The following is a 57,671-nucleotide window of genomic DNA, read 5'->3' on the forward strand; positions in this document are numbered from 1 at the left end:
CGCTTGCGACCACTACCACCGCTACCCCGAAGACGTCGGCCTGCTGGCGGACCTCGGCCTGAACGCGTACCGCTTTTCGGTCGCCTGGCCGCGCGTGATGCCGGACGGGCGGACGACGTCCGCGGCCGGCCTCGCCTTCTACGACCGGCTGGTCGACGAGCTCCTGAGCCGGGCCGTCGTCCCGGTGCTGACGCTCTACCACTGGGACCTCCCGCAGGCGCTGGAAGACGACGGCGGCTGGCCGGAACGCGACACGGCCCGGCGGTTCGCCGACTACGCCGCGGTCGTGCACGACGCCCTCGGCGACCGCGTCAACCAGTGGACGACGGTCAACGAACCGTTCTGCGCGGCCTTCCTCGGCTACGGCAGCGGCGTGCACGCGCCCGGCGTCCAGGACCACGACACCGCGCTGGTCGCGGCCCACCACCTGCTGCTCGGACACGGCCTCGCGACGCGCGCGCTGACCGAGCAGGCGCGCCCGGGGCACGAGTTCTCGCTGGCGCTGAACTTCGCCCCGGCGATCCCGGACGGCGACACCCCCGCCCACCGCGAGGCGGCCCGGAAGTTCGACGGCATCCACAACCGGTTCTTCCTGGACCCCGTGCTGGGCAAGGGATATCCGGAAGACGTCATGGCCGACGTCGAGCACCACGGCGGCCGGTTCGCCGCGGCCGTGCGCGACGGCGACACCGACGTGATCGCGGCGGCGATCGACTGGCTGGGCGTGAACTACTACGCCCCCGCGCGCGTCACCCCGCTCGAAGACCCGCTGGGCCCCGGCAACTGCCCGCTGCCCGGCTTGCGCGGGTTGGACGTGCTGCCCGCGCCGCCGCCGCTGACGGCGTTCGGCTGGGAGCAGTCGCCGGGCACGCTGACCGAGCTGCTGACGTGGATCCACGAGCGGTCCGGTGGGCTGCCGCTGGTCGTCGCCGAGAACGGCGCGTCCTTTGTGGACGATGTGGTCGACGGCCGGGTGCACGACAACGACCGCGTCCACTACTTCGCCGAGCACCTGGAAGCGGTGCACGACGCCCTGCGCGGCGGCGCCGACGTCCGCGGGTACTTCGCCTGGTCGCTGCTCGACAACTTCGAGTGGGCGATGGGCTACACGCAGCGCTTCGGCCTGGTGCACGTCGACTTCGACACGCAACGGCGGACCGTCAAGGACTCCGGCCGGTTCCTCGGCCGGGTCGCGAAGGCCAACGCGCTAGGTGCGCCGCCGGACGGCGTCGGCGACACCGGAGCGTGAGGGCGTTTCCAGCTTCCCGAGCAGCCGGGCCACGTGGGCCTGGACCGTCCGCCGCGGCAGCGACAGCTCGGCCGCGATGTCCGGGTTGGAGCGGCCTTCGGCGACGAGACCGGCGATGCGGACCTCGATCGCCGTGAGCGACTCCCAGCCGTGCCCGGGCCGGATCGGTGAGAACACCGCACCGCGCCGGACACCGAGGCGGCGCAACCGGGTTTCCGCGCGCCGCAGGTCCCAGCGCGCGGACAACGCCGTGTAGAGCTCGGCGGCCTCCTCGAACGCCGCTTGCGCCGCGTCCAGCCGGCCCGCGCCGGCCAGCAGCACGGCCGCGTCTTCCAGCGCGGCCGCCAGTTCCGGGCGGCGGCCGACCGCGCGAAAGTGCTCCGCCGTGGCCAGTACCGCGGCCGGGTCGTCCTCGATCAGCCCGCGGCACCACGACGCCGCCGCGTGCGCTCGAGCCGGCCGTCGTTCCTTCGCCGCCTCTTCTTCGCAGACGTCGAGAGCGCGGCGGGCGCGGCCGAGGTCGTCCTGCGCCATCGCCAGCCGCACGAACGCCGGCAACCATTGGTGCCGCAGCATCATCGCCGCGTACGTCGGGTTCAGGATCGGCTCGAGGACGGTCAGCGCGCGGGCGCGGTCGCCGCGCTGTTCGGCCGCGAGGGCGTCGGCGACCATCAGGAAGTCGAAGCTCTCCCGCTCGGCGCTGGTCGCCGGGGCGTACTCCTCCGCCGCGTCGAGGTGGGCGGCGGCCTGGGCGCGGTCGTCGCGGCGGCCCGCGATCAGCGCCGCGACGCCGTGCAGCAGCAGCGCGGCCGGACCCGGCTCGCGCAGGCCGTAGAACGTGATCGCCGGGCCGTCCTCGATGACCGTGTCCAGCTCGACCAGCGCCTCGTCCCAGCGGCCTTCCCAGTACCGGTGCACCGCCGCGGAAACCTGTAACCCGACGGGCAGCGCGTGCCGTGCCGCGACTTCCCCCGCCGCGCGCAGGGCGTCGCCCGCCTCGGCCAGGCGGTCGAGGTTCTGCAGCGTGAAGACGCGGTTGTCGAGCAGGTCGAGGTGCAGGTCGGCCAGCTCGTGCTCATCGCCGACGGCCTCGATCGCCGCGTCGACGTGGCCGAGCGCGCGGTCGTGCTCGCGGCGCACGGAATCGACCAGCCACAACGTCTGCAGCGCGTGCGCGGTCACGTACCGGTCGCCGCCGGCGAGCGACTTCGTTTCGCGCGCCGCCTTTTCCGCGGTGTCCAAATCGGACAGATCGCCGCGCCGGAAGTTGGCCAGCAGCTGCCGGTGCTTGACGCGCCAGAGCTCGGGCACGGCCGGGTCGTCGACCGCGCCGGCCAGCGTCGCGACCGCGCCTTCGGTGTCGCCGCGACGGTGCCGCAGCGCCGCGGCCACGTGCCGCATCTCCTCGACGGCGTCCGGATCGGTGGCGACCTCGATGGCTTGCTGCGCCTGGGTTTCCGGGCTGCGCTCCAGCCGGAACAGCACCTTGACCAGTGCGACGAGCAGGACCTCCCGGCGCGGGTCGGCGCCGTCGATCGCGGCCAGCGCGCGTTCCAGCAGCTCGACGGCGATCAGCGGCGCCCGGTTGGAGACGGCCGCGTGGTGCCCGGTGAGCCAGTCCAGCACCCATTCGTCCACTGTGGCCGGTGCGGCCACCAGCTGTTCGGCGACGCGCTTGACCGGCGCGCCGATCCGGGCGAGCGCCTCGGCGGCCTGGCGGTGCAGCGCCGCTCGCGTCGCGCCGGGCAACCGGTCGTAAAGCGCTTGGCGCAGCAGGGGATGGCGGAACGCGAGCTGCGTCCCGGTGTCGATGAGGACGTTCGCCGCGACGGCTTCTTCGAGCGGCTCCAGCAGGTCCGACGGCCGGGTGCCGAGCACCGCGGCGACGTCCCCGACCGCGAACTCCATGCCCAGCAACGCGCCCCAGCGCAGCACTTCCTGCGTCCGCGCGGTGAGGAAGTCGAGCCGCCGGTCGACCGCGGCGACCAGCGAACCGGGCGCCTCGAACTCGGCCGGGTCGCCGACGTCGGCCTCGCCGCCGCTCACCTCGACCGCGCCGGCGCGCAGCAGGACGTCGACCATTTCCTTGACGTACAACGGGTTCCCGGCACCGCGAGCGGCCAGCTCGCGCAGCCCCGGCCCCGGCGGCGCCCCGATCCGGTCCTCGATCAGCCGGCCGACGTCTTCGCCGGTCAGCGGCGCGAGGTCGAGGACGACGCCGTCGCGCGCCTGGACACCGCGGCGCAGCTGGGCGAGCTCGGCGCGGTCGGGCGCCGGGCGGGTCGCGGCCACCAGCAGCAGCGGCAGCTGGCGGGTGGCCGCGCAGAGCCGGTGCCAGACCAGCACGGACGCCTCGTCGGCCCACTGGAGGTCGTCGATCACCAGCACCTGGGGCGAGTGCGCGCAGAGTTCGTCGACCAGGGCCAGCAGCCGGTCGACGGCGCCGAGCACCGGGTCGGCCGGGCCCCAGCTGCGCCGCACCGGGCCTTCGCCGGCGAGCTCCTGCGCCACCCGCGCGCGCCGTGGGTCGGCCGAATGCACGTCGATCGCCAGGCACTCCAGGATGACCTGCAGCGGGAACCGGGTGCTGAGCTCGTCGGCGGCGGCGGAAAGCCGCTGGTAGCCGGGGCCGTCGGGTAGCGAACCGGCGAGCAGCTCGGACTTGCCGATGCCCGCCTCGCCCTCGATCCAGACGGCCCGCCCCCGCCCGGCCCGGACGTCGGCGACGAGTTCGGCGAGGGTCCGGGTTTCGGCTTCCCGCCCGAACAGCCGGTGCCCGGTGACCACGACCGGCGCCGCGGGCGCGTCGAGTCCGGGGTCCTGGGCGAGGATCCGCTGGTGGAGCCGTTGCAGGGCGGGTCCGGGCTCGACGCCGAGCTCCTCGACGAGGGTGGCGCGGGCGTCGCGGAAGACGTCGAGCGCGTCGGAGTGCCGCCCGCTGCGGTAGAGGGCGAGCATGAGCGACTCGCGGAGGGATTCGCGCAGCGGGTGCTCGCCGGCCAGCACGGCCAGCTCCGGCGCGAGGTCGAGGTGCCCGCCGAGGGCCAGCACCGCTTCGGCCCGCCGTTCGAGGGTGTTCAGCCGCAGCTCGGCGAGGTATTCGCGGTGCCGCTCGGCGAACCCGCCCGGCACCCCGGAAAGCGCTTCACCCTGCCAGAGGGCGAGGGCGGCGTCGAGCTCGGTGACGGCGGCCAGCGGATCGCCCTGGCGGAGGTGGTCCCTTGCGAGCTCGCGGTGCCGTTCGAACACGGCCGCGTCCAGCGCGTCTTCGGCGAGCAGCAAGGAGTACCCGGCCGGATCCGACACCAGGACACTGGCCGCCGACCAGCGCGACCGGTCCGGTTCGAGCGCGCGGCGGAGCCCGGAGACGTAGGTGTGGACGCTGCCCTCGACACTGGCGGGCGCGGAGTCGCCCCAGACACCGGCGATCAGCTCGGCACGGGGGACCGGCCGCCCGGCGTTGACCGCGAGCACCGCGAAGATGGCACGCTGACGCGCGGGGCCGAGGCCGATTTCGGCCGCCCCGCGCCAGGCCCGCAGCGGGCCGAGCACACCCACCCGCAGGCCGGTGTCCGCATCCCCTGCCATGTCAGTGCCGTCCCCTCTGGGGCGTGCGCCCCAGACCCCGTTTCCCCCAGGGACATCTCGGTAACGACTACACCGGTGACCTTACTGACGTGGCAACCCCCACCCGGGTTGCGCTCGACCCGAAGCGGTGCCGTGGTTACTCGCCGGCGGCGGCGGCTCGCTGGCGGACCGCGTGGGCGCGCCTGATGCCGAACGGCTGCATGCGGGCCTCCGCGCGGCGGACGTCCCACACCGCGCCCATCCCCGTGTACGCCGTCAGCGCGGTCCGGAACGCCGTCCGCGCCTCGTCCAGCCGGTCCGACTCGGCCAGCAGGATCGCCGCGTCCTCGGTCGCCTTCGCCTGCTTGAGCAGCCGACCGGCCGCCCGGTAGTGGCCGGCGGCGGTGAGCACCGGCTCGGGGTCGCCGGCCACCAGGCCGCGGCAGTGCGCGGCCGCCGCCGCGTGGGCCGGCGGGACGTCTCCCTCGACGTCGAGCAGGCGCAACGCCTGGTGGGCGCGCTGCCCCTCGCCGAGGCGCAGGGCGAGCCGGACCAGGTCCGGGAGCCACTGGTGGCGGGCCGCGGGCGGGTAGTTCTCCTCCAGCAGCGGCAGCAACGCGGCCAGCGCCGCCTCCGGCCGGTCGTCCTGCTCGGCCAGCAACGCCCGCGCCGCGAGCAGGAAGTCGCCGCCGTCGGGCTCCAGGCCCGGGGGCCACTGGCGCCGGTCGGCCGCTTCGAGGTGCGTCCTGGCCCGGCCCGGGTCGCCGCGGTGGCCGGCGATCAGCGCGCCGACCCCGTGCACCAGCAGCGCCGAACCGGGGCTGCGCAGCACGTACGACGCCGTTTCCGCGCCGTCGCGGATCACCGCGTCCAGCTCGTCGAGGGCCTCGGGCCAGCGGCCCAGCCAGTAGTAGTGCACCGCGCCGGCCAGGTGCATCTCGCCCGGCACCGCGCGGGTCGCGGCGATCCGGCGGGCGGCGTCGAGCGGCTCCGCGGCCTCCTCGAGGCTGTCGAGCTTCGGCACGGACAGCGCCGCGTCGTCCAGCGGGTGCAGCCCGGCGGGCGCCAGCGCCGTCTCCTCGCCGAGCCGCTCCAGCGTGGCCAGCAGCGACTCGTGCCGCCCGCGCCACATCTCCGGGACGTCGGTGTCGTCGAGGGTCCGCTTCAGCTCGGCGGTCGCCTCGGCGAAGTCGCCGCGCCGGTAGTAGACGTAGGCGAGGATCCAGCGCATCTCCGCCGCGCGCCTGCTGTCGGCCGTCCGCGCCACGACCGACCGCGCCTCGGCCTCGGGCTCCCGGCCGAGCCAGAACAGCAGCCGGGCCAGGGTCGCGGTCAGCGTCTCCCGCGCGTCCGGCGGCAGCGTGCCCTGCGTGACGGCGTGGCGCAGCAGGTCCACGGCGATCCGCGGGGTCTCGGTGGCGACCGTCCCGATGTGGTCCAGCAGCCACGTCGTCACCCACGGGTCGACCTGCGCGGGCGCGGCGGCGAGCTGTTCGGCGACGCGGACCGCGGGCGCCCCCGCGGCGGCGAACGCCTCGGCCAGCTGCCGGTGCAGCGCCACGCGCATCGCCGCCGGCGTCTTTTCGTAGAGCACCCGGCGGACCAGCGGGTGCCGGAACGCCAGCCGGTCGCCCGACTCGACGAGCACCCCGGACGCGATCGCCTCGTCGACCGCGCCGACCAGCGCCGTCGGCGGCCGTTCGGTGGCGACGGCGATGTCCGACAGCGAGAACTCGCGGCCCAGCATCGCGGCCCAGCGCAGGGTGTCGCGCGTGCCGCTGGAGAGGAAGCTCAGGTACAGCGTGATCCGCGACCCGAGCGGCGCCGGGATGGTCTGGCACGAGTTGCCGTCCAGGTGCGCGTGGACGCCGTCGAGCACGATCATCGACTGCGCCAGCAGCGTCTCGACGATTTCCCTGGTGTAGCGCGGGTTTCCGGCGCCGTAGGAGACGAGCAGCCCCAAGCCCGGCCCGGGCGGCGCCCCGACCAGCTCGGTGGCCAGCTCTCGGGCCGCGCTTTCGGTCAGCGGCGGCAGCGCCAGGACCGTCGTGTCATCGTTGTCAAGCTCGGCTCGCAGCTCGTCGAGCGCGGCCGGGCGTGGCACCGGGCGGCAGGCGCCGACGAGCAGCAGCGGCAGCTGCCGCGTCTCCCGGCTGAGGTACCGCCAGACGCCGAGGGTGGCGTCGTCGGCCCAGTGCAGGTCGTCGACCACGAGCACCAGCGGCGCCTCCGCGCACAGCTCGCGGACCAGCGCGAGCAGGCCGTCGACCGGATCCTCGCCGGGGTGCTCGGCGAGCCGGGCGGCGAGGACGGCCCGGTGCCCGGCGGCGCCCGCGTGCACGCCCAGCGCGTCGAGCAACGGCCGCAGGGCGAACCGCTGGTCGAGCGAGTCGGCGGCGGCGAAGGCGGGCTGGAGGTCTTCGGCCATGGCGAGCACTTCGGCCAGCAGCGCCGTCCGGCCGCTGCCCGGCTCGCCTTCGAGCCACACCGACCGGCCGATCCCCGCTTCGAGCCCGTCGACGGCTTCGCGCAGCCGGGCCAGCTCGGCTTCCCGGCCGAGGAAGAGGTCGGCGCGCTCGGGCATCGCCGCGACCGGGAGCCGCGTCGGGCGCGGCGGTGGCGCGGGCTTCGGTTCCGGCGCGGGCGCGGGCTTTTCCCGCAGCTGGTCGTAGAGCCGCCGCAGCGCCGGGCCGGGCTCGGTGCCGGACGACTCGACGAGCCGGTCGCGGACGTCGGTGTAGACGGCGATCGCTTCGGTCCGCCGGTCGGCGCGGACCAGCGCCCGCATGAGGAGCCCGCGCAGCGTTTCGCGGAACGGGTGCTCACGGGTCAGCGCGGTCAGCTCGGCCACGAGCTCGGCGTGCCCGCCCGACTCCAGGACGACCTCGGCCCGCCGCTCGACCGTCGCGAGCCGCACCTCGGTCAGCCGCGCGCGCTGGGCGGCGGCGAACGGCCCGGGCAGGCCGGACAGCGGGACGCCGTGCCAGAGCGCGAGCGCTTCCTCGAGGTCCTCGCGGGCGCCGCGGAGGTCACCGGCCGACTGCTTGCGCTGCGCCTGTTCGCGAAGGGCCTCGAACCGGTGGACGTCGATCGCGCCGGCGTCGAGGCGCAGGGAGTAGCCGGACCCGATCGACGCGAGCAGCTGCGGGCCTTCGCCCTTGGCGCGGCCGGGCTCGAGCGCCCGCCGCAGGCCGGAGACGTAGGTGTAGATGGAACCCTGCGCGCTCTGCGGCGGCGCTTCGCCCCAGACGGCGTCGATCAGCTCCTCGCGCGAGACCGTGCGGCTCGAGTTCATCGCCAGGGCGGCGAGGACCGTCCGCCGGTGCGCGGAGCCGAGGTCGAGCTCCAGTTCGGCGCGCCATGCTTTGACCGGGCCGAGCAGCTGGACACCCAACTCGGTTGGGGGGTCCAGGGGGGCTTGCCCCCCGGCCGGGGTCTGGGGCTTGGCCCCAGAGGGAGGCAGTGCGGAGCCGTCCGCAGCCGACATCGGTCTCCCTTCGTGCGCTGACGAAACGTCACGCGCCGGATGCCTGACGTGAGCATACGCGGCCGTCGTGAACCGGCAGGCAATGATGGCGGACATTCGGGCAACGGCCGGGAGCGGGGGTTCCGCCGGTGCGCGGGGTTTGCCACCCTCGGGACGCCCGAGAGGAGTTCCCGCATGGCCACAGCGGCGCCGACGGACGAGATGCAGCGGGCGGCCGCCCGCTTCGCGCACACCATCGAAGCGGCCCGCTCCCGGCTTCGCGACGTCAACAGCGAGATGGCGGAGGTGCAGGCGTCGTGGCGGGGCGAGGACGCGGTGCGCTTCGGCCAGGCCATGAGCGACTGGGAGCAGGAGTACGACGTGATCCTCTCGCGGCTGGCCCGGCTGCTCGAGACGACGGGCGGCGGCCCGGTGCCGCGGCAGCGCGTGCCGTGACGCGCCAGGAGCTCGAGTTCAGCTACGCCGGTCTGGTGCTCGACCGGATGGGGGCGATCACCGGCGAGCTCGGCGAGCTGCTCGCCGAGCTGGAGACCGACGTCGAGCCGGAGCTGGCGGGCTGGACCGCGGCGGCTCAGGAGGAGTACCGGCGGGCCAAGCGCGAGTGGGCGCGCGCGGCCGAGCGGATGCCGGGCTGCCTGGAGCGGGCGCGCACGGCGGTCGGGGGACTGGAGACGTCTTCACGCGCGTGAAGACGGAATAGGGAAGGCGTGAAGGCGCGCCCGCCACACTGCGTCCATGAAGCCCGTGGAAGTGACCGTCCTCGCCTCGGACCCGATCACGCACGCCGGCGCCGAGAGCCTGCTGGAGTCCCATCCGGACATCCGGGTGACCGACCTGGTCCCGGACGTCCTGCTGGTGATGGAGGAGCACGTCACCGAGGCCGTGCTGGGCGAGATCCGCGCGGCCAAGGCGTCCCACGTGGTCCTGGTCGTCGAGCACTTCCGCGAGAGCGACCTGATGTCGGTGCTGGAGTGCGGGGTCGTGGCGATCCTGCCGCGGCGCGAAACGGGCGGCGCCGAGCTGGTGACGGCGGTGCTCGCGGCGGGCGACGGCACGGCCAACCTGCCGCCGCGGCTGCAGGGGGCGCTGCTCTCGCAGGTCCAGCGGATGCGCAAGGACGTGCTGGAGCCGAACGGGCTGACGCTGTCCGGGCTCGCCGCGCGCGAGTGCGACGTCCTGCGGCTGGTCGCCGAGGGTTTCGGGACCGAGGAGATCGCGGCGAAGCTGTGCTACTCCGAGCGGACGGTGAAGAACGTCCTCTACGGCCTGATGACCCGCTGCGGCCTGAACAACCGCGCCCACGCCGTCGCTTACGCGCTGCGAGCGGGAGCCATCTGAGCCGTTCCGTGGGCTAGGGTCGCGATCATGGTGCTGACGGCAGTGGAGATCGCGGCCTCCGTCCGGGCCGGGACCCTCGACCCGGTGCAGGTGACCCGGGAAGCGCTGGACCGGATCGGCGCGGCCGACGGCGTCGTCGGTGCCTTCCGGCGGGTGCGCGCCGAAGAGGCGCTGAAGGAAGCCGCGGAGGTCGCCGCGCGGCCCGATCTCGCGTCGCTGCCGCTGGCCGGGGTGCCCGTCGCCGTCAAGGACGTCACGGAGATCGAAGGCGAATTCGCTTCGCACGGTTCGCTGGCCGGCCCGTCTTCACCGGCCACCGCGGACGGCTTGGTCGCGACGCGGCTGCGGGCCGCGGGCGCGGTGCTCGTCGGGCTGACGCGCGTGCCGGAGCTGTGCATCTGGCCGATGAGCGACACCCCGGACGGCATCGCCCGCAACCCGTGGGACCCGACGTACGCCTCGGGCGGCTCGTCCGGCGGCAGCGCGGCGGCGGTGGCGGCCGGCCTGGTCCCGCTGGCCCACGGCACCGACGGCATGGGCTCGGTCCGGCTGCCGGCCGCGATGTGCGGGCTGGTCGGCCTGAAACCGGGCGCCGACCGGCTGGCCGAGGGCGGCTGGTTCGGCATGTCGGTGCACGGCCCGCTGGCCACGACGGTCGCGGACACGGCGGCGCTGTTCTCGGTCCTGGCCGCGGACCCTTCGCTGGCCTCGGTGCCGACGCCCGAGCCGGTCCGGATCGGCATGTCCACGACGGTGCCCTTGCTGCACACGCCGGTCCCGAAGGAGCTGGTGGCGGCGGTCTCGACTGCGGCAGGTCACCTGTCCAGGGCGGGCCACACGCTGTCCACGGCGGCCCCGCGCTACCCGGCCACGATGGTCCTCGGCATGACGGCCCGCTGGCTGGCCGGCCCGGCCGTCCAGGCGGAGGGCTTCTCGTTCTCCGGGCTGCAGCGGCGGACGCGCGCGCACGTTCGCGCGGGACGGCTGATCCAGCGTGCGGGGCTGGTCCGCGAGCGGACGCGGGAGCTGTGGCTGGCGCGGGCCTCGGAGTTCTTCGACGGCCACGACGTGCTGATGACGCCGACGTTGTCGCACTGGCCGGTGAAGGCGGGCCGCTGGCACGAGAAGCGGTGGCTGACGAACGTGCTGCCGTCGACGCGCTTGGCCGGCTTCACGGGCCAGTGGAACTTCGCGGGCTACCCGGCGATCACGGTCCCGGTGGGGCGCTCGGTCGTTTCGGGCTTGCCGACGTCGGTCCAGCTGGTGACCCGCCCGGGCGGCGAGTCCCTGCTGCTGGGCCTGGCGGCCCAGCTGGAGTCGGCCAACCCCTGGCCCCGCACCGCCCGCAAGTAAAGCGCCCCAACGCCACATTGAGGTTTTCTCAGTAGCGTCCGTGGTGTTCGTGGTGGGTGAGGACGAGGGCTGCTTGGACGATGGCGCCGATGCGGTGGGGGCAGAGGCTGATGTGCTGGAGTGCTCGCCAGCGGGTTTTGAGGATGGCCATGGCACGTTCGCCGAGAGCGCGGAGTCGGCTGTGGAGCAGGTTGTGGACCCGCTGGCGGGTGCCGAGGGGTGGTTGACCTGCGGCTTTCTTGAACGGGGTATGGATTCCGATGCCGGCTGAGTGGTAGGCCTTATCGGCCAGTGTCGGCAGGCCTACGGCTGCGGCGGCGGTCAACGCGCCGGCGATGCCGAGGTCGCGGGCGGCGGAGAGGTCGTTGCGGGAGCCGGGCAGCACCGGCGAGGTCCAGAGCGGGAACCCGCCGGGGCTGGCCAGGAACTGGATGTTTCCGCCGAAGGTGCGGTGCTTGCCCGAGTACCACAGATGCACCGTGGCCCCACGGTTGCGGCCTTTGGTTTTGGTGGTGGTCGCCGCGACCCGGTCACAGGTGAACAGGGAGCCGTCCAGGACCACGTGTGTATCGCCGGTATCGCGGCGTTGCGCCAGGACCTGGTGCAGGTCCGGGGCCTGGGCAGCCAGGGCGGTGATGGCTTCGTGCAGGTAGCGGTAGGCAGTGGCGATGCTGATGCGGTGGTCGGTGGCCAGCCGGTGCACCGGGATGGCGTCGCGGAACCATCGCAGTACCAGCACCGCGTGCCGGTAGGGGGTCAGCGCCCGCCGGCCCCGGCGCGTGCCGCGCCGTAGCCGTTCCGCCCGCAGGACACCGGCGACGAACCAGACCAGGTCACCTGACACATCGAGCGTGGCGCCATAATTGATCACGTGGGGCCTCTGGAACCTCGGACTTGATCTTCGCAAATCCAGTCCTACCAGGGGCCCCACGCCTCATCTCAGGGCAGCACGCACCTGTCCAGCCCCAGTCTTACTGAGAAAGCCACATTGGGGCGCTTGGGGGTGTCTAGGAGCCGGGCTTGCTCGCGGTCGGGGAAAGCGGCTTCGCGCTGTTCCCGTTGCCGTTGGCCGGCTTCGTGGCCGGGCCGTTCGAGTTCGCCGGGGCGTTGCCCGGCTTCGCCGCGGGTGCCGGCTTTGCCTGCTGCGGCGCGGGCTTCGCGGCCTGAGCCGGCTTCGGCGCCACCGCGGGCTTCGCGGGGATCTGCGGCTGCACCACCGGGACGACCGGGGCCGACGGCGTGGTCGCCGATTCCGTGTCGCCGCCCACCAGCTTGGACGCCTGGGGGATCACCGCTTCCTCCGGCAGCGTCGCGAGCTGCGTCTCGCTGCGGTTGAGGATGTCCTCCGCCATCGCCAGGCTCTTGCGGGCCTGCTCGCGGATTTCCGCCAGCCGCTCGACCTTGCGGTTCGCCACTGTCGTGCGCTGGGCGGCCTGGGTGGTCGCCTCGTCGAGGCGGCGCTTGGCCTCCGCCGTGGCCTCGTCGAGCCGTCGCTTGGCCTCCGCCGTCGCCTCGGCGATCCGGCGCTCGGCCTGGTTCTTGCTCGCCGTGCGCTGGTCGGCGATGTGCTTGTCCAGCGCCGTCTTCTGCGCGGACTGGGAGGCGTCGAACTCGCGCTCGATCTTCCGCCGCTTCCGCTCCGCCTCGTTGTCGAGCAGCTCGCGCCGCTGGGCCGCCTCGACGGTCAGCCGCTGCACCTCGGCGCGCGTCTCCGCCAGCGCGTTCTCGTGCTCGGAGTGCAGCAGGTCGGCCTGCTTGTCCAGCTCCGCGACCAGCTTCGTGTACCGCTCACGCAGCTTCGTCGACGCCTCGGTCGAGCCCGCCCACGTCTTCTCCGCGGCGGCCTCGGCGCGCTTGACGATCTCGTCCGCGCGCGCCTGCGCGAGCGTCACCGTGCGTTGCATCCGCTCGTCGAGGTCCTCGAGCCGCTCCGGCGGTTTCTTGAGCTCCTCGACGCGCGCTTCGAGCGAAGCGACCTGCTGCCGGGCGGATTCCGCCTCCCTGGCCGCGCTCGCGGCCTGCGCCACGGCGGCGTCGCGTTCGCTGAGCACCCGGCGCAGCTGCGCCTCGACGTGGTCGAGGTATTGGCGGACTTCGTTGCGGTCGAAGCCGTGCCAGGCCTGGGTGTACTCACGACGGAGGGGGAGGAGGCCGTTGAGGGCGGTTGCGGCGGGGTCGCGCTCAGGAACCATGCGCCCGACCGTACCTGGGCACGGACCGCTTACGCCCTTCGGCTTAACAAATCACCAACACGTGTCGTGGTCCGGGCGGCGCGTCGCCGGAACGGCCGCACCCCGGAAACGCTGCGTCACCAGTGAAACCCGCGCGACAGCCGGGCGAGCGCCATCGCCGCGCGGGAAAGGTGTTTCTCGCCACGGCCGATCTTCAACCCGCCCGAACCACCCGCCGCGGCCGAGTCCGGGAAGATCCGGAAACCCTGGTACGCGACGGCGTCGGTGAGGCCCGGCGTGAGCGTGTACGCCAGCCCGATCGCCTGCCCGGCGGGCGTGCCGATGTGCTTGGGCCGCTCGACGAGCGCCTTCAGCACCATGTCCGCGGCCTGTTCCGGCGACTTCGTCGGGAACGCGTCGTAGATCTTCGTCGGGCGGATCATCGGCGTGCGCACCAGCGGCATGTGGATGGTGGTGAAGGTGATCCCGTCGCCGTGCGTCTCGGTGGCGGCGATCCGCGAGAAGTAGTCCAGCGCCGCCTTCGAAGCCGCGTACGCCGAGAAGCGCGGCGCGATGCCCTGCACGCCGATCGACGACACGTTGACGATGTGCCCGAACTTGCGCTCCGACATGTGCGGCAGCACCGCGAGGATCAGCCGGACGGCGCCGAAATAGTTGATCGCCATCGCGCGCTCGTAGTCGTGCATCCGGTCGTAGGACAGCTTGATCGACCGGCGGATCGACCGGCCGGCGTTGTTGACCAGCATGTCGATCCGGCCGTGCTCGGCCAGCATCGCGTCGACGGCCTTGCGCACCGAGTCCTCGTCGGTCAGGTCGGCCGGGTACACCGACGCCGTGCCGCCGGCGGCGACGATCTCGTCGCGGACCTCCTCGAGTTCGTGCTGGCGCCGGGCGACTAGCAGCGGCACGCCACCGGCGGCGGCGACCTTCAGCGCGGTCGCGCGCCCGATGCCCGACGACGCGCCGGTGATGATCACGCGGCGGCCGTCCAGCTCGCCGCGCGGGCCGTGCTGGCGCGCGCGGAACGGGTCGAGGTGCTCGCGCCAGTAGCGCCACAGCGTCGGCGCGTACTCCGCCAGCCGGGGGACCTCGACGTTGCCGGCGAGGGCCTTGCGCGTCTCGGCCGAGGAGAACACCGACGGGAACGCCATGGTGTCCAGCAGCACCGGCGGGATGCCGAAGCGCTCCATGACGGCGTCGCGGGCGATGGTGACGCCGGGGATGTGCTCGGTCAGCTTGACCAGCCCGACGATCCGCTTGGAGAGGCCTTCGCCCAGCTGGACGGAGATCGTCGGGGCGCCCGCGGCCCGCGCGAAGGCGTTGTAAACGGACACGACCGGCTGCGGCTCGGGGTTGACCAGGTGGAAGGCGCGGCCGTCGAGCCCGGGCTTGACCACGAGTTCCAGCAGCGCCTTGGCGACGTAGTCGACCGGCACGATGTTGGTGTCGCCGAGGTCGGGCCCGACGATCGGCAGCACGTCGGGCAGCCCGGCGAGCCGGTTGATCGCGGGGAAGAGGTAGTAGGGGCCGTCGATCTTGTCCATTTCGCCGGTTTCGGAGTGCCCGACGACGACCGCGGGCCGGTACACCCGCCACGGCACCTCGGTCTGCTCGCGGACGATCTTCTCGGCCTCGAACTTCGTTCGGTGGTACGGCGTGATCAGCCGCTGCCCGGCGTCGAACATCTCCTCGGTGAAGACGCCTTCGTGGTCACCCGCGACGGCGACCGACGAGACGTGGTGCAGGCAGCCGGCGCGCAGGTCCGCGGCGAGGTCGACGACGCTGCGCGTGCCGTCCACATTGGCCTTGACGCTGGCCTCGTCGTCGGCGGTGAGGTCGTAGAGCGCGGCGAGGTGGACGACGTGGTCGACGTGCCCGCGCAGCTCCTCGCGGTCCGCTTCGGACACGCCGAGCAGCGGCTCCCCGAGGTCACCGGTCACCAGCGTGACGCGGTCGGAGTGCGGCCACTGGTCGACGAGTGCGGCCAGCTTGGCCTTGCTCGACGCGCGGACCAGCAGCGCGATGCGGTCGTCGTCGGGGCGGGAGAGCAGCAGCCGGGTGAACTGGCGCCCGATCAGTCCGGTCGCCCCGGTCACCAAGAACGTCGCCATCGTCTTCACACCTCTCGCTCCACGCCCTGACCCTGGGCATTCTGCTGCATCGGGGTGTTCGTGACCACCGTGGCGCGACGTGAAGTTACTCACGGGTAACTTATGCGGGCTCCGCGATGACGATGCGGTTCTCCTCGTAGCCGTCCGAACCGCCGACCCAGCGGCCGCCACAGGTCGCCAGCACCACGCGGTGCGGGCCGGACTGGCCGAAGAGGTCGTCGGCCTGGGCGGGCAGGTCGTTCTTGTGGACGGTGAGCAGCTGGGAGATGCGGTAGCGCCAGGTCTTCCCGGCCTTGTCCACGATGGTCACCTCGGCGCCGATCCGGGCGTTCCACAGCTCGGCGAACGGCCCGGTGGCGCCCCGCCAGTTGACGTGCCCGGCGAAGACGCTGGCACCGCCGGCCGCGTCGAGCTCGGCGCCCCACCAGGTCGCCTGGCCGAGGTTGTCGGGGACGGGCAGTTCACCGCCGGGGCCGAGGTCCTTGCGCACGAGGGTGGCGGTACCGCCGGCGGGGAGCCGCACGGTGCCGGGTTGCTGCGGAGCCGGCGGCGCGGTGGACGGCTGCGCGGCCGGGGCGGCGGGGGTGCTCGTCGCCGGCGGTGGCGGTGGCGGCGGTGTGGGGGTGGGTGCGGCCGGCCGGGCGGCTGGGGCGGCGGCACCGGCGGCGGGCAGCGCGGTCCCGGCCACGACGGCCACGGGTGGCGAGGTGACCACGGAGGACCCCAGCTGCAGGCCGACGACGGTCGCGGCCCCGAGCGCGAACCCGACGAGCAACCGCCCCCGACGCGCCTTCGGCCCACCCGGGCGGCGGCAGTCGCCGGGTTGCGAAGCGTCGGCGGTCGCCCAGCTGGTTGCCGGGTGCTGCGGGTCGTGGTCGGCGGCCAGGCCGGTGCCCTGCCGCTGCGAAGCGTTGGCGGTCGCCCAGCTGGTTGCCGGGTGCTGCGGGTCGCGGTCGGCGGCCAAGCCGGCGCCCTGCTGCTGCGAAGCATCGCCGGCCGCGGCCCAGTCGGTGTCCCGGTGCGGCTGCTCCTCACCAGCCGCCCAGCCCACTCCCTGGTGCCACTCCTCGATGAACCAGCTCTCGCCCCGCCAGCGCTCGCCGGCGTCGTTCGCCACGCCGTTACCTCCGCGAAGCGCGCCGCGCCGCGAAGCCCGCCAGGCCGGCGCCCAGCAGCACCAGCAAGCCGATCCCCGCCAGGCCCAGCCCCGAATAGCTCGTCTCGACCGTCCCCCGCATCATCGCGACCGGGGCGTCGCCGGCCGGGATCGCGCGCGGGACCTCGTTCGGCTTGTTCGACACCGTCAGCGCCAGCGTCTCGCCCGGTTTCACCGTGCCGCACGCCGACGGCGGGTTGCCCGGGTCGTAAGCGTTCGTGTACCCCGGCGGCGGGCTCGCCTCCACCACGCAGATCTCCTGCGGTGCCCGGAGGTTCTCGACCGTCACCCCGCCGGTCGCGCCGTCGGTCGTGACGACCGCGGGCTTGCCGTCGGCGCCCGTCAGGGGCTTGCCGTCCGCACCGAGGGCCGCGGACGTCTTGTCCGCGCCCGTGATCCGCAGGACCGCGCCGCCGACGCCCTTGCCCGTGTTCGCGTCCGTCTTCGTCACCTGCACCTTGCCGGGCTTCGCGACTTCGACGACGCCCTGCGCGGTCAGCTCCTGCTCGCCGCCGGTGGAGACGACGCGCTGCGCCGCCGTGTCGACCGGCAGCCGGACGTAGGGCCGGGCGGCCGGCGCGGACAGCGACGCCACCAGCTTCGGCCGCTCGCCCGTCGGGGTCAGCTTCACCTTCACCGTGCCGTCGGGGCCGGTCTTCAGCGTGACGTCCTTCGCGGCGGCCTGCGGGCTCGAGTTGCCCGCCGGGTCCCCAGCCGGTTCGCCGAGGGTGCCGGCCGTCGCCGTCAGCTTCACCGGGACGTCCGGGACGCCCTTGCCCTTGGCGTTCTTCACGGTCGCGGTCCACTCGGCCGGTTCACCGAGGTGCTGGTCGCCCTTCGGCGCGGTCACCGACGCCGTCCACGGCCCGCGGTTGGTCTCGGCGTCCGTCCGCAACCGCTTGACGGCGTCGGCGGAGTCCTTGCTCATCGCCTTCAGGTACCCGTCCGCGTCGTAGGCGATCTCGTCCGCGGGCAGGTTCGGGTCGAGGTCGCCGGAGGTGCGTGATGGCGCGGTCCACGAGTGCAGCAGGTGCGCGAGCGCGGTCGCCTCGTCGGGGTTCTTCGTGCCGCCGTAGCGCAGCAGCAGGTACGAGATGTTCGCCGCCACGTCCGCGGGCAGCTTCGTGCCCCACTTCGTCAGCAGTTCGTCGCCGGGTTTGTACGGCTCGTCGGTGTTCGGCGCGCGGAGCCGGAAGCTCACGCAGAACACCTGCTCCCCGCCGACGACGTACGACCCCAGCCAGACCGGGCGCGGCGCCGGGTCGGCGCCGACCCGGTGGCCGATGCCCTCCTGGCTCGCGGCCGACGCCGCGGTCGCGGAGAGCGCGCCGAGCAGCGTCGCGGCGAACAGGGCGATGAGCACGCGGATGCCCGCGCGCGGGCGTGTCGACCACCTCATGGTGTGCAGGCTCCTTCGTCGGCCGCGCGGCGACGGCTCACAGCGTCTCCGCAGGTCACACGATTGATCAACTCCCCGACGCGCGTACGGTGAACGACCGGGCACGCCAGGTGAGCGTCGCGCCGAGGGGGCCCGGCTGTCTACCGCCCTTCGAGTGGCGGTCGCCGAACGGTCGTGATCGTGGTCGCATAACGTGTCCGCCGTGGCCAGGGGGCCGCCGTCGAGTAAAGTCGTCTTTACTCGACGGGAACCGCACGTCCCCGGCGGTCGTTGAACCCGATGCAGCGTCGATCCACAAAGCAGCAGATCCAGGAGGATCAGGTGCGTTCCAGTAGCAACCCGGCGTTCCGCAACCTGCCCCACGGCGGAACCCAGACTTACGGGCAGTACGGCCCCCCGGTGGGCTTCAACCAACCCCAGGGCGGCGTGCCCGGGTACGGCCCCGGCCAGGCCGCCTCCGGCGAGGGCGACCGCCCGATGACCGTCGACGACGTCGTCGTCAAGACCGGCATGAGCCTCGGCGTCGCGCTGCTCGTCGGGATCGTCACCGCGATCTGGGCCCAGAACACGCTGGCCGAGACCGGCCGGCTGTCCGGCCCGCTCCTCGGCGCGATGCTCGGCGGCCTGGTCGTCGGGCTCGTGATCTCCCTGGTGATTATTTTCCGCCAGAAGCCGAGCGGTCCGCTGACCCTCGTCTACTCCGCCGCCGAAGGCCTGTTCCTCGGTGCGCTGAGCGGTGTCTTCGAGGTCGTCTACAAGGGCATCGCGCTGCAGGCGATCGTCGGCACCGCGGGCGTCTTCATCGGCATGCTGGTGGTCTACAAGACCGGCGCGGTGAAGGTGACGCCGAAGCTGACGAAGTGGATCGTCGGCGCCGTCGTCGGGGTCGCGATCCTGATGCTGTTCAACCTGATCAGTGCGCTGGTCTTCGGCTTCAACCCGCTGCGTGACGGCGGCCCGCTCGCCATCGTCTTCAGCATCGTCTGCATCGGCATCGCGGCGTTCAGCTTCCTGCTCGACTTCGACCAGGCCGACCGGATGATCCGCGAGGGCATGCCGTCGAAGTGGGCCTGGTACACCGCGTTCGGCCTGATGACCACGCTGGTCTGGCTGTACCTGGAAATCCTCCGGCTGCTGTCCTACCTTCGTGAGTAACCCTGGCTCATAGCTTCCGAATGACTACACAGTGAAGGCGCTCCGTAATCAACGGGGCGCCTTTTCTGTGGGTAATTCGTGCATTCGGGGACCCCGCTGCGGATCTCGCTCACCCTGCGTGTTTGATGTGCCGGTCGGTTCTTCATTTCACATGTGTGAGGTTCACAGTGAGCGTTCCCCCTCCGGCCCCCGGGGGCCAGCAGCCGGTGGGTCAGCCCGATCCCTACGGACCGCCTCCCGGCGGTCAGCCGCAGCAGCAGTACGGCCAGCCCGGCACGCCGCCGCACGGCCAGCCGCAGGGGCAGCCCGGCCAGTACGGCCCGCCGCCGGGGCAGTTCCCGCCCGGGCAGTTCCCGCCCGGCCAGGGCTTCCCGCCCGCGCCGCCGGTGCCGAAGAAGTCGAAGGCCGGCACGTTCATCAAGTTCGGCATCGTCGGCGTCGTCGTGATCGTCGCCGTCGTCGTGGGGATCGTTTCGTTCGCGAACTCGCCCGCCAGCTCCGCCGCCGGTGACTGCCTCACGATCACCGAGTTCACCCGGGGCGGGGACGACCCGGCGAAGGCCGACTGCAACGACCCGAAGGCCAACGTCAAGATCGCCGCCAAGCTCGACAGCGCGTCCGACCAGTGCCCCGGCGGGTCCGACGCCGGCTACGACACCTACTCGGTCAGCGGCCGCAGCTCGTACAAGCTGTGCCTGATGATCAACGCGAAGCAGGGCGACTGCCTCGCGAACTTCACGTCGCAGACCAAGGGCTACCTGAAGGTGCCCTGCACCGACCCCACCAAGGACGGCGAACTGGTGAAGGTCGTCTCGGGTCAGGCGGACAAGGGCCTCTGCGAGGGCACGGAGGCCACGCGCGTGGCCGTCTACCCGTCGCCGGCGACGACGATGTGCGTCAAGACGAACGAATAGCCCGCCGGTCACCGCGGCTCGTCCCACAGTGTGCGACGAGCTGCGGTGAATCGATCACCGGATCTAGCTTTGGCGGGTGGCGACGACCGAATCCCCAGCCGGTGACCAGAAGTTCCTCGAATTCCCCACCTCCTGCGCCGCGCCGGCGCCGCGGCCGGAGGAGCCCGTCCGCGGCGTGCCGCTGGCCGTCGCGGGTGCGCTCGCGGCCGGCCTGACCTGGTACGTCTGGGCGAGCCACGGCGCCAAGTTCGGCGTCCTGCTGCTGCTCGGCCTGGGCCTCGGGCTGGCGCTGTTCCACTCGCGCTTCGGCTTCACGTCGGCGTGGCGCCAGCTCATCGCCGTCGGCAACGGCCAGGGCCTGCGGGCCCACACCCTCCTGCTCGGCACCGCCGCGACGCTCATCGCGCTGATCGCGGGCACCGGCAGCGGGCTGTTCGGCAGCAAGCCGGCCCCGACGGCGGGCGCGCTCGGCCTCGCCCTCTTCGTCGGCGCGACGCTCTTCGCGATCGGCATGCAGCTCGGCGGCGCGTGCGCGTCCGGCACGCTCTTCGCGGTCGGGTCCGGCCAGTCGACGATCGTGCTGACCCTCGGCGGCTTCATCGCCGGCTCGGTGCTCTACACGTGGGCGTACCCGGTGCTGTCGGGCTGGCCCGAGTTCAAGGGCGTGCTGCTGGCCGACCACGTCGGCTGGTTCGGCTCCTGGGCGATCACGATCGCCGTGCTCGCCGCGATCGTCCTGGGCACGCGCGCGGTGCAGCGCCGCCGGACGCCGCCGCCGACCGACGTCGTGCCGACCGCGCGCGGCTTCGCCCGTGTCTTCCGCGGTTCGTGGCCGATGCTCGCCGGCGCGGTCGTGCTGGGCGTGCTGGCCGGCGCGGTGTTCCTGGTCTCCGGCGGGATCTGGGGCGTCACGAGCGCGTTTTCGTTGTGGGGCGCGAAGATCCTGCAGGTCTTCGGGCTGCACCCGGAGTCGTGGGAGTTCTGGCGGCAGAAGGCGAACGCGACGTCGCTGGCCAACCCGATCTGGCGCGACAAGACCAGCCTGACCGACATCGGCATCATGATCGGCGCCGCGGTGGCCGCCGCGGCCGCGGGTGCGTGGAAGATCCACAGCTCGATCCCGTGGCGCACGGCCGTCGCCGCGCTCGTCGGCGGGATCCTGATGGGCGTCGGCGCGCGGATGGCGGGCGGCTGCAACATCGGCGCGTACCTCGGCGGCATCTCCACCGGCAGCCTGCACGGCTGGCTGTGGGGCGTCTTCGCCCTCGGCGGCACGTGGGTCGGCCTGAAGCTGCGCCCGCTGTTCGGCCTGGCGAACCCGGTGCCGACCGACAGCGTCTGCTGAAACCACGGCGAAGGCCCCCACTCGGGAGTGGGGGCCTTCGCCCGTTTTCAGCAGACACCGTCGGGATCAGGAAAGGCGCTCGATGATGAGCGCCATGCCCTGGCCACCGCCGACGCACATCGTCTCGAGGCCGAACTGCTTGTCGTGGTGCTGCAACGAGTTGATCAGCGTCGAGGTGATCCGGGCGCCGGTCATGCCGAACGGGTGACCGACCGCGATCGCGCCGCCGTTGACGTTCAGCCGGTCCAGGTCGATGCCCAGGTCCTGGTACGACGGGATGACCTGCGCGGCGAAGGCCTCGTTGATCTCGACGAGGTCGATGTCGCCGATGGACAGCCCCGCGCGCGAGAGCGCCTGCTTGGACGCCTCGACCGGGCCGTAGCCCATGATCTCCGGCGAAAGGCCGGTCACGCCGGTGGACACGATCCGCGCCAGCGGCGTCAGGCCCAGCTCGCGCGCCTTGGTGTCGGACATGATGACCAGCGCCGCGGCGCCGTCGTTGAGCGCGCAGCAGTTGCCGGCGGTGACCCGGCCGTCGGGGCGGAAGACCGGCTTGAGGCCGGAGACGCCCTCGACCGTGACGCCGGCGCGCGGGCCGTCGTCCTTCGAGACGACCGTGCCGTCCGCCAGGGTCACCGGCGTGATGTCCTTGGCCCAGAAGCCGTCCGCGATGGCCTTCTCGGCGAGGTTCTGCGAGCGGACGCCGAACTCGTCCATCTCTTCGCGGGAAACGCCCTTGAGCCGGGCGAGGTTCTCCGCGGTCTGGCCCATCGCGATGTAGACGTCCGGGACGTTCCCGTCGGTGCGCGGGTCGGTCCAGGTGTCGGTGCCGGACTCGGCGGTCGCCTTGGTGCGGCCTTCGGCGTCGGCGAAGAGCGGGTTGTGGGTGTCGGGCCAGGAGTCCGAGCTGCCCTTGGAGAACCGCGAGACGGTCTCGACGCCGGCCGAGATGAAGACGTCGCCCTCGCCGGCCTTGATCGCGTGGAAGGCCATCCGGGTGGTCTGCAAGCTCGACGAGCAGTACCGGGTGATGGTGCAGCCGGGCAGGTGGTCGTAGCCCAGCTCGACGGCGACCGCGCGGCCCATGTTGAAGCCGGACTCGCCGCCCGGCAGGCCGCAGCCGAGCATCAGGTCGTCGATGTCGGTGGGGTCCAGCTGCGGCACCTTGGCCAGCGCGGCCTGGACCATCTGCACGGTCAGGTCGTCGGGCCGCAGGCTGACCAGCGAGCCCTTGTTGGCGCGCCCGATGGGCGAACGCGCGGCGGAGACGATGACAGCTTCGGGCATGACGGACACATCCTCGTATCGACGGTCACTAAGCGGTTGCTCACATAGTGCCGCCTGGATCCCGGTCCGCAAAGTCGGAGCCGGTGTGAGCTTGCCTGGCCCTACCGGATCCGGAACCGCTCGCGGTACTCGCCCGGCGTCGTCGTCAGCCGGCGGCGGAACGAGCGGGTCAGCGTGGACACCGTGCCGAAACCGCAGGTGGTGGCGACGCGGGAGAGCGTGTCGTCGGTGGTTTCCAGCCGTTGCCGGGCGGCCTCGACGCGCGCGTGCTCGACGTACGCGGCCGGCGTCATGCCCAGCTCCGCCTTGAACACGCGCGTGAGCTGCCGGTCGGTGAGGTGGGCGTGCGCGGCCAGGTCGGCGACCGTCAGCGGCTCGGCGAGGTGGGTGGCGACGTGGTGGCGCAGCTCCTCGACCCGCCGGGTCGCGGACGCCGGTTCGAGGGACACGCTGAACTGGCTCTGCCCGCCGGGCCGCCGGAGGAACATGACGAGCTGGCGGGCGACGCGGGCCGCCGGCTCCGGGCCGAAGTCGTCCTCCACCAGCGCGAGCGCGAGGTCGAGGCAAGCGGTCAGGCCGGCCCCGGTCCACACCTCGCCGTCGCGGATGAAGATCGGGTCGGCGTCGACGGCGACCCCGGGGTGCTCGGCGGCGAGCTGCCGGGCGGTGGACCAGTGCGTGGTGGCGCGCTTGCCTTCGAGCAGCCCGGCGGCCGCGAGCACGTGCGCCCCGACGCAGACGGACGCCACCCGCCGCGCGCCCGCGGCCAGCTCGCGCACGGCGTCGACGACGACGGGATCGCACTCGGCGACGATCTCCCGGTTCTCCCCGACGGTCACCGCACCCGGCACGATCAAGGTGTCGATCGCCCGGCCGGCCAGCTCCCCGAAGGTCACGTCCGGCAGCACCCGCACGCCGGCGGACGTCGTCACCGGGTCCGCCGCCCCGGCCGCGAGGACGACGCGGTAGCCGGACGGCCGGTCCAGTTCCCGGTGCAGCAGCGAGAAAACCTCGGCGGGGCCGGTGACGTCGAGCAGGTCGGCCCCGTCGAACAGGACCACGACGATCAGCCGTTCCATCGGTCTTCGCTCCATGTCGGTTTCTGCGTCTCGCATGTCATTGCCGACACGCCCGGCCGACTTTAGCGTCGGTGGGGTCAACGAGAGCGGAAGGACGAAAAATGCCGAGGACGACGCTGCGGGAGCTCAACGGGCTCGACCGGACCCCCGCCGCACTGGCCGGGTCGACGCTGGTCCTGGTCGACTACCAGAACACGTACACGCGCGGGGTCATGGAACTGGACGGCTGGCGGCCCGCGCTGACCGCCGCCAAGGACCTGCTCGCCGCGGCGCGGGCGGCGGGCGCGAAGGTGATCCACGTCGTCCACGACGGCGGCGCGGGCAGCGCGTACGACGTCCGGACCGACATCGGCGCCATCCACCCGGACGTCGCCCCGGTCGACGGCGAGCCGGTGGTGGTGAAGGCCGCGCCGAACGCCTTCGTGGGAACGGACCTGGGCGAGCGGATCGACGCGGCGGGCCACGAGGACGTGATCGTCGTGGGCTTCATGACCAACATGTGCGTCACGTTCACCGCGGAGGGCGCGTTCCTGCGCGGCAACACCCCGACGGTGGTGGCGGAGGCGTGCGCGACCCGCCCCTTGGCGACGGCGGTCGCGGAGGTGACTTCCGAGCAGCTGCACCACAGCGCGCTGGCGACGATCGCGGATCTGTACGGGGTGGTCGTGGCGACCGCGGCCGATCTGCGGTAGCGCGGCCCGGCGTTTCGGTGGCGGCCGCTTGGGAGCCGGGCCCCGGGTGGCGGTCGCGGCGGCGGGCCGGGCCGGAACCGCGCCGGGTTTCGGTGGCGCTCGCCCGGAAGTCGGTCGCGGGCGGCGGTCGCGGCGGCGGATCGGGCCGGAACCCGCGCCGGGTTTCGGTGGCGCCCGTCCGGAAGCCTGCCGCGGGCGGTGTGGTCGCGGCCGGTGACCGGACCCGAGCGCGGTCGATCTGCGGTAGCGCGGCCCGGCGTTTCGGTGGCGGCCGCTTGGGAGCCGGGCCCCGGGTGGCGGTCGCGGCGGCGGGCCGGGCCGGAACCGCGCCGGGTTTCGGTGGCGCTCGCCCGGAAGTCGGCGCCGCCCGGAAGCTGGTCGTGGCCGGTGACCGGACCCGAGCGCCGCCGAACCCGGTGTGCGACCGGGCGGTGACTGGCAGGATCGAACCCCGTGGCCAACGAACTCGAGCGCGTGCTGCGGACCAGGACGATCCTGCTGTGGGGCGCCGGGCTCCTGGTGCTCGCCGCGCTGGCGGCCACCCTCCTGCTCGCCCTGCTGGGCGGCGGCCGTCCGGAAGACTCCGCCCGGCTCGACGCGCTCAAGACCGCCGCCAACATCGTCGTCGGGACCGGGGGTGCCGCCGCGCTGCTGCTCGCCGCGCGGCGGCAGCGGTCCGCCGAGCTGGATCTGGTGCAGAAGGACCACGACGCCACCGAACGGCGGGTCACCGAGATCTACGGCAAGGCCGCCGACCAGCTCGGCAGCGACAAGGCGCCCGTGCGGCTCGCCGGGCTCTACTCGCTCGAACGGCTCGCCGGCGGGTACCCGGAGCACCGGCAGACGATCGTCAACGTCCTCTGCGCCTACCTGCGGATGCCGTACGTGCAAGGCGACGAACACCGCGAGGAGCTGCAGGTCCGCAAGACCGCGCAGCGCATCCTCCTGATGCACCTGCGGCCCGGGAAGCCCGAAGCGCCGAACACCGGGTACTGGCCGGACATCGACCTCGACTTTTCCGGTGCGACTCTGGTCGGGCTCACCCTCACGCACTGCGTGATCCGTTCGATCGTCTGCTACGACGCGGAGTTTCTCGAACTCACGCTGTTCCGCGGTACCGAATTCCGCACCAAAGCCGACTTCAACAAGGCCCAGTTCAAAGACCGCGTCGATTTCCGGGGAACCGTTTTCGGCGGCGAGCGCGACTCCTTCAACGGCGCCGTTTTCGCTGGTCCGGCCGATTTCGGCACGAAGACGACCGCGCGGCTCGCCGGTGCGGAGGCGCAACGCGGGTTTCCGCGGACCTGGCCGCCGGGCTGGGAAGAACGGCCGATCGCCGACCGGCCGGGCTGGGCGGAATTGACACGAAAGGGTGAGCCGGGGCAACCGGCGGGCCGATAGGATCGTGTTTCCGATGAAGTCGCCGTTCCACGACACGGGAGGTGAACTGGCGATGATCACCACCTGGGCCGCTCGCTCCGGGCCCTTGATCCTGCGGACGGACTGCCGCGTGCCGATCGGCGCCGGGCGGACCCTCCGGGACGGGATGACGGCTCAGCGTGCGGCGGCCCTCGGGCCGGAACCGGTGTGGACGAGCGGCTTGGTGGCTGCCTGAAGGGTCCTCGCCGGGCGGTCCGACCTCGCCATCGCTGCCCGGCATCGCCGACGCGCACCCGGAGGCCCCCGGACCCCGATCGCGCGTGAGTGGACCGTGAGGTGGACAACGCCACCGGTCGGCCGTTTAGGCTGGCGGTCGTGGAGTACGCAGAGCACATCGCAGACCTCGTGGGCAACACCCCGCTGGTCAAGCTGAACTCGTTGACCAAGGGGCTCAAGCCGCTCGTGCTGGCCAAGGTCGAGTACCTGAACCCGGGTGGCTCGGTCAAGGACCGGATCGCGCTGCGCATGATCGAGGCGGCCGAACGCTCCGGTGAGCTGCGCCCCGGCGGCACGATCGTGGAACCGACGTCCGGGAACACCGGCGTCGGCCTGGCCATGGTCGCGCAGCGCAAGGGCTACCAGTGCGTCTTCGTCTGCCCGGACAAGGTCAGCGAAGACAAGCGCAACGTCCTCAAGGCCTACGGCGCCCGCGTCGTGGTCTGCCCGACCGCGGTCGCGCCCGAGCACCCGGACTCCTACTACAACGTCTCCGACCGCCTGGTCCGCGAGATCGACGGCGCCTGGAAGCCCAACCAGTACGCCAACGCGCAGAACCCGGAGAGCCACTACCTCTCCACCGGGCCCGAGCTGTGGAAGCAGACCGACGGCAAGATCACGCACTTCGTCGCGGGCGTCGGCACCGGCGGCACGATCTCCGGCACCGGCAAGTACCTCAAGGAGGTCAGCGACGGCCGCGTGCAGGTGGTCGGCGCCGACCCGGAGGGCTCGGTCTACTCCGGCGGCAGCGGCCGGCCGTACCTGGTCGAGGGCGTCGGCGAGGACTTCTGGCCGGACACCTACGACCGGAACATCGCCGACGAGATCATCCCGATCTCCGACGCCGACTCCTTCCAGGTCACCCGCCGGCTCGCGCTGGAAGAGGGCCTGCTGGTCGGCGGCTCCTGCGGGATGGCCGTCGCCGCCGCGCTGAAGCTCGCCGAGCGGCTCACCGAGGACGACGTCGTGGTCGTGCTGCTGCCCGACGGCGGCCGCGGCTACCTGACGAAGGTCTTCAACGACACCTGGATGTCCTCCTACGGCTTCCTGCCGCCGGACTCCTCCGGCGCGACGGTCGCCGACGTGCTCACCAAGAAGAGCGGGCACCTGCCGACGCTGGTGCACTCGCACCCGAACGAGACGGTCGCCGAGGCCATCGCGATCCTGGCCGAGTTCGGCGTCAGCCAGATGCCCGTGGTCAGCGCGGAGCCGCCGGTGATGGCGGCCGAGGTCGTCGGCGCGGTCAACGAGCGCGACCTGCTCGACGCGCTGTTCACCGGCAAGGCGCAGCTGGCCGACCGGCTCGACCGGCACATGTCGCCGCCGCTGCCCACGATCGGCGGCGGTGAGCAGGTGGGTTCCGCGATGACCGCGCTCGAGAGCGCGGACGGCGCCCTCGTGCTGGTCGACGGCAAGCCCGCCGGGGTCGTCACCCGGCACGACCTCCTGGGCTTTCTGGCCGGACGCTGAACTACGGCTGAGAAGTGTCTTAATCGGCGGACCCGGCAGGGGCGTTACGAGCGCCCTGCCGGGTGATCCGATAGCGTGAGCGCGAGTAGAACACTTTCGCGTCCTCGTCAAGGGGGTTCAAGACCCACATGAGTGCACCGCAGCCACCGAACCAGCCGTGGGGTGGCGGCCAGCCACCTCAAGGCCCGCCGAGTGGCCCCCAGCCGCAGCAGGACCCGTTCGGCAGCCCGGAACCGACCCAGGTCGTCCAGCCCGCCCAGCCTCAGCAGGGCGGTTCCCCGTTCGGGGAGACGCCTGAGCCGACCCAGGTCGTCCAGCCGGGTGACGGCGGGGCGGGCGCGACCCAGGCGATGCCGCCGGTCGACGCGAACGCGACCCAGATGGTGAACCCGGTCGGCGGCGACGCCCCGGTCGCGGACTCCACGCAGCTGGTGCCCCCGGGCTCCCAGCCGCCGGCGATCCCGTACACCCCGCCGCCGAGCGCGGCCGACAACCCGGCCGCGGCGTTCGGCCAGCAGCAGGGCGGCTTCGGCCACCCCGGTCAGCAGGGCGGGTTCGGGCAGCAGCCGGGCGGCTTCGGCCAGCCGGGGCAGCAGCCCCCGCAGGGCTTCGGCGGCCCCGGGTTCGGCGGCCCGCAGCAGCCCGGTTTCGGCGGGCAGCCGCAGCAGCCGTTCGGTGCCGCTCCGGCGGCCGGCGGCGGCAACGGCCTCTTCGGCTACATCGCCGGCGGCGTCGTCGCGGTGCTCGGCCTGATCGCGCTGATCATCTCCTTCGGCTACATGGGCGACGCGAGCGACTACTCGAAGCTCTTCGACAGCGCGCCGAGCCAGGAAGCCATCAAGGACGTCCTCGACCGGCTGGGCATCATCGGCCCGGGCACCGTGTGGTTCTACGTCGTGATGATCCTGGTGGGCTCGCTGCTCTCCCTGGCCGGCGGTGTCGGCCTGGCGCTCGCGGGCAAGCTGGGCGGCATCAAGAAGTTCGTCCCGATCGTGGTCGTCGCGGGCGGCGCGCTCCTCACGCTGTTCGCGCTGCTGCTCAAGATCGGCATGACGCCGAACGCCGAGGCGCTCGCGCAGGTTTCGGCGTCCGCCAAGGACACCTTCGGGCTCGGGCTGCCGCCGCTGATCATCGGCGTCCTCGTCCTCATCGCGGGCGTGCTCGGCCTGGTGCCGGCGACCGCGCAGTTCGTCGGCCTCGGCGGTGGCGGCGGTGCCGCGGCACCGGCCGGGCCGCAGGGCTTCGGCGGTCCGCCGCAGGGCTTCGGCGGCCCGCAGCAGCCGGGCGGCTTCGGCCAGCCGGGTCAGCCCGGCCCGCCGCCGCAGCAGCAGGGTTACGGCCAGCCGCCGCAGGGTTACGGCCCGCCCCCGGGCTACGGCCAGCCGGGCGGCCCCAACCCGGCCAGCGGCGGGTTCCCGCAGCCGTCGAGCGGGGGCTTCGGGCAGCCGGGCCAGCCGCCGCAGCAGGGTGGCTACGGCCAGCCGGGCCAGCCGCCGCACGGCTACCCGCAGCAGCCGGGTCAGCAGCAGGGTTACGGCCAGCCGCCGGGCCAGCAGAGCCCGCCGAGCGGCGGGTTCGGCCAGCCCGGCCAGCCGCCGCAGCAGTGGTGAACTGAGCGCCTTTCGTGCCCCGGAGCCTTTCGGCTCCGGGGCACGCTGCATTTATAGCGGAATTCGCAATTGTCCGAAGAGGACAAAAGGCGTCCGTGCGATCGCGTGACATGATTTCTGCCGCTACCGCACAATAATGATCTTGGGTTCCGCCGTCCGGCCGAATTCCGTTCCGTTTCCGGACTACTTCCCGCATTCCGGTCTAAGGTGAGCGCCGTCGTACTTGAGCTTGCCCGATGGGGGACTGGTGACCGGCTATCCGGTAGCGCGTTCGCATTCGTATTCATCGACTCGGCCATCCGGAGTAACGGCGGTGCTCGCGGGTCTTCTCGGAATTCCGGCCGCGGTCGCGGCGGGCTACGTACCGGTCAAGATCTTTCTCGACATGCCCGCCGAATTCAGCCTCGGCGCATTGCCGGGTCTGGTGCTGGTGGACTTCGCCGGCTACCTCGTCGCGGGGCTCGTCCTGCTCATCGGTTCCCTGGCCACGCTGTTCCGCGCGACGGCGGGCGCGGTCCTGCTCGGCATCGGCGCGCTGCTGGCCATCGGCGCGCTGCTCACCGAGCCGCTGTCGGTCGGCGTACCGCCGGCCCGCTTCGCCGACGCGATGTTCACCCACGGCGGCCTCGCGATGGTGGACCGGGTCGGCCTCGCCACGCTGGCGGTGCTCGTGCTGGTCCTGGCGTTCCTGCCGCCGACGTTCCGCTACCTGCGCTACCGCGCCGCGCTGCCGGTGATGTCCGGTCCGGGCGCGTACCCGTCTTCGTCGCGGAGCTGGTGACTTCCGCCCCCGAGGAGCACGCACGGTAACCGGCCGTATCCTCATCAGCCGTACCCGCCCCGGCCGCAGGGCGGCCGACCACCTGGCCGGTGACCGCTTGACCACCTCCACCGAAGGCCGCACCGCCCTCGCCGCCGCGGCGCTCGCGCTGCTCGGCGGGCTGCTCTACGCCGCGGGGTTCGTCCTCGACGTCGTCACGCTGGTCCGCTTCCCGGCCGACGCCGCCCGCGCCGCCCTCCACGCGGCGGTCGACGCCGTCCTCGCGTCGGTCCTGCTGTCCGGTGGCCTCCTGCTGCCGCGGCAGCACCCGGCCGGCCGCCTCGGCTGCGTGGCCGGCAGCACGGCGGCGCTGCTCGCGACGCTGACGTCGCTGGTGCTGGCGGCCACCGGGCTCGCCGTGGTCGACCTCGGCGGCCCGGGCGACCTGGCCGCCGGCGGGGTGGCCGCGCTCGCGCTGGTGCTGCCGCCGTCGGTCGCCACCCTGGCGCTGGCCGCCTCCCGCCCGGCCGCCCGATGGGTCGGGGTGAGCACCGTCTGATCTCCGGCCGTGCGGAGTTGAAGGCGCCGGTGTCGATCTCCGCGGGCCCGGTGACCTGGGCCGCAGGCGGACCGGCTCACCCGACTGAGTCCCATCCCACCTGACGGGAATGTTCAGGCCAGGCCTTACGCTGAACAGATGGTGGACGACTACTCCGAACTGGGCTTCGAGACCCGCGCGATTCACGCGGGGCAGAAGCCCGACCCCCGCACCGGCGCGGTGATCGTGCCGATCTACCAGACCTCGACCTACGCGCAGGACGGCGTGGGCGGGACCCGCGAGGGCGACTACGAGTACTCGCGCACCGCGAACCCGACCCGTTCGGCGCTGGAGGAGGCGCTGGCCTCGCTGGAAGGCGGCCGGCACGCGCTGGCCTTCGCGTCCGGCATGGCCGCGTCCGACGTGGTGCTGCGCAGTACCCTGCGCCCGGGTGACCACCTCGTGCTCGGCAACGACGCGTACGGCGGCACGTTCCGCCTGATCGACAAGGTGCTCAGCCTCTGGGGCGTCGAGCACACCGTCGCGAACCTGGCCGACCTCGACGAGGTGCGCGCGGCGATCCGCCCAGAGACCAAGCTGATCTGGTGCGAGTCGCCGACCAACCCGATGCTCGGCATCGCCGACATCGCGGGGCTGGCCGGGGTGGCGCACGACGCCGGCGCCCGCCTGGTCGTCGACAACACCTTCGCGACGCCGTACCTGCAGAACCCGCTCTCGCTGGGTGCGGACATCGTCCTGCACTCGACGACGAAGTACCTCGGCGGGCACTCCGACGTCGTCGGCGGCGCGATCATCACGAACGAGGACGAGCTGCGCGAGCAGTTCTTCTTCCTCCGCAACTCCGCCGGCGCGGTGCCCGGCCCGTTCGACGCCTGGCTGACGCTGCGCGGCATCAAGACCCTCGCCCTGCGCATGGAGCGCCACAGCGACAACGCCGAGCGCATCGTGCAGGCGCTGGTCAACCACCCGAAGGTGGCGAAGGTCTACTACCCGGGCCTGCCGGAACACCCCGGCCACGAGATCGCCGCGAAGCAGATGCGGCGCTTCGGCGGCATGGTCTCGTTCAGCCACGCGGACGGTGAGCAGGCGGCGTTGGACGTCGCTTCGCGCACGAAGCTGTTCATCCTCGCGGAGTCGCTCGGCGGCATCGAGTCGCTGATCGAGCACCCGGGCAAGATGACGCACGCGAGCACGGCGGGCTCGACCCTGCAGGTCCCGGCGGACCTGCTGCGCCTTTCCGTCGGCATCGAAGACGGCCGCGACCTGGTCGCCGACCTGCTGGCGGCGCTGGACTGAGTCAGTCCAGCTCTTCGGCCAGCCCCACGATGATCCCCTCGGGACCGCGGACGTAGCACAGCCGGAAGATGCCCCCGTACGGCTCGATCTCGCCCACGAGCTCGGCGCCGTGCGGGCGCAGACGGTCGAGGACGTCGTCGAGGTTCTCGTCGAGCGCGAACATGATCCGGCGGTAGCCGAGCGTGTTCGACGGCGCGACCTTCGGCTCCGGCACGACGGCCTTGGGCTGGTGGAACTGCGCTAGCTCGATGCCGCCCTGGCCGTCCGGCATCCGCAGCATCGCGATGTCCTGCTTGACGTCCTCGAGCCCGATCACGCGCTCCGCGAAGCGCCCTTCGAGCGGGCCCTTGCCCTCGAGCCGCATGCCCAGCTCGACGAAGAACGCGATCACCGCGTCCAGGTCGTCGACGACGATGAGGATGTTGTCCATCCGTTTGAGCGCCAACGGGGTTCCTCAGGGGTTGTAGTTGCCGTGCACCACGCCACCGGACTTCGGCGTGCCCGCGGCCGGCAGCTTCGCGCCGTCGACGCAGCCGCCGACCAGCTCGACGTGGCTGTCGTGGCGGATGTACTGGGCCGGTGAGCCGCAGGAGGCGCTGTCCACCGTGATGTACGCGGCTCCGGTGAGCGCCGCGGCCGAGGCCAGCCCGATCACGAGCGGGACCAGCCCGGCGGACCGGGTGGCGCGAGCCCGTCGAGCGTCGTTCCCCCGTGCCATGAGTTGCTCCCTGTTTACCGCGTGTTGACGGGACCCAGGGTACCCGGCCCGCGGTCCGGTCAACCTGTGGATCTCCTGAGTGGCATAGTCCGGCCCATGGAACTCGTCACCCTCGAGCGCATCCAAGCCGCCCGGGAGCTCCTGACCGGAGTGACCCGGGTGACGCCGATGGAGCACGCACGCGACCTGCGGAAGCTCCACGGCGGTCCGGTCCACCTGAAGTGCGAAAACCTGCAGCGCACCGGCTCGTTCAAGATCCGCGGCGCCTACACCCGCATCGCCGGCCTGACCCCGGCCGAACGCGAGCGGGGCGTCGTCGCGGCCAGCGCCGGCAACCACGCGCAGGGCGTCGCGCTGGCGTCGTCGCTGCTCGGCGCCAAGTCCACCGTCTTCATGCCGCTGCGAGCCCCGCTGCCGAAGCTGGCCGCGACCCGCGGGTACGGCGCCGAGGTGCACCTCCACGGCGCGCTGCTGGAGGAGACGCTGCGCGCCGCCGTCGAGTTCGGTGAGCGGACCGGCGCGGTGTTCATCCACCCCTTCGACCACCCGGACGTCATCGCCGGCCAGGGCACGGTCGGCCTGGAGATCCTCGAGCAGGTGCCGGGCGTGAAGACCATCCTGGTCGCCACCGGGGGCGGTGGGCTGGTCGGCGGGGTCGCGTCGGCGGTCAAGGCGCTGCGCCCGGACGTCCGCGTCGTCGGCGTCCAGGCCGCGGAGGCCGCCGCATACCCGCCTTCGCTGGCCGCGGGCGCGCCGGTGCGGCTGGGCCAGACCTCGACCATGGCCGACGGGATCGCGGTCGGCGAGCCCGGCCTGGTCAGCTTCGCGCACGTCGAGTCGCTGGTCGACGACGTCGTGACGGTGTCCGAGCAGTACCTGTCCCGCGCGGTGCTGCTCTGCCTGGAGCGCCGCAAGCTGGTCGTCGAGCCGGCCGGCGCGGCGCCCGTCGCGGCGCTGCTGCAGCACGTCGGCGCCTTCGAACCGCCGGTCGTCGCCATCCTCTCCGGCGGCAACGTCGACCCGGTGCTGCTCCTGCAGATCATCCAGCACGGCATGACCGCCGGCGGCCGCTACCTGCGCCTCCGGCTGCGCGTCCCGGACCGCCCCGGCTCCCTGGTCGGCGTGCTGTCGTGCGTCAGCGAGCTCGGCGCGAACGTGCTCGACGTCGAGCACTCGCGCATCTCCGGCACCCTCGACCTCGGCGAGGCCGACGTCGTACTGGCGCTGGAGACTCGCGGCCCCGAGCACTGCAAGGACGTCGAGCGCGCGCTGACCGACGCCGGTTACACCGTGGTCTGAGGCCGCTTCCGGGGGATCCGGGTGGCAGTGCCCCCGGCCCCCGGACGTCACAGCTGTTCGCCGGTGATGGCCGTGAGCGCGAGGTCCTTCGCGGTCTCCGGCACCTCCGCCGGCGCGGTGAAGCGCCGGGCCCGGATGTGGGCGACCAGCTCCGGGTCCGGCGGCACGCCGTGTTCGCGCAGGTAGTACGCGACCGCGCCGGGCCACGCCCAGGCGCCGTCGGTGCGGAAGTTCATCGGCACCGCGTCCCCGCGGTCGGGCGCGAACGCGTCCGGCCCGTTGCTGCGGGACGCCAGGATCACCGGCGCCGCGTCGAGGTAGGTCAGCACCCGCTCGATCTCGGCGGGCAAGAGCGGCCGGCGGCGGATCAGCGGGCGCCCGGAGGCGTCGAGGCCGTCGTAGATGCGCGGGGTGCGCACCTCGCCGTCACCCGGCGGCGGCGTGAGCGGGGGCAGTCCCGCGCCCTCGCGCAGCCAGCCCGGGATGTGCTCGTCCGCGCGCGGGAAGAACCGCAGCTCGTCCTGGAACCCGATCGGCGGGGGCTGCTGCCGGAACGGCGGCTCGAGGTCCGGCCGCACGAAGTCGACGTCGGGCGCCTGCCCCGGCTCGAACACGAGGATCGCGCCCAGCCAGGTGCCGAAGCCGGGCTGGTACATGCCCGACCGCAGCACGCCGAGCAGCCGCACGGCCTCCGGCGGCGGCTGCGCCACGCGAGGCCGCCCGTCCGGAGCGGTCACCAGCAGGTCGGCCTCGACGTGCCGGCCCGCGGCCCGGTACTCGACCCGCAGCTGCCGCCAGCCCGGCGGGACCGCCGCGGTGAGCGCCGCGCCGATCTGCCGGACGATCTCCTGCTGCTGGTCCGGGCGCAGCGGCCCCGGTGGCTGGGTCATGGTCAGGCTCCTTCGGCGCCTTGGCGCAGCCAGTCGGGCGTGCGCCGCTCGGTGCGCGGGTAGCGCCGCAGCTCCTCGGCGAACGCCCCGGCGGGCGGCCGCTCCTGGAAGCCCGGGTCCTCGGTGGCGTTGAACTGCGCCTTGACCGAGTCGGGGAACTTCATCTCGTACTTCACGCTCACCCACGTGCCGCGGCCTTCGGACAGCGAGGCGGCGCGGTGGCGGCGGAGCAGGTCGAGCACCTGCTCCGGCGGGGTCCACGGGTAGACCGTGCCGGTGATCGAGTGCACGACCGCGCCCGACTCCTCGTGGTCGCCGACCGCCCGGTACTGCAGCTGGAGGTAGTCCCAGCCCGCGGGGAGCGTGAACTTCAGGTAGTCGGCGACGTTCTTCAGCAGCGCGTTGGGCTCGTCGGGCGGCTGCTCCCCGCCGGCCTCGCCCTTCACGCCCTCCCGGTACCAGGCGGGCGTCCACTCCTCGTCGCGGAAGTAGGCCTCGAAGTCCTGGTGCCAGACGTCGGCTTCGAGCGGCGGGTCCCACAGCGGGTCGAGGTCGAAGTTGTAGGAGACGCGGTACTCGCCGTCCGGCTCGATGACCAGCCGCAGCGACAGCCAGGTGCCGCGGCCGCGCACGTACTTCTTGTTGCGCAGCTCGAACAGCAGCGGGCTGACGTCGGGCGGAGGTTCCATGCGCGCGGCCGCACCGTCGGGCATCACGACGGCCAGGGAGATCTCCTCGACCGCCGCGGTCAGCCGGACGGTCATGTCGATCCGCCGCCAGCCTTCGGGAGCGGCGTCCATCAGCCAGCCGCCGATCCAGCGGACCACCTGGTCCTCGTCCGCCTCCCGCAGGTCAGGTCCGGGTGGGGGGTACCACGGGGGCTGGGTTCGGGACATTCGGGAAGCTCCTGTAGTTGTACGTGCGGGTGCCGTCGGGGTGGATTCTCTCGGACATCACGTGCAGCCGGTCGGGTGTCTCCCCGGTCGACGGCGCGTCGGCGTAGACGCGTGTCGTGCCGTGGTTGCCACCGCCCCGCTCGAACGTCTGGCGGTCGATCTCCATCTGCCGCCAGTTGTCCGGGTTGCCGACGCTGTGGTTCTGCTCGTAGAGCTGGGGAACCATGCCCATCCGGCCCTGCAGCCCACCCGACCGGTGATCGGCGGTGTGCCCGCCGCGGTTGACGGTGCTGCCCGGGTGGTCTTCCAGCCCGACGTGGCCGGTGCGCTCTTGCGGGCCGAGCCCGACCCGCTTCGTCGCCGGGCTGGTGTAGTCCGGCTCCCAGGACACGGCGGCGTTGCCGTGCTCGTCGACGTGGTAGTGCATGTTCTCGGCGCCGATCTCGTACTTGGCGCCCCGCACCGGCATGCCGTCGGGCCGGCCGGCGTGCTGGTCGTGCATCGTGTGCTGATCACCCGTCTCCGGGTTGATCATGCCGCGCTCGTTGTCGTGCCACGTCTTGATGTGCGTGAACTCCGGCGGGTTGTCACCGCTGGTGTAGAACGTGCCGTGCCACTGGTCGGTACCGTCGGGCGCCTTCGAATAGACCTCGTACCGGCTGTTGGGCTTGAGGTCCTCCGGCGGCGTGGCCCCGAACGGACCGTCACCGTTGTGGGCCGGGTCGTACCCGGTGATCCGCCGCTCCACCGGCGGCGGCGTCAACGGCGGGTCGAAGTGGTCGATGTCCAGCTCGGGACGCCCGTCCGCGTCGGTGTGGAACTCGAACTGCCCCTCACCGGTGCTGACCCGGTAGTCGACATCCCCGTGCAGGTGCGAAGCATCCGGGTTCCCGACCTCGACGCCGTTGTTCCCGACCCGCGTGTTCGGCACGTCCGCATCGATGTGCGTGATCCGCGGCGGGGTCTCACCGTTCGTGTAGACGCGGGTGAACCGCCCGTCCGGATCGGTGACCTCGTAGCGCGTGTTCGGCTCCAGGTGCCGCGGGTTCGCCGGGTCGAAGAACCGCTCGTGCCGCCCGAGCGTGACGTCCTCGTGCCGCGTGAACTCCGGCTCCCGCCAGCCCTCGCCGAGGTCGTGCATGTCCGGGTGGTCCTTGCCCCGCGCGAACGCACTGTCGGCATCGACGTCGTGCGCGTCCCCGTGGTGGCTGTCCGGCGCGAACCCGTCGTCGCCGGCCCGGTGGGTGGTGCCGTCGGGGTGGTGGGTGTTCCATTCGCCGTCGGGTGGGATGCGGGGGCGCATGCGTCCGTCGGGGCCGATTTCGTAGTCGGAGGAGAAGACGCGTCCGTGGGAGTCGGTCCAGGCGGGTTTGGTGGGTGCGGTGACGTCGGTGTCGAGTTCGCGGGAGAGGCGGTGGGCGAAGTCGTTGGAGGAGGCGTCGCAGCCGATGAGCCGGATGGGGCGGCCGTCGTAGTCGGGGTTGCGGCGGAGGATGTCGGCGAATTCTTCGGGGGTGTAGTGGTGGTCGCCGATGCGTGCGTGTCCGTCGGGGGTGACGTGGACGTCGACGGTGTAGCGGCCGTGGGGGTCGGGTGGGACGCGGTGGGGGAGGTCGCCGATGGTGGGGTCGTCGGCGTGGTAGGAGCTGCCGGCGGGGGTGTGTTCGGCGTGGCGGGCGTTGATCTGGTCGGGGGTGGGGGGTTCGGGGTCGTGGTGGTGGGGGGTGGCGTCGGGGTCGGTGGGGGTGTGGTCGTGGGGTGCGTGGGTGGTGCCGTCGGTGCTGGGGGTGTGGCCGTCGGTGCTGTGCGGGCGGGTGCCGGGGTTGGCGCCGTTGGTGCCGGGGGCGTGGCCGCCGGTCTCGGCGCCGTGCGGGCGGGTGCCGCCGTTGGTGCCGGGGGTGTGCCCGCCGGACCCGTAGCCGCCGCGGGCGGCGGGTGCGGGTGCGTCGGGTGTGCGGGGACGGCTGGTGGGCAGGTCCGCGCCGGTGCGGGGCCGTCCGGGTGCGTCGATGTGCGCGCCGGGGCTGCCCGGGGTGCCGGTCCAGCCCCCACCGCCGCCGCCGGTGCGCGGGGTCCCGCCACCGAGCCCGCCGCCACCGGGTGTGCCGCCGGGCGGCATCCCGCCACCGGCCATGGGTGCGGCGCTTTGCGGTGGGGCACCGTCCCCGCCGCGGGGTGGGGGGACGGTGCCGGGGTCGCTGGTGCGGGGGGTGGTGGGTGCGGTGCCGCTGGCGGAGGTGGTGCCGTCGGTGCGGGGAGGTGCGGCGCTGCTGGGTGTGTCGGTCCCGGCATGCGAGCCCGGCGAGGACCCGGTGTGGGTCGGCGAGGGACCGTTGTCGGCGGCGTGGGAGGGCGTGCTGCCGCGGATCGGCGAGGGACCGTTGTCAGCGGCGTGCGACGGCGTGCCGTCGCTGCCGCGGGTGGGCGAGGGGCTGCTGTCGCTTGCCCGGGAGGGTGTGTTGTCGCTGGCGTGCGAGGGAGTGCTGTCGCTGCCGCGAGTGGGCGATGGGCTGCTATCCGCACCGCGGGACGGTGTGTTGTCCCCGCCGTGCGGGGGCGTGCCGTCGCCGCCACGAGTGGGTGAGGGACTGCTGTCGCCCGCGTGCGAGGGCTCGCTGCCACGGGTCGGCGACGGGCTCGAATCGCCTGCGTGGGAAGGAGAACGCGTCGGCGAGGGACTGCTGTCGCCGGCGTGCGACGGGCTCGAATCCCCGCTGCGGGAAGGCGAATCATCACTCGACCGCGCCGCCGAGGGGCTGCCCTCCGGCGAGCCATCGCCCGCGTGCGAAGGAGCACCATCCCCGTCCGGTGAACTGGATCCGTCGCGGCTGCGGCGGGAGCCCGCATCGGGTGAGGAGTCGGTGTTCATCGGGTCCGAACTCGTCGAATCCCCGTCCGCGTGACCCGAAGCCCCGTCCCCATCGCCGGAGTGCGAACCGTCCCCGCCGGAACCCCCGTCCGGGGAATCCCCGCCGCCATGCGCACGGGTGTGGACCCCGCCCTCACCCTGGGGGATCTTGTGGACGAACCCGCCCTCCTTCACCTTCAACCCGTCCAGCCCGCTGACCTTGCCCAGGACCTTCCCGAACACCTTCGCGATCTTCTCGAAGATGTCCACCAGCTTCGACAGCAGCGGCGAGACTTTCCGGATCGTGTCGGTCAGCTTCTTGAGCAGCTCCCCGATCTTCTTGCCCCACTTCGCGATCGCCGCCGACGCCTGCGCGACCACCACCGGGGTGCCGAAACCGAGGGAGAAGACCTCCTCCATCACCCACGCGATCAGCTTGCCGACCAGGTCCGCGATCAGCTGCCGGACCGTCTCGCGGACGAACGACACCACCTGGCCCATGATCATCGTGACCGTGCTGATCGCCCCGGCCACTGTCGCCGCACCCGAGAGGGCATCGCTGTGCTCCGCGGCGAACGTGCGGTACGCGTCGGCTCCCGCGCCGGTCCAGCCGGTGGTGCCGTTCTTGACCGCGTTGTCGAAATCGGTTTTGCGCTCACCCAGTGCCTTGGACACGTTGCCCCACGTGTCGGCGTAGGACTGGATGACCGGCGGGTTCCCGGCCACGGAGTCGAGCATGTCCTTCAGCGGCTGGATGTGTTCCATCAGGAACGACGCGACTGAGGACATCAGGTACCCGAACGGGTCGATCGCGGCGCCGGCTATTTCCCCGGCCAGGGAGAGCATGCCGAGGCCGCCGGAGACCCAGTCGCCGTCTTTGATGCCGTTGAAGGCGTCCATGGAGGATTCGGCGATGCCGATGCCGCCGGCCCAGCCGTAGTCGCCGTTGCCGGCGGTGAACGCGCCGGGGCCGTCCGGGTCCTGCTTCGACTCCGCGACCAGCGGGTTGCCCTCCGGCATCAGGCGCCGTCCGTGGACTTGTTCAGGTCGTCGGCGACGCCGGATTCGTACTTGTGGTACGCCGCCGCGGCTTCGCGGACCTTGCCGGACACCGCCGTCATCGCGGCCACGGCGTCCTTGAGCGCGTCGATCCCGTACTGCTCCACCGGGTCGAGCAGCATCCGGAACGGCTGGCAGAGGATGCCGTACGCGTCCGTCGGCATGCTGACCTGGTTCGCCGCGTCGACGGCCTGCTGCAACCCGTCACCGATGGCGTCGAGCTGGTGGGCGTGCGCCGTCAGGTCGGTGCTGAGTTCCACATCCGTCATCGGTTCCCCCTCAGGAAAGGATCGGTCCGCCGAAGTCGTCGTCATCGTCGTTGTCCACCGGACGCCGGCGCCGCGGCGGCTGCGGCGGAGCAGGTGGCGCGGCCGGCGGCGGCGGGGTCCGCGGCGGCTGCTGCTCCTCGTTGTCCTCCGGCAGGAACCGGCGGACGCGGTCGGGCTCCGGGAACGCGGGTTCGGGCTCCGGCGGCGGCTGCGGGAAGGTGCTCTGCGCCTCGCGGACGATCTCCGCCGCGGCCTGGTCGCCGGTGCCCGTGGTCTCCGTCATCGCCTGCTGCAGCAGCTCCGGGATCCGCGCCTGCGCGCGCTGCACCAGCTGCATGACCTGTGCCGACACCTCGGCCATCCGCTTGCCCGACGCGGTTTCGGCGATGACGAGGTTCTTCAGCAGCCCGCGCGAATCGACGGTGACCTGCACGGTGCCGTCCTTCGACCGCTCGGTGACCGACTGGCCCTGCACGCGATCGGCCAGCGCCTGGTACCGCGCGGCGTTCTCCTCGAGCCGCTTGGTCCAGTTGTCGATCATCGCGTCGCTGGCGTCGATGCTGTCCGGCATCCCGGCCCCTTCTCTCTGCTCCACCAAACTGACGGATCCGGGCCGCCCGCGGTTCCCCGACGTGTCCCTCAAACGCGCCAAAGGCCACCATAGGGGACCCGGAGGTCCCCCACGGTGGCCTTGGCCGAGATGTGTCAGAGGTTGCCGCGGCGCTCCTGCTCGCGCTCGATCGCCTCGAACAGGGCCTTGAAGTTGCCCTTGCCGAAGCCCAGCGAACCGTGGCGCTCGATCAGCTCGTAGAAGACGGTCGGGCGGTCGCCGATCGGCTTCGTGAAGATCTGCAGCAGGTAGCCGTCCTCGTCGCGGTCGACCAGGATGCTGTGCTCCTTGAGGGTCTCGATCGACACGCGGACCTCGCCGATCCGGGCGCGCAGTTCCGGGTCCTCGTAGTACGAGTTCGGGGTGTCGAGGAACTCGACGCCGGCGGCGCGCATCGCGGTGACCGTCGCGATGATGTCGTTGGTGGCCAGCGCGATGTGCTGGCAGCCGGCGCCGCCGTAGAACTCGAGGTACTCGTCGATCTGCGACTTCTTCTTCGCCACGGCGGGCTCGTTCAGCGGGAACTTCACCCGGTGGTTGCCGTTCGAGACGACCTTGCTCATCAGCGCCGAGTACTCGGTCGCGATGTCGTCGCCGACGAACTCCGCCATGTTCACGAAGCCCATGACGCGGTGGTACCAGTCGACCCAGTAGTCCATCTTGCCGAGCTCGACGTTGCCGACGCAGTGGTCGACGGCCTGGAACAGCCGCTTCGGCGCGCCCTCGGGCCGCTTGACCGTGCTCTCGCGCGGCTCGTAGCCGGGCAGGTAGATGCCGGTGTAGCGCGACCGGTCGACCAGCGAGTGGCGGGTTTCGCCGTAGGTCGCGATCGCGGCGACGCGCACGGTGCCGTGCTCGTCGGAGACGTCGTGCGGCTCTTCGAGGATGGTCGCGCCCTGCGCGCGGGCGTGCTCGACGCACTTGTCGACGTCGGTGGTCTCCAGCGCCAGGTCGATGACGCCGTCGCCGTGCTTGCGGTGGTGGTCGAGCAGCGGCGAGTCCGGCTTCACGCCACCGGTGATGACGAACCGGGCCGAGCCGGACTTCAAGACGTAGGACTTGCGCTCGAAGTCACCGGTCTCGGGGCCCGAGTACGCGATGAGCTGCATCCCGAACGCGATCTGGTAGTACCAGGCCGTCTGGGTGGCGTTGCCCGCGATGAACACCACCGCGTCCATGGCCTTGACCGGGAACGGGTCGGTCGAGGCGTCGTGGTCCACGAGCCCGACGAGCTGACGCAGCTGGTCGTAGCTGACGTCGTCGAGGCCGCTCTGGGGGTCGGCAGTCTGGGTCATACCTCGAAGGATCACGCTTGCGAGGCAAGATGTGCAATGGTCCGAATTTTCACTGGGCAATCTGCCGAGTACTCGCCGGACATCGGCTGTCATGGTGGACAATCTGTGCATGCCCGAGAACCTCGATGCGCTGGATGCGCGACTGCTGCTCCTGCTCACCGACTCGCCGCGGCTCGGCGTGCTGGAGTGCGCGCGCCGGCTGGGGGTCGCGCGCGGGACGGTCCAGGCGCGCCTCGACCGCCTGACCGAGCGCGCCATCCTGGGCGGCTTCCCGCCGGAACTCGACCTGGCGGCGATGGGCTACGGCCTGACGGCGTTCGCGTGGCTGGAGATCGCCCAGGGCCGCCGCGCGGAGGTGACGGAGGCGCTGTCGGCGATCGACGAGGTCTGCGAGGTCCACGCGACGACCGGGCAGGGCGACCTGTTCGTGCGGATGGTGGCGCGCGGGAACGACGACCTGCAGCGGGTGATCGACGAGGTGGTGGGGGTGCCGGACGTGATCCGGACGTCGACGTCGATCGCGTTGTCGACCCCGGTACCCCCGCGGGTCCGCCCCCTGCTGGAGCGGACCGCGCGGGGCTGACCCAAGCTGCACTTTCACGTGAAAGTGCCCACCTGGGGGCCGCACTTTCACGTGAAAGTGCGGCTCTCAGGCTTCGCCGGCCACGTGGGCCAGGTAGCGGCGGGCCGAGCGCTGGACCACCTCGGAGCCGTCGGTGCGGACGATCGCGTCCCACCAGGCCCCGTAGATCGCCTCGAACCGGTATCCCGCCAGCAGTTCCGCCGCGCGGCGCACGACGTGCGGGCGCTCCGGGATCAGGTTCGGGTAGCTGTACATGAACCCGACGTGCGTCCGGTCCGGGATCACCTGCACGATGTCGCCGGACAGCAGCGCGCCCTGCCCGTCCTCGCCGTCCGGCCAGTGCAGCACGGTGCCGCCGGTGAAGTGCACGCCGAGGTTGATCAGGCGCAGGTCGTCGGCGACGTCGAGGGTCGTGCCGGACCACAGCTTCACCGCCGGGTCGGGCCTGCCGATCCACTCCTGGTCGCCTTCGTGGAGGTAGATCGGGACGTCGAACGCGTGCGCCCACTCCACCATCGTCGTGTAGTAGTGCGGGTGGCTGATCGCGATGCCGGTGATCCCGCCGAGGTCGCGGACCTGCGCCACCAGCGCGTCGTCGAGGTACGCCGCGCAGTCCCAGAGGAAGTTGCCCGAGCGCGCCCGCACCAGCAGCGCGCGTTCGCCGATCGCGAAGCCGGGGTTCGAGCCGACGCCGATGATGCCGCGGCCCTGCTCTTCGATCCGCGGCGTGTACGTGCCGCTCGAACGCAGGGCGGCGAGGTTCGTCCACTGCTGCCCGGACTGCGGGACGTACTGGCGTTCGTCCTCGCAGACCGGGCAGTCGTCACGGGCGGCGGCGTACTGCATGCCGCACGCCAGGCAGATCGGTTCGGTGCTCACAGCGAAGTCCTCCCAGAACGTGAATCCTGGGAGGACACGCTAGCGGCGCCTACTTGGTGTCGGTGTAGGGAACCGCCTTGACGAGGGTGACCTTCTGCAGCTTGCCGTTGGGCAGCTCGTACTCGCGGGACTCGCCCTCCTTGGCGCCGAGCAGGGCCTTGCCCAGCGGCGACTCCGGGGAGTAGACGTCGAGTTCGCCCTCGGCGCCCTCTTCGCGGGTGGCGAGGAGGAACTTCTCGTCCTCGTCGTCGCCCTCGTAGCGGACGGTGAGGACCTTGCCCGGGCCGGCGGTGCCGTCGTTCGCGGGCGCCTCGCCGACCTTGGCCGAGCGCAGCAGCTCCTGCAGGTGCCGGATGCGCGCCTCGGCCTGGCCCTGTTCTTCACGGGCGGCGTGGTAGCCGCCGTTCTCCTTGAGGTCGCCTTCTTCGCGGCTGTCGTTGATGCGCGCGGCGATGACCGGACGATTCTCGATCATTTCGTCGAGCTCGTGCTTGAGCCGGTCGTAGGCATCCTGGGTGAGCCAGGTCACCTTGGTGTCGCTCACGGTCACCATCTCCTCGTCGGGCCTGCCAGGCTTGCGTGTTCAAGCCGGCCCACACGGGCGTAGTTGCCCACGTGGCTGAGATAAAGGAAAAACACGGCCCGTCGTGGGCCGTGCTGAAGGGTCAGACTATCACGGCGCGACAGGTCGACGCCCGTTAATTCCGCTGGCCCTGGGCGTTGAGCGCGCGGTTCACCCCGTTGGCCGCTATGGGGTTGACAGATACCGTGGTATGTCGTACGAGCAGCCGAAGACGTCCGCGGTCACCGGTTCCCCGATGCTCTTGATCGTCGTGGTCATCCTGCTGTACTTCGCGCCGGCGGGGATCAGGAGCTCCTTGCGGCCGCTCTCGGCGCCGGTCTTGTCGCGGGCGCGCACGATGCAGACGCCCGGCTTGCCGTTGTCGTCCCGCGTCACGTTGATGGTGATTTCCATCGCGTTGCCCGGTTTCTCACTGAACGCGACGCGCTCGGCGTCGATCGGCGCGGCACCGAGGTTGACGTAGGCGACCCACGTGATCACGCCGCTGACCAGCAGGGCGATGCCCAGGAAGAGCCAGCGGCGCCAGCGTCGCGACGGCGTGGCCCGGCGTGCGCCGTACCGGCCTTCGGGCAGCGCGGGGGCTGCCGTTTTCGCCGGTCCGCTCGCCAACGCGGGGCCTCCTGCTCGTTCTTGTCGGACCCGCGGGGACAATGGAGGGGCGGGTACGGCTTCGAGTATCCGCCCGCTGGGTGGGCGGCCCGCAGGTGGGTCGCGGAATACAGGTAGAGAAGGAGTCGTTCGCAGCATGGTGGACCAGCTGACGAAGACCGCCAAGCCGCGTTTGCGCCTGATGGCCGTGCACGCGCACCCCGACGACGAGTCGAGCAAGGGCGCCGCCACGATGGCGCGCTACGCCGCCGAGGGCCACGAGGTGCTGGTCGTCACCTGCACCGGTGGCGAGGCAGGCAGCATCCTCAACCCCGCCATGGACCGCCCCGAGGTGCTGGCGAACATGTCCGAGATCCGCCGCGAGGAGATGGCCCGCGCGGCCAAGATCCTCGGGGTGAGCCAGCGCTGGCTCGGCTTCGTCGACTCGGGCCTGCCCGAGGGCGACCCGCTGCCGCCGGTGCCGGAGGGCTCGTTCGCGGTCGTGCCGCTGGAAGAGTCCACCGAGGCGCTGGTGCGCGTGATCCGGGAGTTCCGCCCGCACGTCATCACGACGTACGACGAGAACGGCGGCTACCCGCACCCCGACCACATCCGCACCCACGAGGTGTCGATGGCGGCGTGGGACGCGGCGCCGGACCCGGACCGCTTCCCCGAGGCCGGCGGGCCGTGGCAGCCGCTGAAGCTGTACTACGGGCACGGCTTCTCGCGCGCCCGGATGACGCTGTTCGACGAGGCGCTCAAGGCGGCCGGGCTCGAGTCGCCGTACACCGAGTGGCTGGCGAAGTGGGACCCGAACCGGGCCGATGTCATGGAGCGGGTGACGACCCGCGTCGAGTGCGGTGAATACTTCGAGGTGCGGGACGAGGCGCTCAAGGCGCACGCCACGCAGATCGACCCCACCAGCCGCTGGTTCGCGGTACCGCTGGAGATGCAGCGCGAGATCTGGCCGACCGAGGAGTACGAGCTGGTCAAGTCGCTGGTGGACAGCACGTTGCCGGAGGACGACCTGTTCGCCGGCATCAAGGAGAAGGTGAGTACATGAGTCTGACGCTGCCGGCCGGCGTGGCGCTTCCGGTGACCGCGTCGGCCCTGGTCCTGACGCAGCAGCCGGGCAACGGCGACAACGGCGGGCAGGGGGAGGACTTCGGCAAGTCCTCCCCGGTCGGCTTCCTGGTGCTGATCCTGTTCCTCGTGGCGGTGGCCTTCCTGGTCCGCTCGATGACGAAGCACCTGAAGCGCGTCCCGGCGAGCTTCGACGACCCGCCCGCCGCGGCCGCGCCGGAGCAGCCCGAGGTCAAGCCGGAGCAGCCGGAAGTGGCCGAGAAGCCCGTGAAGGACTCCTCGGCCACCAAGGCCGACTAGCTCAGAGCCGCGGGTCCACCGGGTCCGACTCCAGGGCGAGCACCGCGAACACGCATTCGTGGACTCGCCAGAGCGGCTCGCCCCGGGCGACGCGCTCCAGCGCCTCCAGGCCGAGCGCGTACTCGCGCAGCGCCAGCGTCCGCTTCCGGTTCAGCCCGCGCTTGCGCAGCCGGTCCAGGTTCGCCGGCAGCGTGTAGTCCGGCCCGTAGACGATCCGCAGGTACTCCCGCCCGCGCACCTTGACGCCGGGCTGGGCCAGCCCGCGCGAGCCCCGCGTGAGGTTCGCCGCGGGCTTCACGACCATCCCCTCGCCGCCGTCGGCGGTCAGCTCCGCCCACCACGAGACGCCCCGGGCCACCGACGTTTCGTCCAGCAGGTCGACCTCGAGCGTCCGGGTCGGCTGGAACCGCGGCCCGGCCAGCTTCGCCAGCCTGGACAGGTGCCAGGCGTGCGGCCGGTCGTGGTAGGCCGCCCCTTCGGACGCCAGCAGCTGGAACGGCGCCAGCCGGACGCCGTCCAGCCCCGAAGTCGGCCAGCAGTAGCGCCGGTACGCCGTCCGGTAGGCGTCCACTGTGGACGACCGCGAAGCCGTCCGCGCCAGCAGCTCCGAGACGTCGATGCCGCGCGCGGCCGCCGTCGTCAACGCGGACACCGCCGCCGGCAGCACCGCCTGGGCGGCCGCGCCGACCGACGCGTACTGGTCCGTGATCAGCGAACCCGCCTTCGCGCTCCACGGCAGCAGTTCGGCGTCGAGCAGCAGCCAGTCCGACTCCAGCTCGTCGAACAGCCCGGCCGCCGCCGAGCGCACGTCGTCCAGCAGCGAAGCGTTCTGTCCGGCCGAGAAGAACGGCCGCCCGGTCCGCGTGTACACCGCGCCGCCGCCCTCGATGCCGAACCGCCGGGCCCCGGCGTCCTCGCGGCAGACGAGCACGACGGCCCGCGAACCCATGTGCTTCTCCTGACACAGCACGGTTTGCACCCCGGCCCCGCGGTACTCGGCGAAGGCCTCCTCGGGGTGCTCCAGGTAGTCCTCCCGTGACGACGTCGAGCAGGGCGCCATCGTCGGCGGCAGGTACGCGAGCCACCGCGGGTCGACCGCGAACCGGCTCATCACCTCCAGCGCCGCCGCCGACTGCTCCGCGGAGACGCCGACCCGGCCGTGGTGCGCGGTCTGCACGATCCGCTTCCCGGTGACGTCGGTCAGCTCCAGCACCGCCGGCTCGCGCCCGCCCACCGGCCGCGAAGCGTCGAGCGGACGCGCGGGCTCGTACCAGACCTGGTGCGCCTTCACCGAGACGACCTGCCGCTCCGGGTAGCGCAGCGCGGTCAGCTTCCCGCCGAAGACGCACCCGGTGTCGAGGCACATCGTGTTGTTGACCCACTCCGGCTCGAGCGTCGGCGTGTGCCCGTAGAGCACCATCGCGGACCCGCGGTAGTCGCGTGCCCACGGCAGCCGCACCGGCAGGCCGTACTCGTCGGTCTCGCCGGTCGTGTCGCCGTAGAGCGCCATGCTGCGCACCCGGCCGGACGCGCGTCCGTGGTAGCGCTCGGGCAGTCCGGCGTGCGCGACGACCAGGTCGCCGCCGTCGAGGACGTAGTGCGCGATCAGGCCGTCGCAGAACTCGTGCGCCTGCCGCCGGAACTCCTCGCTCTGCGCGCCGAGCTGCTCGAGCGACTCCGCGAGCCCGTGCGCGGCGTTGACCTTCCGCCCGTGCAGCGCGCGCACCAGCTTCTGCTCGTGGTTCCCGCAGACGACCAGCGCGGTCCCGGCCGCGGCCATCCCCATCACGCGCCTCAGCACGCCCGGGGTGTCCGGGCCGCGGTCGACGAGGTCGCCGACGAACACCGCGGTCCGCCCGTCCGGGTGCGCGCCGTCGACGTACCCGAGCTCGGCCAGCAGCTCCTCGAGCTCGGCCGCGCAGCCGTGGACGTCGCCGATCACGTCGAACGGCCCGGTCAGCTCGCGCTTGTCGTTGCGCAGCGGCTCGACGGCGAGCTCCGCCCCGGCCACTTCGGCTTCGGACCGCAGCACGTGTACGCGCCGGAACCCCTCGCGCTCCAGCGACTTCAGCGACCGCTGCAGCTCGCCGCGCTGCCGCCGGATCACGTGGTCGCCGAATTCGCGGTCGGGCCGCGACGCGTTGCGCGCGACGCAGACGCCGAGCGGCAAGTCGAGCACGATCGCCACGGGCAGCACGTCGTGCTCCTTCGCGAGCTTCACCAGGCTCGCCCGCGAAGCGCGCTGGACGTTCGTCGCGTCGATGACGGTCGTGCGCCCGGCCGCGAGCCGCTTGCCCGCGACGTAGTGCAGCGCGTCGAAGGCGTCGGGGGACGCGGCCTGGTCGTTCTCGTCGTCGGCGACGAGCCCGCGGAAGAAGTCGCTGGAGAGCACCTGCGTCGGCGCGAAGTGCGTGCGCGCGAACGTCGACTTGCCGGAACCGGAAGCGCCGACGAGCACGACGAGCGCCATGTCGGGGACGGTCAGCTTCACGCGGCCACCTCCTCACTGGTCGTGAAGACCGCCAGCTGGGTCGGCGGTCCCGATTCCTGGTCCACCGGTCCGATCGGCAGGTACCGGACGTCGTAGCCGCGCCGGGTCGCGACGCCGTCCGCCCAGGCGCGGAACTCGGCTCGCGTCCATTCGAACCGGTGGTCGGCGTGCCGGAAATGCCCCATCGGCAGGAACTCGAACAGCCGGTTGTACTCCGCGTTGGGCGTCGTGACGACGACCGTGCGCGGCGCCGCGACACCGAACACCGCGTGTTCCAGCGCCGGCAGCCGTTCCTCGTCGACGTGTTCGACGACCTCCATCAGCACGGCGGCGTCGTACCCGGCGAGCGCCGGGTCGGCGTAGGTCAGCGCGGACTGCCGCAGCGTGACGCGGGTGTAGCCGCCCAGCCGCTTCTCGGCGATGCCGAGCGCGCCCGCGGAGACGTCGACGCCGACGATCTCGGTGAAGGACCGCTCCTTTTCGAGCACGCGCAGCAGCGCGCCGGAGCCGCAGCCGAGGTCCAGCACGCGCCGGGCGCCCGCGGCCCGCAGCACGGCGAGCACGCTGCCGTGGCGCTGCGCGGCCAGCGGCTCGGGCCGGTCCGGCACCTCGGTGACCAGCGCCTCGGCCTCCGCCGGGACGTCGTCGGCCTCGGCCAGCCGCGAAAGCGCGTAGTTCACGACCGGGCGGCGCCGCTCCAGGTAGCGGTTCGCGATGAGCTCCCGCTCGGGGTGCCCGGCGAGCCAGCCGTCACCGGCGCGCAGCAGCTTGTCGGCCTCGTCCTGGCCGACCCAGTAGTGCTTGTCGCCGTCGAGCGCGGGCAGCAGGACGTAGAGGTGCCGCAGCGCGTCGGCGACGCGCTGCGTGCCGGTCAGTGCCAGGTCGACATAGCGGCTTTCGCCCCACTGCGGGAACTCCGGATCGAGCGGGATCGGCGTGGCCGAAACGCGCCAGCCGAGCGGCTCGAACAGCTTGTGCACGACCTCGGCCCCACCGCGCGCGGACAGCGACGGCACGCGGACCTCGAGGTCGAAGAGCTCGTCGACCAGCTCGGGCCGCGCGGCGCAGCGGCCCGCGAGCGCCGTGGTGAACGCCGCCCGCAGCGCGACCGCGAGGTGCGAGCCGCCGGCGTAGGGCCGGTCGTTGACGTACTGAGTCAGCGACGTCCCGCCACCGCGGACGAGCCCGACCGGGTCGATCTCCGCGAACAACGCGGCGGTGCACCGCTCCGGCCCGGCTTCGGGGTAGAAGACGTGCGCGGTACCGGCCGACAGCGCGACCGCCTGCGCCTTCTCGGGGTGCTTGTGGAGCACGTAGCCCAAGTCGGTGGCGGGGTTCCGGGTCGTCGTGATGGTCAGCAGCACCCGCCCAGTGTGGCCGAGCCGCCGGTGCGTGCGCGCCCGCTTTTCCGGGGTGCGACCCTGAAGGCATGAACCGCCTCGCCAGCGCGACCAGCCCGTACCTGCTCCAGCACGCGGACAACCCGGTCGAGTGGTGGCAGTGGGGCCCGGACGCGCTGGCCGAGGCGCGGCGGCGGAACGTGCCGATCCTGCTTTCCGTCGGGTACGCCGCCTGCCACTGGTGCCACGTCATGGCGCACGAGTCGTTCGAAGACGCCGAGACGGCCGCGGTGATGAACGCGGGCTTCGTCAACATCAAGGTCGACCGCGAGGAGCGGCCGGACATCGACGCGGTGTACATGGCCGCGACGCAGGCGATGACCGGGCAGGGCGGCTGGCCGATGACCTGCTTCCTGACCCCGGACGGCGAGCCGTTCCACTGCGGCACCTACTACCCGCCGTCGCCGCGGCCGGGCATGCCGTCGTTCCGGCAGCTGCTGGCCGCCGTCGCCGAGGCGTGGGGCGAGCGGCCGGACGAACTGCTGGAAGGCGCGAAGCAGATCGTCGCGCACCTCGCGGAGCAGACCGGCCCGCTCCAGGAGTCCGTTGTGGACGAAGAGGTGCTCGCCGGCGCGGTCGCGAAGCTGGCGCAGGAGGCGGACCCGGTCAACGGCGGGTTCGGCCGCGCGCCGAAGTTCCCGCCGTCGATGGTGCTCGAGTTCCTGCTGCGCCACCACGAACGGACGGGCTCGCCGGTCGCGCTGTCCCTGGCGGACAAGACGGCCGAGGCGATGGCCCGCGGCGGCCTGTACGACCAGCTGGCCGGCGGGTTCGCGCGCTACTCCGTGGACGCGGAGTGGCTCGTGCCGCACTTCGAGAAGATGTTGTACGACAACGCTTTGCTGCTCGGTTTCTACGCGCACCTCGCACGCCGGACCGGCTCGGCCACGGCGTCGCGCGTGGCCACCGGGACCGCGGAGTTCCTCTTCGAGAGCCTGCGGACGCCGGAAGGTGGCTTCGCGTCTTCGCTGGACGCGGACACCGACGGCGTCGAAGGCTTGACGTACGTCTGGACGCCGGCGCAGCTGCGCGAGGTTCTCGGCGACGACGCCGTGGCCGCGGCCGAGCTGTTCGGCGTCACCGAGGAAGGGACCTTCGAGCACGGCTCGTCGACGCTGCGCCTGTTCGGCGACCTGCCGGAGTCGATCCGGGTTCCCCTGCTGGCGGCGCGGAACCTGCGGCCGCAGCCGGGCCGGGACGACAAGGTGATCGCGTCCTGGAACGGACTGGCGATCAAGGCGCTGGCCGAGGCGGGCGTGGCGCTGGATCGTCCACAGTGGATCGACGGCGCGGTCGAGGCGGCCGGACTCCTGCTGCGCGTGCACGTCGTCGACGGGCGCCTTCGCCGCAGTTCGCGCGACGGCGTCGTCGGCGAATCCGCCGGGGTGCTCGAGGACTACGCCTGCGTCGCCGACGGATTCCTGGCCCTGCACCAGGCGACCGGGGCGGCGAAGTGGCTCACCGAGGCGACGCGGCTGCTCGACCTCGCGCTGGCGCACTTCGCGTCCCCGGACGTCCCCGGCGCGTACTTCGACACCGCCGACGACGCCGAGACGCTGGTCCAGCGCCCGGCCGACCCGGGCGACAACGCCAGCCCGGCGGGGGCGTCCGCGCTGGCGGGCGCGTTGCTGACGGCGTCCGCGCTCGCGGGGCACGCCGACGCGGGCCGGTACCGCGAGGCCGCCGAGCAGGCGCTTCGCCGCGTCGGCGTGCTGGCCACGCGGGTGCCGCGGTTCGCCGGGCACTGGCTGGCGGTCGCCGAAGCCCTGCAGGCCGGCCCGGTGCAGGTCGCGGTGGTCGGCGCGGACCCGGCGCTGCGCCTGGCCGCGGCGCGGGGCGTGCACGGCGGCGGCATCGTGCTGGCGGGCGAGCCGGACGCGCCCGGCGTCCCGCTGCTGGCCGACCGGCCCCTGGTCGACGGCGGTGCGGCGGCCTACGTCTGCCGCGGGTACGTCTGCGACCGGCCGGTCACGTCGGCGGAGGCGTTGACCGCTCAGCTCTGATCGCCCTGGGTGAACGCGTCCCTGTTGGTCTTGTATTCGGCGTAGCGTCAGCAGTGTTGTAATCATGTAATCGCGGAGGTGGCGACCATGGGACGAGGCTGGCGAGGTAGCCGGGGCTGGCAGCAGGGCGAAGTGCCTTCGGCGGAGGACGCGGCGGCCTGGTTCGGCGGGCGCCTGCCCGACGGCTGGTTCACCGGAGCCCCGGAAGTGACGGTCGACCGCGAGGAGATCATCGTGGTCGGCGAGCTGCCGGCGCTGGGCGAAGAGCACGCCGACGACGCGGCCCGCGCGGCGGCCGAGGAGGGCCGGATCAGCCGGTTCCGCGAGGAGACGCGCGACGAGCGCATCGAGATCGCGCGTCAGGCGGAGCACCGCTACCAGCGCAAGGTGGCGTGGGGTGCCCGGCTCGGCGGGACGACGGCGCTGTTCACGACGCATTCGGCGCCGGTGATGACGCGGCTGCGGCAGCCGGAGCGGCTGGTGCTGGACACGCTGGTGGACGCGGGTGTCGCGCGTTCGCGGTCGGACGCGCTGGCGTGGGCGGTCCGGCTGGTCGGCGAGCACGCCGACAGCTGGCTGGGCGAGCTGCGCGAGGCGATGAGCAAGGTCGACGACCTGCGCTCGAAGGGCCCCGACCTGGCGTGAAGAAGTCCACGTTTAGGGGTCTGCCCCCGTTCTGAACCTGCGGGGCCGACGGGGCTGCGGCAGGCTTACTACCAACGAGTAGGAAGCCTGCCGTCAGTCCTTTCCGGAGGTAGCCGTGGACGTCCCCGAAGTACCGTCGAAAGTGGACCCGGACTCGCTGACCGCCGTTCTCGACGGTCGCTGGGCCGAGCTGCGCCGCGGGGTGCGGGCGCAGATGACCGACACGGAGTTCCGGGACCCGGTCGACCTCGGCACCGAACCGCACCGCGCGCAGGTGCTCGACCAGCTGCGCGCGCTCGCCGCGACGGACCGGCCCGGCCTGGGCTTCGACCCGGCGTACGGCGGCGGTGGCGACGTCGGCGGCTCGGTCACGTCGTTCGAGATGCTGGGCTACGGCGACCTGTCGCTGATGGTCAAGGCCGGTGTCCAATGGGGACTCTTCGGCGGTGCCGTCCAGCTGCTCGGCACCGAGCGGCACCACGAGCGGTACCTGCGCTCGATCATGAACCTCGACCTGCTGGGCTGCTTCGCGATGACCGAACACGGTCACGGCTCCGACGTCCAGCACCTGCGCACGACGGCGACGTACGCCGACGGCGAGTTCGTCGTGCACACGCCGGACCACATGGCGCAGAAGGAATACATCGGCAACGCGGCCCGCGACGGCCGGATGGCGGTGGTGTTCGCGCAGCTGATCACCGGCGGCGAGTCGCGGGGCGTGCACGCGTTCATGGTGCCGATCCGGGACGCCGAAGGAAAACCGCTGCCCGGCGTGTCCATTGAGGACTGCGGCCTGAAGGCGGGTCTGAACGGCGTCGACAACGGGCGGCTCAGCTTCGACAACGTCCGCGTCCCGCGTGAGGCCTTGCTGAACCGCTTCGGCGACGTCGACGAGAACGGGACGTACTCGAGCCCGATCGAAAGCGACAGCCGCCGGTTCTTCACCATGCTGGGCACGCTGATCCGCGGCCGGGTGAGCGTCGGCGGCAGCGCGGGCAGCGCGACGAAACGCGCGCTGGCGCTGGCGATCCGCTACGGCGAGCACCGCCGCCAGTTCCTGACGCCGGACGGCGAGGAGGTCGTCATCCTCGACTACCTCGCCCACCAGCGGAAACTGCTGCCGGCGCTGGCGAAGACGTACGCGCTGCACTTCGCGCAGGAGGAGCTGGTGTCGAAGCTGCACGACATCGACTCGTCGGCGCCGGAGGAGGAGCAGCGCGAGCTGGAGTCGCGCGCGGCCGGCATGAAGGCCCTCAACACCTGGCACGCGACGGCGACGATCCAGGCGGCGCGCGAGGCCTGCGGCGGTTCGGGCTACCTGGCGGAGAACCTGCTGCCCGGCATGAAGGCCGACACCGACGTCTTCACGACGTTCGAGGGCGACAACACGGTGCTGCTGCAGCTGGTCGCGAAGGGGCTCCTGACCAGCTACAAGGAGGACTTCCAGGACCTCTCGCCGCTGGCGACCGCGCGGTTCTTCACCGACCAGGTGGTGAGCGCGATCCTGGAACGGACTTCCGTGCGCAAGGCGCTCGAGTCGCTGACCGAGGGGTCCGACGCGGACGTCTTCTTCCGCCGCGAGTGGCAGCTCCGGCTCTTCGAGGACCGCGAGGAACACGTCGTGGAGGGCGTGGCGAAACGCCTGCGCAAGGCGGCTTCGGACCCGTTCGGGGTGTTCAACTCGGCGCAGGACCACGTGCTGCGCGCCGGCCGCGTCCACGTCGAACGCCTGATCCTCTCGGCGTTCGTGGCGGCGATCGAGCGCTGCGAAGACCCCGACGCCCGCGCGCTGCTGGAGCGGGTCTGCGACCTGTACGCGCTGTCGGCGATCGAAGAGGACCTGGCCTGGTTCCTGGGTCACGGGCGCCTGACGGCGTCGCGCGGGAAGGCCGTCACCGCGGCGGTGAACGGCCTGTGCGCCCAGCTGCGCCCGCACGCTCGGACGCTGGTGGACGCGTTCGCGATCCCGGAGCAGTTCCTGGCGGCGCCGATGCTGAAGTGAGGGCTGGGCGTCGGGCGCACGAAGGTCGGTTTCCCGGCGACGTCCGAACTCCGCATCTCCCGCCTCGAGCACGCGAAGTCGTGACCGCGGAGGTGGCCGGTATCGGGGACCGGCCACCCCCGCGGCGGTCTAGCGGCGGCGCTTGCCGTTGTCGTCGGTGATCTCGAACTGCTCCTTGCGCACCTTGCCGGAGACGGTCTCCTCCTCGGTGACCGACTCGGCTCGCAGCCGCACCCGCTCGACCGGCACGGTTTCCTTGCGCACCACGGGTTTCTCGGCGTGCAGGACGAGGTCCTGCTCGGCCTCGCCGATCTCCACCTCGCCGCCGGCGGCCTCGGTGATCGGCTCGCGTTCGATGCGGACTTCTTCGTGCCGCACCGGAACGGTGACCTGCTGCTCCTCGGTGACGACGTACTTGCGCAGCCGGACGTGCCCGGTCTCGACCTGCTCGGTCCCGACGTTCAGCCGTTCCTCGGAGCGGGTCATGCTGTCCTTGGCGTCCCTGCCGGCCCGGCCCTTGGCCTGCTGCCGCTCACCCGCGCGGCCGGTCTCGCCCGTGCGGCCGTCGCCGGTGCGGCCCTGGCCCGCGGGCATCCGGCCGTCGGGTGACGTGCGGGGCACGGGCAGCCCGTAGTGGCGGTAGAGCTGGGTGCTCTCCTCGGGGGAGAGGTGCCCGTCGGCGTCGATGCGGGGCGCGTCGGAAACGCTGTCCTTGTCGACCTGGACGTGGACGCCGTCGCGGTCGGTGTGCGCGCCGGAGAGCGGGACGAAGCTTTCCTTGGTGCCGAAGAGCCCGGTCTTGACGGTGATCCACTCCGGCTGGTGCGTCGCGTCGGCGAGGTAGACGTTGCCGACCTTCCCGAGCTTGTTGCCGTCCGGGTCGACCACGGCACTGTCGATGAGCTCCTGGGGTTCCATGGTCTTGGCCATCTCGGTGCGGCTCCTTTCGCGCATTGGGTCTTGGGTGCAACCACCGTCGAACGCGCCGCCGCTCACGGCAACCGTCGTGGTGTCCCCGTGGGTGACCGCCGAAAGTGATCGTTTGAAGGCGTCCCGATTGGCCACGACCGAGGTGTCGCCACAGGTCGGGAGGCTGTCGCCGGCGTGATCGAGCGGGTCCGGGATGACGCGAAGGTGTGGATGTGACCGGCGCCACTTCGCCCGCTGTCACAACCTCGCGGCCGTGGTCGTCATGGCTGTGAAACCGGAACACGGAAGGGAAGAACGATGGAAGCGCGCCTCAACATGTTCGAGAACGAGATCACGGCCAAGTTCGTCAAGCGCCTGATCGCGGCGTCCCGCCCGGTCGAGGAGTCCTCCCTGCCGAAGGCGACGCAGGAGCTGGTGAAGATCCGCGCGAGCCAGATCAACGGCTGCGGAATGTGCCTCGACATGCACACGAAGGACGCGGCGGCGAACGGCGAAACAGCGGTCCGCCTGGCGATGGTGGCGGCCTGGCGCGAAGCGGTGGTGTTCACGGAGCCGGAGCGAGCGGCCCTGGCCCTGACGGAGGAGGCCACCCGCTTGGCGGACGCCCACCAGGGCGTCAGCGACGCGACGTGGCAGGAGGTCCGCAAGCACTTCGACGACGAGCAGATCGGCGCGCTGATTTCACTGGTGGCGATGATCAACGCGTGGAACCGCTTGAACGTGATCGTCCAGAACCCCGCGGGCGAGTACCAGCCGGGCATGTTCGGCTGAAGCCGGTCCCGACGAGGGGTCTCGTTCGCTGGGGAGTGCGAGCGAGGCCCCTTTCGCCGTGCGCGCACAATGGAGTCCGGACAAAGACGAGCCACGGGGGGCTTCGTGCCGCGACGAGAACGACCGCTGGAGCCGACCGAAGACGGCTTGGCCCGGTTCGCGGCCGAGCTGCGGGCCTTGCGAGTCCAGGCGGGCACCCCGACCTACCGGGAGCTGGCGCGGCGCGCGCACTACTCGTCCACGACGCTGTCCGACGCCGCGGGCGGGCGGCGGCTCCCGACGCTGCCGGTGACCGTGGGCTACGTCCGGGCGTGCGGCGGGGACGTCGAGGCCTGGGAACGGCGGTGGCACGAGACCGCCGCGGAGCTGGCGCCCGAAGACCCGGAGACCGCTCCCGGGGAGCAGTCCCCCTACGTGGGCTTGGCGGCGTTCCAGACCGGGGACGCCGACCGCTTCTTCGGTCGTGACCGGCTGGTTGACGACCTGCTCGACCGGTTGTCGCGCCGCCCTCTGGTGGCGGTGTTCGGCTCCTCGGGCGCCGGCAAGTCCTCGCTCCTGCGGGCCGGCCTGATCCCGCGGCTGACCGGCGAGCACGTCTTCTTCACGCCGGGAGCGCACCCCCTGCGCGAGTACGCCGCCCAGCCGGCGGGACGCGACCGCGTGGTCGTGGTCGACCAGTTCGAAGAGTGCTTCACGCTGTGCGCCGATCCCGCCGAGCGAGCGGAATTCCTCTCGGAGCTGGTCGGCTCGGCCGTGGACGGCACCCGGGTGGTCCTCGGGATCCGGGCGGACTTCTACGAGCACTGCGCCTTCCACGAGGATTTGGCCGACGCGCTGACCGACGCCCAGATCCTGATCGGCCCGATGCGCCCGGACGAGCTGCGGGACGCGATCGTCCGCCCGGCCGCCGCGGCCGGCTGCGCGGTCGACACCGCACTGGTCACGAGGCTGGTCGCCGAGGCGACCAGCCAGCCCGCGGCGTTGCCGCTGTTGTCGCACGCGCTGCGGGAAACCTGGCGGCGCCGGAGCGGCATCCGCCTGACCCTCGAAGGCTACGAGCGCACGGGCGGCATCGAGCACGCGCTGGCCCGCACAGCGGAAGCGACGTACGACAGCTTGACCCCGGTGCAACGGGAGACGCTGCGGCACCTGTGCCGCCGCCTGGTCGCGTCGGAAATCGGTTCTCCCGTGGTGAAACGGCGGGTCGCGCGCGACGAGCTGGGCGACGAACCCGTTGTGCGCGAAGTCCTGGACCACCTCGCCGCGGCGCGCCTGGTCAGCCTCGACCGCGACAGCGTGGAGCTGACCCACGAAGCACTGCTGCGGCACTGGCCGCGGCTGCAGGACTGGCTCGCCGAAGACCGCGAAGGCATGCAGGTCCACCGCCGCCTGGCCCGGGCCGCGGGCGAATGGGAGACGTTCGACCGCGACCCGGGCGCCCTCTACCGCGGCGCGCGCCTGGACGCCGCCCTGACGTGGCGCGCGGGCAACGAGACGAGCTTGAACGGCGTCGAGCGCGCGTTCTTGGCGGCCGCGACCGCGCTGAGGGACGGCGAGCGGAACGCCGAGCGCCACCGGGCGAACCGCCGTCGCCTGCTGACGACGATCGTCGCGATCCTGGTCGTGCTCATCGCGGCCATCACGGCGTACGGCGTGTCCGCCCGGCACCAAGCGGCGGAGCAGGCAGCACTGGCGACCTCGCAGCGCATGGTGTCGCAAGGCCGTGGCTTCCTCGTGACGGACTCGGCCGAGGCCGCGCGCCTCGCGCTGGCGGCGTACCGGATCGCCCCGACCGACGAAGCCCGTGACCTGGTGCTGAGCGCGGCCGCGGCCAGCGACCGCATCGACTTCTCG

General features: G+C 72.3%; 48 protein-coding genes (2 of these 48 cut by a window edge). 25 read left to right on the forward strand and 23 right to left on the reverse strand.

The annotated features are described in order from the left end of the window. A protein-coding gene (locus tag MUY14_RS43575; RefSeq protein ID WP_247018592.1) for a GH1 family beta-glucosidase crosses the window boundary here: on the forward strand, positions 1-1,249 show its 3' portion. Its footprint begins 158 nt before the window's first position; only the last 1,249 of its 1,407 coding nucleotides appear in the window; the start codon falls outside the window, past its left edge; it ends in the stop codon at positions 1,247-1,249. Here the strand turns inward: MUY14_RS43575 and MUY14_RS43580 are convergent. Together MUY14_RS43580 and MUY14_RS43585 are read right to left on the reverse strand one after the other, a co-directional pair. Next, on the reverse strand, positions 1,208-4,837 hold the full coding sequence (locus MUY14_RS43580; protein ID WP_247018594.1) for a BTAD domain-containing putative transcriptional regulator: 3,630 nt from the start codon (positions 4,835-4,837) through the stop codon (positions 1,208-1,210). The two genes, MUY14_RS43575 and MUY14_RS43580, sit on opposite strands and share 42 nt — an antisense overlap. Positions 4,838-4,973: 136 nt before the next feature. Beyond that, entirely contained in the window at positions 4,974-8,210 is a 3,237-nt protein-coding gene (locus MUY14_RS43585; RefSeq protein ID WP_247018596.1) for a BTAD domain-containing putative transcriptional regulator, read from the reverse strand. Between the two features lie 267 nt (positions 8,211-8,477). Here MUY14_RS43585 and MUY14_RS43590 point away from each other — a divergent pair, with 267 nt between their 5' ends. From MUY14_RS43590 to MUY14_RS43605, 4 genes are read left to right on the forward strand one after another with little or no spacing between them, the layout of a single operon-like run. Beyond that, positions 8,478-8,738, forward strand: coding sequence for a WXG100 family type VII secretion target (locus MUY14_RS43590; protein WP_247018598.1), 261 nt, complete (start codon positions 8,478-8,480; stop codon positions 8,736-8,738). Next, on the forward strand, positions 8,735-8,992 hold the full coding sequence (locus tag MUY14_RS43595) for a hypothetical protein (protein WP_247018600.1): 258 nt from the start codon (positions 8,735-8,737) through the stop codon (positions 8,990-8,992). Before MUY14_RS43590 ends, MUY14_RS43595 begins: the two co-directional genes overlap by 4 nt. Before the next feature lie 46 nt (positions 8,993-9,038). Continuing rightward, complete coding sequence (locus MUY14_RS43600) at positions 9,039-9,641, forward strand: response regulator transcription factor (protein WP_247018602.1); 603 nt, start codon at positions 9,039-9,041, stop codon at positions 9,639-9,641. Between the two features lie 27 nt (positions 9,642-9,668). After that, positions 9,669-10,994 (forward strand): amidase, encoded by a 1,326-nt coding sequence (locus MUY14_RS43605; RefSeq protein WP_247018604.1) that lies wholly within the window; start codon positions 9,669-9,671, stop codon positions 10,992-10,994. Between the two features lie 28 nt (positions 10,995-11,022). Here the strand turns inward: MUY14_RS43605 and MUY14_RS43610 are convergent, their stop codons facing one another. From MUY14_RS43610 to MUY14_RS43630, 5 genes are all read right to left on the reverse strand, one after another. Next, complete coding sequence (locus MUY14_RS43610; RefSeq protein WP_247018607.1) at positions 11,023-11,865, reverse strand: transposase family protein; 843 nt, start codon at positions 11,863-11,865, stop codon at positions 11,023-11,025. A 136-nt stretch (positions 11,866-12,001) separates the two neighbouring features. Beyond that, positions 12,002-13,186, reverse strand: coding sequence for a cell division protein DivIVA (locus MUY14_RS43615; RefSeq protein ID WP_247018609.1), 1,185 nt, complete (start codon positions 13,184-13,186; stop codon positions 12,002-12,004). A 116-nt stretch (positions 13,187-13,302) separates the two neighbouring features. Continuing rightward, positions 13,303-15,297, reverse strand: coding sequence for an SDR family oxidoreductase (locus MUY14_RS43620; protein ID WP_247018611.1), 1,995 nt, complete (start codon positions 15,295-15,297; stop codon positions 13,303-13,305). A 100-nt stretch (positions 15,298-15,397) separates the two neighbouring features. Next, complete coding sequence (locus MUY14_RS43625) at positions 15,398-16,072, reverse strand: class F sortase (RefSeq protein WP_247025521.1); 675 nt, start codon at positions 16,070-16,072, stop codon at positions 15,398-15,400. 346 nt (positions 16,073-16,418) lie between these two features. After that, positions 16,419-17,852 (reverse strand): hypothetical protein, encoded by a 1,434-nt coding sequence (locus tag MUY14_RS43630; RefSeq protein WP_247018613.1) that lies wholly within the window; start codon positions 17,850-17,852, stop codon positions 16,419-16,421. A 321-nt stretch (positions 17,853-18,173) separates the two neighbouring features. On the opposite strand from MUY14_RS43630, the gene MUY14_RS43635 reads away from it, so the two are divergent. From MUY14_RS43635 to MUY14_RS43645, 3 genes are all read left to right on the forward strand, one after another. After that, positions 18,174-19,007 (forward strand): Bax inhibitor-1/YccA family protein, encoded by an 834-nt coding sequence (locus MUY14_RS43635; RefSeq protein ID WP_247018614.1) that lies wholly within the window; start codon positions 18,174-18,176, stop codon positions 19,005-19,007. A gap of 206 nt (positions 19,008-19,213) precedes the next feature. Continuing rightward, positions 19,214-19,921 (forward strand): hypothetical protein, encoded by a 708-nt coding sequence (locus tag MUY14_RS43640; RefSeq protein ID WP_396126886.1) that lies wholly within the window; start codon positions 19,214-19,216, stop codon positions 19,919-19,921. Positions 19,922-19,997: 76 nt separating this feature from the next. After that, positions 19,998-21,266 carry a YeeE/YedE family protein gene (locus MUY14_RS43645; RefSeq protein ID WP_247018618.1) on the forward strand — a complete coding sequence of 423 codons (1,269 nt, stop codon included), beginning with the start codon at positions 19,998-20,000 and terminating at the stop codon, positions 21,264-21,266. 66 nt (positions 21,267-21,332) lie between these two features. Here the strand turns inward: MUY14_RS43645 and MUY14_RS43650 are convergent, their stop codons facing one another. Then, complete coding sequence (locus MUY14_RS43650; RefSeq protein WP_247018620.1) at positions 21,333-22,553, reverse strand: acetyl-CoA C-acetyltransferase; 1,221 nt, start codon at positions 22,551-22,553, stop codon at positions 21,333-21,335. Positions 22,554-22,654: 101 nt separating this feature from the next. Next, positions 22,655-23,632: a GlxA family transcriptional regulator gene (locus MUY14_RS43655; protein WP_247018622.1), complete on the reverse strand. Its 978-nt coding sequence runs from the start codon at positions 23,630-23,632 to the stop codon at positions 22,655-22,657. 101 nt (positions 23,633-23,733) lie between these two features. Between MUY14_RS43655 and MUY14_RS43660 the strand changes: the two genes are divergently transcribed. From MUY14_RS43660 to MUY14_RS43695, 8 genes are all read left to right on the forward strand, one after another. Beyond that, positions 23,734-24,324: an isochorismatase family protein gene (locus MUY14_RS43660; RefSeq protein ID WP_247018624.1), complete on the forward strand. Its 591-nt coding sequence runs from the start codon at positions 23,734-23,736 to the stop codon at positions 24,322-24,324. A gap of 453 nt (positions 24,325-24,777) precedes the next feature. Next, a complete protein-coding gene (locus MUY14_RS43665; RefSeq protein WP_247018626.1) occupies positions 24,778-25,725 on the forward strand; it encodes a pentapeptide repeat-containing protein in 948 nt (315 codons plus the stop codon). Positions 25,726-25,738: 13 nt separating this feature from the next. After that, a complete protein-coding gene (locus MUY14_RS43670) occupies positions 25,739-25,939 on the forward strand; it encodes a hypothetical protein (RefSeq protein ID WP_247018628.1) in 201 nt (66 codons plus the stop codon). 140 nt (positions 25,940-26,079) lie between these two features. Next, entirely contained in the window at positions 26,080-27,450 is a 1,371-nt protein-coding gene (locus MUY14_RS43675; protein WP_247018631.1) for a cystathionine beta-synthase, read from the forward strand. 128 nt (positions 27,451-27,578) lie between these two features. Further along, entirely contained in the window at positions 27,579-29,060 is a 1,482-nt protein-coding gene (locus MUY14_RS43680) for a hypothetical protein (protein ID WP_247018633.1), read from the forward strand. A 385-nt stretch (positions 29,061-29,445) separates the two neighbouring features. Next, positions 29,446-29,841 (forward strand): hypothetical protein, encoded by a 396-nt coding sequence (locus tag MUY14_RS43685; RefSeq protein WP_247018635.1) that lies wholly within the window; start codon positions 29,446-29,448, stop codon positions 29,839-29,841. Positions 29,842-29,938: 97 nt separating this feature from the next. Then, the gene (locus MUY14_RS43690; protein ID WP_247018637.1) at positions 29,939-30,379 is read left to right on the forward strand and encodes a hypothetical protein; all 441 of its coding nucleotides are present in this window, start codon (positions 29,939-29,941) and stop codon (positions 30,377-30,379) included. A 138-nt stretch (positions 30,380-30,517) separates the two neighbouring features. Beyond that, entirely contained in the window at positions 30,518-31,675 is a 1,158-nt protein-coding gene (locus MUY14_RS43695; RefSeq protein ID WP_247018639.1) for a cystathionine gamma-synthase, read from the forward strand. Between the two features lies 1 nt (position 31,676). Here the strand turns inward: MUY14_RS43695 and MUY14_RS43700 are convergent, their stop codons facing one another. Together MUY14_RS43700 and MUY14_RS43705 are read right to left on the reverse strand one after the other, a co-directional pair. Further along, complete coding sequence (locus MUY14_RS43700) at positions 31,677-32,120, reverse strand: VOC family protein (protein WP_247018641.1); 444 nt, start codon at positions 32,118-32,120, stop codon at positions 31,677-31,679. A gap of 9 nt (positions 32,121-32,129) precedes the next feature. Beyond that, positions 32,130-32,393, reverse strand: a complete 264-nt coding sequence (locus MUY14_RS43705) for a hypothetical protein (protein ID WP_247018643.1) — start codon at positions 32,391-32,393, stop codon at positions 32,130-32,132. Positions 32,394-32,489: 96 nt separating this feature from the next. Between MUY14_RS43705 and ilvA the strand changes: the two genes are divergently transcribed. Further along, positions 32,490-33,692 (forward strand): threonine ammonia-lyase, encoded by a 1,203-nt coding sequence (ilvA, locus tag MUY14_RS43710; protein ID WP_247018645.1) that lies wholly within the window; start codon positions 32,490-32,492, stop codon positions 33,690-33,692. Positions 33,693-33,739: 47 nt separating this feature from the next. Here the strand turns inward: ilvA and MUY14_RS43715 are convergent, their stop codons facing one another. The 6 genes from MUY14_RS43715 to hppD form a co-directional block, all read right to left on the reverse strand. Beyond that, positions 33,740-34,582: a ferredoxin gene (locus MUY14_RS43715; protein ID WP_247018647.1), complete on the reverse strand. Its 843-nt coding sequence runs from the start codon at positions 34,580-34,582 to the stop codon at positions 33,740-33,742. A gap of 2 nt (positions 34,583-34,584) precedes the next feature. After that, positions 34,585-35,478, reverse strand: a complete 894-nt coding sequence (locus MUY14_RS43720) for a hypothetical protein (RefSeq protein WP_247018649.1) — start codon at positions 35,476-35,478, stop codon at positions 34,585-34,587. Beyond that, positions 35,435-39,346 carry a hypothetical protein gene (locus MUY14_RS43725; protein WP_247018652.1) on the reverse strand — a complete coding sequence of 1,304 codons (3,912 nt, stop codon included), beginning with the start codon at positions 39,344-39,346 and terminating at the stop codon, positions 35,435-35,437. Before MUY14_RS43725 ends, MUY14_RS43720 begins: the two co-directional genes overlap by 44 nt. After that, positions 39,346-39,654, reverse strand: coding sequence for a type VII secretion target (locus MUY14_RS43730; RefSeq protein WP_247018654.1), 309 nt, complete (start codon positions 39,652-39,654; stop codon positions 39,346-39,348). Before MUY14_RS43730 ends, MUY14_RS43725 begins: the two co-directional genes overlap by 1 nt. A 10-nt stretch (positions 39,655-39,664) precedes the next feature. After that, on the reverse strand, positions 39,665-40,225 hold the full coding sequence (locus MUY14_RS43735) for a YbaB/EbfC family nucleoid-associated protein (protein WP_247018656.1): 561 nt from the start codon (positions 40,223-40,225) through the stop codon (positions 39,665-39,667). A 134-nt stretch (positions 40,226-40,359) separates the two neighbouring features. Next, complete coding sequence (hppD, locus tag MUY14_RS43740; protein WP_247018658.1) at positions 40,360-41,559, reverse strand: 4-hydroxyphenylpyruvate dioxygenase; 1,200 nt, start codon at positions 41,557-41,559, stop codon at positions 40,360-40,362. Positions 41,560-41,668: 109 nt separating this feature from the next. Between hppD and MUY14_RS43745 the strand changes: the two genes are divergently transcribed. Then, the gene (locus tag MUY14_RS43745; RefSeq protein WP_247018660.1) at positions 41,669-42,142 is read left to right on the forward strand and encodes an Lrp/AsnC family transcriptional regulator; all 474 of its coding nucleotides are present in this window, start codon (positions 41,669-41,671) and stop codon (positions 42,140-42,142) included. Positions 42,143-42,208: 66 nt separating this feature from the next. Here the strand turns inward: MUY14_RS43745 and MUY14_RS43750 are convergent, their stop codons facing one another. The 3 genes from MUY14_RS43750 to MUY14_RS43760 form a co-directional block, all read right to left on the reverse strand. Then, the gene (locus MUY14_RS43750) at positions 42,209-43,021 is read right to left on the reverse strand and encodes an MBL fold metallo-hydrolase (RefSeq protein ID WP_247018661.1); all 813 of its coding nucleotides are present in this window, start codon (positions 43,019-43,021) and stop codon (positions 42,209-42,211) included. A gap of 49 nt (positions 43,022-43,070) precedes the next feature. Beyond that, complete coding sequence (greA, locus tag MUY14_RS43755; RefSeq protein WP_247018662.1) at positions 43,071-43,574, reverse strand: transcription elongation factor GreA; 504 nt, start codon at positions 43,572-43,574, stop codon at positions 43,071-43,073. Positions 43,575-43,769: 195 nt separating this feature from the next. Then, positions 43,770-44,213, reverse strand: coding sequence for a DUF4307 domain-containing protein (locus MUY14_RS43760; RefSeq protein ID WP_247018664.1), 444 nt, complete (start codon positions 44,211-44,213; stop codon positions 43,770-43,772). Positions 44,214-44,349: 136 nt separating this feature from the next. Between MUY14_RS43760 and mca the strand changes: the two genes are divergently transcribed. Together mca and MUY14_RS43770 are read left to right on the forward strand one after the other, a co-directional pair. Beyond that, positions 44,350-45,255 carry a mycothiol conjugate amidase Mca gene (gene mca, locus MUY14_RS43765; RefSeq protein WP_247018667.1) on the forward strand — a complete coding sequence of 302 codons (906 nt, stop codon included), beginning with the start codon at positions 44,350-44,352 and terminating at the stop codon, positions 45,253-45,255. Beyond that, the gene (locus MUY14_RS43770) at positions 45,252-45,575 is read left to right on the forward strand and encodes a hypothetical protein (RefSeq protein WP_247018669.1); all 324 of its coding nucleotides are present in this window, start codon (positions 45,252-45,254) and stop codon (positions 45,573-45,575) included. Before mca ends, MUY14_RS43770 begins: the two co-directional genes overlap by 4 nt. Before the next feature lies 1 nt (position 45,576). Here MUY14_RS43770 and MUY14_RS43775 read toward each other — a convergent pair whose 3' ends face one another. Both MUY14_RS43775 and MUY14_RS43780 read right to left on the reverse strand, forming a co-directional pair. Beyond that, entirely contained in the window at positions 45,577-48,066 is a 2,490-nt protein-coding gene (locus MUY14_RS43775) for a polynucleotide kinase-phosphatase (protein ID WP_247018671.1), read from the reverse strand. Beyond that, positions 48,063-49,430: a 3' terminal RNA ribose 2'-O-methyltransferase Hen1 gene (locus MUY14_RS43780; protein ID WP_247018673.1), complete on the reverse strand. Its 1,368-nt coding sequence runs from the start codon at positions 49,428-49,430 to the stop codon at positions 48,063-48,065. The genes MUY14_RS43775 and MUY14_RS43780 overlap by 4 nt, the downstream gene beginning before the upstream one ends. Before the next feature lie 65 nt (positions 49,431-49,495). On the opposite strand from MUY14_RS43780, the gene MUY14_RS43785 reads away from it, so the two are divergent. The 3 genes from MUY14_RS43785 to MUY14_RS43795 all read left to right on the forward strand — a co-directional run bounded on the left by MUY14_RS43785 (position 49,496) and on the right by MUY14_RS43795 (position 54,116). Beyond that, positions 49,496-51,469: a thioredoxin domain-containing protein gene (locus tag MUY14_RS43785; protein ID WP_247018675.1), complete on the forward strand. Its 1,974-nt coding sequence runs from the start codon at positions 49,496-49,498 to the stop codon at positions 51,467-51,469. Positions 51,470-51,556: 87 nt separating this feature from the next. Next, positions 51,557-52,114, forward strand: coding sequence for a hypothetical protein (locus tag MUY14_RS43790; protein ID WP_247018677.1), 558 nt, complete (start codon positions 51,557-51,559; stop codon positions 52,112-52,114). A 115-nt stretch (positions 52,115-52,229) separates the two neighbouring features. After that, positions 52,230-54,116, forward strand: coding sequence for an acyl-CoA dehydrogenase (locus tag MUY14_RS43795; RefSeq protein WP_247018679.1), 1,887 nt, complete (start codon positions 52,230-52,232; stop codon positions 54,114-54,116). 129 nt (positions 54,117-54,245) lie between these two features. On the opposite strand, the gene MUY14_RS43800 is transcribed toward MUY14_RS43795, so the two are convergent. Further along, positions 54,246-55,046: a DUF2382 domain-containing protein gene (locus MUY14_RS43800; RefSeq protein WP_247018680.1), complete on the reverse strand. Its 801-nt coding sequence runs from the start codon at positions 55,044-55,046 to the stop codon at positions 54,246-54,248. A 297-nt stretch (positions 55,047-55,343) separates the two neighbouring features. Here MUY14_RS43800 and MUY14_RS43805 point away from each other — a divergent pair, with 297 nt between their 5' ends. Together MUY14_RS43805 and MUY14_RS43810 are read left to right on the forward strand one after the other, a co-directional pair. Further along, positions 55,344-55,817, forward strand: coding sequence for a carboxymuconolactone decarboxylase family protein (locus MUY14_RS43805; protein WP_247018683.1), 474 nt, complete (start codon positions 55,344-55,346; stop codon positions 55,815-55,817). Positions 55,818-55,922: 105 nt separating this feature from the next. Next, positions 55,923-57,671 carry the 5' portion of a helix-turn-helix domain-containing protein gene (locus tag MUY14_RS43810; protein ID WP_247018685.1) on the forward strand. Its footprint extends 885 nt past the window's final position, so only the first 1,749 of its 2,634 coding nucleotides appear in the window; it begins with the start codon at positions 55,923-55,925; the stop codon falls past the right edge of the window.

This window comes from Amycolatopsis sp. FBCC-B4732 (assembly GCF_023008405.1).
GTDB classification, from domain to species: Bacteria; Actinomycetota; Actinomycetes; order Mycobacteriales; family Pseudonocardiaceae; genus Amycolatopsis; species Amycolatopsis pretoriensis_A.

Excerpts from the sequence above, each read along its gene's own strand:
- MUY14_RS43580 (WP_247018594.1), bottom strand. The coding sequence starts at position 4,837 with ATGGCAGGGGATGCGGACACCGGCCTGCGGGTGGGTGTGCTCGGCCCG.
- MUY14_RS43590 (WP_247018598.1), top strand. The coding sequence starts at position 8,478 with ATGGCCACAGCGGCGCCGACGGACGAGATGCAGCGGGCGGCCGCCCGC.
- MUY14_RS43600 (WP_247018602.1), top strand. The coding sequence starts at position 9,039 with ATGAAGCCCGTGGAAGTGACCGTCCTCGCCTCGGACCCGATCACGCAC.
- MUY14_RS43605 (WP_247018604.1), top strand. The coding sequence starts at position 9,669 with ATGGTGCTGACGGCAGTGGAGATCGCGGCCTCCGTCCGGGCCGGGACC.
- MUY14_RS43615 (WP_247018609.1), bottom strand. The coding sequence starts at position 13,186 with ATGGTTCCTGAGCGCGACCCCGCCGCAACCGCCCTCAACGGCCTCCTC.
- MUY14_RS43620 (WP_247018611.1), bottom strand. The coding sequence starts at position 15,297 with ATGGCGACGTTCTTGGTGACCGGGGCGACCGGACTGATCGGGCGCCAG.
- MUY14_RS43630 (WP_247018613.1), bottom strand. The coding sequence starts at position 17,852 with ATGAGGTGGTCGACACGCCCGCGCGCGGGCATCCGCGTGCTCATCGCC.
- MUY14_RS43650 (WP_247018620.1), bottom strand. The coding sequence starts at position 22,553 with ATGCCCGAAGCTGTCATCGTCTCCGCCGCGCGTTCGCCCATCGGGCGC.
- MUY14_RS43655 (WP_247018622.1), bottom strand. The coding sequence starts at position 23,632 with ATGGAACGGCTGATCGTCGTGGTCCTGTTCGACGGGGCCGACCTGCTC.
- MUY14_RS43660 (WP_247018624.1), top strand. The coding sequence starts at position 23,734 with ATGCCGAGGACGACGCTGCGGGAGCTCAACGGGCTCGACCGGACCCCC.
- MUY14_RS43670 (WP_247018628.1), top strand. The coding sequence starts at position 25,739 with ATGAAGTCGCCGTTCCACGACACGGGAGGTGAACTGGCGATGATCACC.
- MUY14_RS43680 (WP_247018633.1), top strand. The coding sequence starts at position 27,579 with ATGAGTGCACCGCAGCCACCGAACCAGCCGTGGGGTGGCGGCCAGCCA.
- MUY14_RS43685 (WP_247018635.1), top strand. The coding sequence starts at position 29,446 with ATGCCCGCCGAATTCAGCCTCGGCGCATTGCCGGGTCTGGTGCTGGTG.
- MUY14_RS43695 (WP_247018639.1), top strand. The coding sequence starts at position 30,518 with ATGGTGGACGACTACTCCGAACTGGGCTTCGAGACCCGCGCGATTCAC.
- MUY14_RS43705 (WP_247018643.1), bottom strand. The coding sequence starts at position 32,393 with ATGGCACGGGGGAACGACGCTCGACGGGCTCGCGCCACCCGGTCCGCC.
- ilvA (WP_247018645.1), top strand. The coding sequence starts at position 32,490 with ATGGAACTCGTCACCCTCGAGCGCATCCAAGCCGCCCGGGAGCTCCTG.
- MUY14_RS43715 (WP_247018647.1), bottom strand. The coding sequence starts at position 34,582 with ATGACCCAGCCACCGGGGCCGCTGCGCCCGGACCAGCAGCAGGAGATC.
- MUY14_RS43720 (WP_247018649.1), bottom strand. The coding sequence starts at position 35,478 with ATGTCCCGAACCCAGCCCCCGTGGTACCCCCCACCCGGACCTGACCTG.
- MUY14_RS43725 (WP_247018652.1), bottom strand. The coding sequence starts at position 39,346 with ATGCCGGAGGGCAACCCGCTGGTCGCGGAGTCGAAGCAGGACCCGGAC.
- MUY14_RS43730 (WP_247018654.1), bottom strand. The coding sequence starts at position 39,654 with ATGACGGATGTGGAACTCAGCACCGACCTGACGGCGCACGCCCACCAG.
- MUY14_RS43735 (WP_247018656.1), bottom strand. The coding sequence starts at position 40,225 with ATGCCGGACAGCATCGACGCCAGCGACGCGATGATCGACAACTGGACC.
- hppD (WP_247018658.1), bottom strand. The coding sequence starts at position 41,559 with ATGACCCAGACTGCCGACCCCCAGAGCGGCCTCGACGACGTCAGCTAC.
- MUY14_RS43745 (WP_247018660.1), top strand. The coding sequence starts at position 41,669 with ATGCCCGAGAACCTCGATGCGCTGGATGCGCGACTGCTGCTCCTGCTC.
- greA (WP_247018662.1), bottom strand. The coding sequence starts at position 43,574 with ATGGTGACCGTGAGCGACACCAAGGTGACCTGGCTCACCCAGGATGCC.
- mca (WP_247018667.1), top strand. The coding sequence starts at position 44,350 with ATGGTGGACCAGCTGACGAAGACCGCCAAGCCGCGTTTGCGCCTGATG.
- MUY14_RS43770 (WP_247018669.1), top strand. The coding sequence starts at position 45,252 with ATGAGTCTGACGCTGCCGGCCGGCGTGGCGCTTCCGGTGACCGCGTCG.
- MUY14_RS43785 (WP_247018675.1), top strand. The coding sequence starts at position 49,496 with ATGAACCGCCTCGCCAGCGCGACCAGCCCGTACCTGCTCCAGCACGCG.
- MUY14_RS43790 (WP_247018677.1), top strand. The coding sequence starts at position 51,557 with ATGGGACGAGGCTGGCGAGGTAGCCGGGGCTGGCAGCAGGGCGAAGTG.
- MUY14_RS43800 (WP_247018680.1), bottom strand. The coding sequence starts at position 55,046 with ATGGCCAAGACCATGGAACCCCAGGAGCTCATCGACAGTGCCGTGGTC.
- MUY14_RS43805 (WP_247018683.1), top strand. The coding sequence starts at position 55,344 with ATGGAAGCGCGCCTCAACATGTTCGAGAACGAGATCACGGCCAAGTTC.